This is a genomic window from Pseudomonas sp. PDM04, assembly GCF_014851765.1.
GTDB lineage: Bacteria > Pseudomonadota > Gammaproteobacteria > Pseudomonadales > Pseudomonadaceae > Aquipseudomonas.
On the sequence record NZ_JACVAI010000001.1, the window covers coordinates 1,257,340 to 1,315,010 of the forward strand.

50 protein-coding genes and 2 pseudogenes (2 of these 52 only partly in view) are annotated in these 57,671 nt (G+C 61.8%); 18 read left to right on the forward strand and 34 right to left on the reverse strand.

Annotated features, from left to right (window positions below; all coding sequences use genetic code 11):
- Window positions 1-218, reverse strand: partial view of a class I SAM-dependent methyltransferase gene (locus IB249_RS05875; protein WP_192302543.1) — the 5' end (the start) only. It extends 565 nt beyond the left edge of the window; the window shows 218 of its 783 coding nt (coding positions 1-218); it begins with the start codon at window positions 216-218; the stop codon falls past the left edge of the window.
- A gap of 93 nt (window positions 219-311) precedes the next feature.
- On the opposite strand from IB249_RS05875, the gene IB249_RS05880 reads away from it, so the two are divergent.
- The gene (locus IB249_RS05880; RefSeq protein ID WP_192302544.1) at window positions 312-932 is read left to right on the forward strand and encodes an energy transducer TonB; all 621 of its coding nucleotides are present in this window, start codon (window positions 312-314) and stop codon (window positions 930-932) included.
- Window positions 933-935: 3 nt separating this feature from the next.
- On the opposite strand, the gene IB249_RS05885 is transcribed toward IB249_RS05880, so the two are convergent.
- The 7 genes from IB249_RS05885 to ppc all read right to left on the reverse strand — a co-directional run bounded on the left by IB249_RS05885 (window position 936) and on the right by ppc (window position 8,222).
- Window positions 936-1,631 (reverse strand): extensin family protein, encoded by a 696-nt coding sequence (locus tag IB249_RS05885; protein ID WP_192302545.1) that lies wholly within the window; start codon window positions 1,629-1,631, stop codon window positions 936-938.
- Window positions 1,632-1,633: 2 nt separating this feature from the next.
- The gene (locus IB249_RS05890) at window positions 1,634-2,455 is read right to left on the reverse strand and encodes an isocitrate lyase/PEP mutase family protein (RefSeq protein WP_192302546.1); all 822 of its coding nucleotides are present in this window, start codon (window positions 2,453-2,455) and stop codon (window positions 1,634-1,636) included.
- Between the two features lie 33 nt (window positions 2,456-2,488).
- Window positions 2,489-3,349, reverse strand: a complete 861-nt coding sequence (locus IB249_RS05895) for a DUF72 domain-containing protein (protein WP_192302547.1) — start codon at window positions 3,347-3,349, stop codon at window positions 2,489-2,491.
- Complete coding sequence (locus tag IB249_RS05900; protein WP_192302548.1) at window positions 3,349-3,654, reverse strand: hypothetical protein; 306 nt, start codon at window positions 3,652-3,654, stop codon at window positions 3,349-3,351. The genes IB249_RS05895 and IB249_RS05900 overlap by 1 nt, the downstream gene beginning before the upstream one ends.
- A 232-nt stretch (window positions 3,655-3,886) precedes the next feature.
- Entirely contained in the window at window positions 3,887-4,561 is a 675-nt protein-coding gene (gene tsaB, locus IB249_RS05905) for a tRNA (adenosine(37)-N6)-threonylcarbamoyltransferase complex dimerization subunit type 1 TsaB (RefSeq protein ID WP_192302549.1), read from the reverse strand.
- A gap of 94 nt (window positions 4,562-4,655) precedes the next feature.
- Window positions 4,656-5,303 (reverse strand): adenylate kinase, encoded by a 648-nt coding sequence (gene adk / locus IB249_RS05910; RefSeq protein ID WP_192302550.1) that lies wholly within the window; start codon window positions 5,301-5,303, stop codon window positions 4,656-4,658.
- Window positions 5,304-5,591: 288 nt separating this feature from the next.
- Window positions 5,592-8,222, reverse strand: a complete 2,631-nt coding sequence (gene ppc, locus IB249_RS05915) for a phosphoenolpyruvate carboxylase (RefSeq protein WP_192302551.1) — start codon at window positions 8,220-8,222, stop codon at window positions 5,592-5,594.
- 214 nt (window positions 8,223-8,436) lie between these two features.
- Between ppc and IB249_RS05920 the strand changes: the two genes are divergently transcribed.
- From IB249_RS05920 to IB249_RS05930, 3 genes are all read left to right on the forward strand, one after another.
- Window positions 8,437-8,781, forward strand: coding sequence for a pilin assembly protein (locus IB249_RS05920; protein ID WP_192302552.1), 345 nt, complete (start codon window positions 8,437-8,439; stop codon window positions 8,779-8,781).
- Window positions 8,782-9,109: 328 nt separating this feature from the next.
- Window positions 9,110-9,523 carry a DUF4398 domain-containing protein gene (locus tag IB249_RS05925; RefSeq protein ID WP_192302553.1) on the forward strand — a complete coding sequence of 138 codons (414 nt, stop codon included), beginning with the start codon at window positions 9,110-9,112 and terminating at the stop codon, window positions 9,521-9,523.
- 45 nt (window positions 9,524-9,568) lie between these two features.
- Entirely contained in the window at window positions 9,569-10,360 is a 792-nt protein-coding gene (locus tag IB249_RS05930; RefSeq protein WP_192302554.1) for an OmpA family protein, read from the forward strand.
- A 140-nt stretch (window positions 10,361-10,500) separates the two neighbouring features.
- Here the strand turns inward: IB249_RS05930 and IB249_RS05935 are convergent, their stop codons facing one another.
- The 16 genes and pseudogenes from IB249_RS05935 to IB249_RS06005 form a co-directional block, all read right to left on the reverse strand.
- On the reverse strand, window positions 10,501-10,830 hold the full coding sequence (locus IB249_RS05935) for a hypothetical protein (protein WP_192302555.1): 330 nt from the start codon (window positions 10,828-10,830) through the stop codon (window positions 10,501-10,503).
- Entirely contained in the window at window positions 10,827-11,735 is a 909-nt protein-coding gene (locus IB249_RS05940; protein WP_192302556.1) for an alpha/beta hydrolase, read from the reverse strand. The genes IB249_RS05935 and IB249_RS05940 overlap by 4 nt, the downstream gene beginning before the upstream one ends.
- A 152-nt stretch (window positions 11,736-11,887) precedes the next feature.
- Complete coding sequence (locus IB249_RS05945; RefSeq protein ID WP_192302557.1) at window positions 11,888-13,165, reverse strand: flavohemoglobin expression-modulating QEGLA motif protein; 1,278 nt, start codon at window positions 13,163-13,165, stop codon at window positions 11,888-11,890.
- Window positions 13,166-13,201: 36 nt separating this feature from the next.
- Complete coding sequence (locus tag IB249_RS05950; protein WP_192302558.1) at window positions 13,202-13,756, reverse strand: hypothetical protein; 555 nt, start codon at window positions 13,754-13,756, stop codon at window positions 13,202-13,204.
- 132 nt (window positions 13,757-13,888) lie between these two features.
- A complete protein-coding gene (locus IB249_RS05955) occupies window positions 13,889-14,605 on the reverse strand; it encodes a TetR/AcrR family transcriptional regulator (RefSeq protein ID WP_192302559.1) in 717 nt (238 codons plus the stop codon).
- Window positions 14,606-14,706: 101 nt separating this feature from the next.
- Complete coding sequence (lysS, locus tag IB249_RS05960) at window positions 14,707-16,209, reverse strand: lysine--tRNA ligase (protein ID WP_192302560.1); 1,503 nt, start codon at window positions 16,207-16,209, stop codon at window positions 14,707-14,709.
- A 117-nt stretch (window positions 16,210-16,326) separates the two neighbouring features.
- Window positions 16,327-17,422 (reverse strand): peptide chain release factor 2 gene (gene prfB / locus IB249_RS05965; RefSeq protein WP_192302561.1). Its coding sequence is split into 2 segments (ribosomal slippage): window positions 16,327-17,349 and window positions 17,351-17,422, totalling 1,095 coding nucleotides; the frame shifts between segments, so codons are not numbered across the junction.
- Between the two features lie 220 nt (window positions 17,423-17,642).
- Window positions 17,643-18,647 (reverse strand): response regulator, encoded by a 1,005-nt coding sequence (locus tag IB249_RS05970; protein ID WP_192302562.1) that lies wholly within the window; start codon window positions 18,645-18,647, stop codon window positions 17,643-17,645.
- A gap of 45 nt (window positions 18,648-18,692) precedes the next feature.
- Window positions 18,693-19,703, reverse strand: a complete 1,011-nt coding sequence (locus IB249_RS05975; protein WP_192302563.1) for a chemotaxis response regulator protein-glutamate methylesterase — start codon at window positions 19,701-19,703, stop codon at window positions 18,693-18,695.
- Window positions 19,700-22,003, reverse strand: coding sequence for a hybrid sensor histidine kinase/response regulator (locus IB249_RS05980; protein WP_192302564.1), 2,304 nt, complete (start codon window positions 22,001-22,003; stop codon window positions 19,700-19,702). Before IB249_RS05980 ends, IB249_RS05975 begins: the two co-directional genes overlap by 4 nt.
- Window positions 22,000-22,683: a chemotaxis protein CheW gene (locus IB249_RS05985; RefSeq protein ID WP_192302565.1), complete on the reverse strand. Its 684-nt coding sequence runs from the start codon at window positions 22,681-22,683 to the stop codon at window positions 22,000-22,002. Before IB249_RS05985 ends, IB249_RS05980 begins: the two co-directional genes overlap by 4 nt.
- Window positions 22,680-23,948, reverse strand: coding sequence for a CheR family methyltransferase (locus tag IB249_RS05990; protein ID WP_192302566.1), 1,269 nt, complete (start codon window positions 23,946-23,948; stop codon window positions 22,680-22,682). Before IB249_RS05990 ends, IB249_RS05985 begins: the two co-directional genes overlap by 4 nt.
- On the reverse strand, window positions 23,945-24,481 hold the full coding sequence (locus IB249_RS05995; RefSeq protein WP_192302567.1) for a chemotaxis protein CheW: 537 nt from the start codon (window positions 24,479-24,481) through the stop codon (window positions 23,945-23,947). The genes IB249_RS05990 and IB249_RS05995 overlap by 4 nt, the downstream gene beginning before the upstream one ends.
- Window positions 24,481-25,656: pseudogene (locus IB249_RS06000) on the reverse strand (methyl-accepting chemotaxis protein); the annotation flags it as partial. The gene IB249_RS05995 and the pseudogene IB249_RS06000, both read right to left, overlap by 1 nt.
- Window positions 25,636-26,043 (reverse strand): annotated as a pseudogene (locus tag IB249_RS30070) (MCP four helix bundle domain-containing protein); the annotation flags it as partial. The pseudogenes IB249_RS30070 and IB249_RS06000, both read right to left, overlap by 21 nt.
- Before the next feature lie 305 nt (window positions 26,044-26,348).
- On the reverse strand, window positions 26,349-27,071 hold the full coding sequence (locus IB249_RS06005; RefSeq protein WP_192302569.1) for a tellurite resistance TerB family protein: 723 nt from the start codon (window positions 27,069-27,071) through the stop codon (window positions 26,349-26,351).
- 178 nt (window positions 27,072-27,249) lie between these two features.
- Here IB249_RS06005 and IB249_RS06010 point away from each other — a divergent pair, with 178 nt between their 5' ends.
- The 8 genes from IB249_RS06010 to IB249_RS06045 all read left to right on the forward strand — a co-directional run bounded on the left by IB249_RS06010 (window position 27,250) and on the right by IB249_RS06045 (window position 37,199).
- Window positions 27,250-28,164: a LysR family transcriptional regulator gene (locus tag IB249_RS06010; RefSeq protein ID WP_192302570.1), complete on the forward strand. Its 915-nt coding sequence runs from the start codon at window positions 27,250-27,252 to the stop codon at window positions 28,162-28,164.
- Between the two features lie 99 nt (window positions 28,165-28,263).
- Window positions 28,264-29,751: a gamma-aminobutyraldehyde dehydrogenase gene (locus IB249_RS06015; protein ID WP_192302571.1), complete on the forward strand. Its 1,488-nt coding sequence runs from the start codon at window positions 28,264-28,266 to the stop codon at window positions 29,749-29,751.
- Between the two features lie 91 nt (window positions 29,752-29,842).
- Window positions 29,843-30,994, forward strand: coding sequence for a putative ABC transporter substrate-binding protein YdcS (gene ydcS, locus IB249_RS06020; RefSeq protein WP_192302572.1), 1,152 nt, complete (start codon window positions 29,843-29,845; stop codon window positions 30,992-30,994).
- A gap of 192 nt (window positions 30,995-31,186) precedes the next feature.
- On the forward strand, window positions 31,187-32,221 hold the full coding sequence (locus IB249_RS06025) for an ABC transporter ATP-binding protein (RefSeq protein WP_192302573.1): 1,035 nt from the start codon (window positions 31,187-31,189) through the stop codon (window positions 32,219-32,221).
- A 1-nt stretch (window position 32,222) separates the two neighbouring features.
- On the forward strand, window positions 32,223-33,170 hold the full coding sequence (locus tag IB249_RS06030) for an ABC transporter permease (RefSeq protein WP_192302574.1): 948 nt from the start codon (window positions 32,223-32,225) through the stop codon (window positions 33,168-33,170).
- Entirely contained in the window at window positions 33,160-33,969 is an 810-nt protein-coding gene (locus IB249_RS06035) for an ABC transporter permease (RefSeq protein WP_192302575.1), read from the forward strand. Before IB249_RS06030 ends, IB249_RS06035 begins: the two co-directional genes overlap by 11 nt.
- Before the next feature lie 87 nt (window positions 33,970-34,056).
- On the forward strand, window positions 34,057-35,481 hold the full coding sequence (locus IB249_RS06040; protein ID WP_192302576.1) for a gamma-aminobutyraldehyde dehydrogenase: 1,425 nt from the start codon (window positions 34,057-34,059) through the stop codon (window positions 35,479-35,481).
- Window positions 35,482-35,714: 233 nt separating this feature from the next.
- Entirely contained in the window at window positions 35,715-37,199 is a 1,485-nt protein-coding gene (locus tag IB249_RS06045; RefSeq protein WP_192302577.1) for an APC family permease, read from the forward strand.
- Window positions 37,200-37,383: 184 nt separating this feature from the next.
- On the opposite strand, the gene IB249_RS06050 is transcribed toward IB249_RS06045, so the two are convergent.
- Window positions 37,384-37,569, reverse strand: a complete 186-nt coding sequence (locus tag IB249_RS06050) for a hypothetical protein (RefSeq protein WP_192302578.1) — start codon at window positions 37,567-37,569, stop codon at window positions 37,384-37,386.
- A 414-nt stretch (window positions 37,570-37,983) separates the two neighbouring features.
- On the opposite strand from IB249_RS06050, the gene IB249_RS06055 reads away from it, so the two are divergent.
- Both IB249_RS06055 and IB249_RS06060 read left to right on the forward strand, forming a co-directional pair.
- Window positions 37,984-39,609, forward strand: coding sequence for a glucan biosynthesis protein D (locus IB249_RS06055; RefSeq protein ID WP_192302579.1), 1,626 nt, complete (start codon window positions 37,984-37,986; stop codon window positions 39,607-39,609).
- Window positions 39,610-39,852: 243 nt separating this feature from the next.
- The gene (locus tag IB249_RS06060) at window positions 39,853-42,972 is read left to right on the forward strand and encodes a transglycosylase domain-containing protein (RefSeq protein ID WP_192302867.1); all 3,120 of its coding nucleotides are present in this window, start codon (window positions 39,853-39,855) and stop codon (window positions 42,970-42,972) included.
- 44 nt (window positions 42,973-43,016) lie between these two features.
- Here the strand turns inward: IB249_RS06060 and IB249_RS06065 are convergent, their stop codons facing one another.
- From IB249_RS06065 to IB249_RS06095, 7 genes are all read right to left on the reverse strand, one after another.
- Window positions 43,017-44,267 (reverse strand): hypothetical protein, encoded by a 1,251-nt coding sequence (locus IB249_RS06065; protein WP_192302580.1) that lies wholly within the window; start codon window positions 44,265-44,267, stop codon window positions 43,017-43,019.
- A gap of 53 nt (window positions 44,268-44,320) precedes the next feature.
- A complete protein-coding gene (locus IB249_RS06070) occupies window positions 44,321-45,601 on the reverse strand; it encodes a hypothetical protein (RefSeq protein WP_225606817.1) in 1,281 nt (426 codons plus the stop codon).
- Between the two features lie 12 nt (window positions 45,602-45,613).
- Window positions 45,614-46,864 (reverse strand): hypothetical protein, encoded by a 1,251-nt coding sequence (locus IB249_RS06075; RefSeq protein ID WP_318653483.1) that lies wholly within the window; start codon window positions 46,862-46,864, stop codon window positions 45,614-45,616.
- Between the two features lie 52 nt (window positions 46,865-46,916).
- Complete coding sequence (locus IB249_RS06080; protein WP_225606818.1) at window positions 46,917-47,393, reverse strand: CS1 type fimbrial major subunit; 477 nt, start codon at window positions 47,391-47,393, stop codon at window positions 46,917-46,919.
- 33 nt (window positions 47,394-47,426) lie between these two features.
- Entirely contained in the window at window positions 47,427-48,167 is a 741-nt protein-coding gene (locus IB249_RS06085) for a molecular chaperone (RefSeq protein ID WP_192302582.1), read from the reverse strand.
- Between the two features lie 50 nt (window positions 48,168-48,217).
- Window positions 48,218-50,740, reverse strand: a complete 2,523-nt coding sequence (locus IB249_RS06090) for a CS1-pili formation C-terminal domain-containing protein (protein ID WP_192302583.1) — start codon at window positions 50,738-50,740, stop codon at window positions 48,218-48,220.
- 121 nt (window positions 50,741-50,861) lie between these two features.
- Window positions 50,862-51,368: a CS1 type fimbrial major subunit gene (locus tag IB249_RS06095; RefSeq protein ID WP_192302584.1), complete on the reverse strand. Its 507-nt coding sequence runs from the start codon at window positions 51,366-51,368 to the stop codon at window positions 50,862-50,864.
- A 487-nt stretch (window positions 51,369-51,855) separates the two neighbouring features.
- Between IB249_RS06095 and IB249_RS06100 the strand changes: the two genes are divergently transcribed.
- Entirely contained in the window at window positions 51,856-52,431 is a 576-nt protein-coding gene (locus IB249_RS06100) for a PadR family transcriptional regulator (RefSeq protein ID WP_192302585.1), read from the forward strand.
- On the forward strand, window positions 52,428-53,213 hold the full coding sequence (locus IB249_RS06105) for a siderophore-interacting protein (protein WP_192302586.1): 786 nt from the start codon (window positions 52,428-52,430) through the stop codon (window positions 53,211-53,213). Before IB249_RS06100 ends, IB249_RS06105 begins: the two co-directional genes overlap by 4 nt.
- A gap of 105 nt (window positions 53,214-53,318) precedes the next feature.
- On the opposite strand, the gene IB249_RS06110 is transcribed toward IB249_RS06105, so the two are convergent.
- Together IB249_RS06110 and IB249_RS06115 are read right to left on the reverse strand one after the other, a co-directional pair.
- Window positions 53,319-53,948, reverse strand: a complete 630-nt coding sequence (locus IB249_RS06110) for a Pr6Pr family membrane protein (RefSeq protein WP_192302587.1) — start codon at window positions 53,946-53,948, stop codon at window positions 53,319-53,321.
- Window positions 53,949-53,950: 2 nt separating this feature from the next.
- Window positions 53,951-54,181 (reverse strand): VF530 family DNA-binding protein, encoded by a 231-nt coding sequence (locus tag IB249_RS06115; RefSeq protein WP_059406114.1) that lies wholly within the window; start codon window positions 54,179-54,181, stop codon window positions 53,951-53,953.
- Between the two features lie 287 nt (window positions 54,182-54,468).
- Here IB249_RS06115 and IB249_RS06120 point away from each other — a divergent pair, with 287 nt between their 5' ends.
- Both IB249_RS06120 and IB249_RS06125 read left to right on the forward strand, forming a co-directional pair.
- The gene (locus tag IB249_RS06120; protein WP_192302588.1) at window positions 54,469-55,851 is read left to right on the forward strand and encodes a carbohydrate porin; all 1,383 of its coding nucleotides are present in this window, start codon (window positions 54,469-54,471) and stop codon (window positions 55,849-55,851) included.
- 181 nt (window positions 55,852-56,032) lie between these two features.
- Window positions 56,033-57,671 carry the 5' portion of a glucose/quinate/shikimate family membrane-bound PQQ-dependent dehydrogenase gene (locus IB249_RS06125; protein WP_192302589.1) on the forward strand. The gene runs 773 nt beyond the window's last position, so only the first 1,639 of its 2,412 coding nucleotides appear in the window; the start codon lies at window positions 56,033-56,035; its stop codon lies off the right edge, out of view.

Below are 57,671 nucleotides of genomic sequence, written 5' to 3' on the forward strand. Positions count from 1 at the left end.
GCCGCGCCACCCTCGACGAAGTCCACCCGCACCGGTCCCGGTGCCTCCGGGCCCAGCTGTTGCAACTGCAACCCCTGCGCGCCGACCTGCAAGGCAAACTCTGCATCAATGACCTGCAATGGCAGGCCCAGGCGCTCGGCCCATTGCTCGGCCTGGGGCTGAAACGCCGTGTCCAGGGCCTCGACATGGATGCGGCAAGCCGCCGGTTGCTCAAACATAGGAAAACACGCTCAAAAAATTAATGATCGGCAAAAACGGCCGATAACAAAACTAACGAGCATTTTGCCAGAGCTGAGCCTGGACCGAGAGAAATGTCAGAGATTCAACGCACATCGATAGGCTACATCTCGCCCTACGGCGATTTTGGCCTGAAAAACTCCCAGGCACTGAGCGGCGTCAGTCACCTGTGGCAAGATTTCTTTGCCCAGGCACTGGCCGATCAGTCGGGCGATGTCGTGCCGGCTTCTCTCGACTTTCCACCGGTCGATCTCGAAAGTCCGGTTGAGCCCACAGTTGGCAGCGAACTGCTGGCGCACATCATTTCCCAGCGCGAATGCGACGTGAAGGACACCGAGGTCAAGCCACCCGAGCCGCTGTTCCTGCCGATTGCCGAGTTCGAAATGGACCTGGCCGACAAACCTTTCCCGCCGTTCCCGGCTGACGAAATCGTCGCCCAACAGAAACAGCAGGACTTCGAAAGCGGCTGGGTTCGCCCTATCGTGCTGGCCAACGGTCAAGCGCTGCCGGTACCAGGCGCGGCGCCGCAACCGCGTCCACTGCACTTGCCGATTGCCGAGTTCGAACTGGACCTGCTGGACAAGCCTTTCCCGCCCTACCCGCCTGAAGAGCTGGCCGAACAGCAGAAAAACTTCGACTTCGATATCGGCTGGGCTCGCCCGATCGTCCTGCAGAACCTGCGCATCGCGGCCTGAACCTCAGCGACACAGCGACCAGCCACCCACATCCAGGTGGAAGTGATTGCGATGGGCGGCGTTGTAGTCGGGGCTCAACACCACACTGAACATGTCGCAGGCCGCGTCGCGAACCTGGCGTAGAAAACGTGCATCCTGATTATCCTTCGGCCAGTCCTTGAGCACGCTGATCGAGCGACCGTCGGCCAGACGAAAACCGGCGATGTCCAAAGCGTTCGCCGAGGCATGCTGGCTGAGCCGGCCACTCTCGCGACCGTAGACGTTGCGACAGGCAAAACTGCCCAGATGGTCGACCCGGCTGACCGCCTGCCCGTAGACAGCCTGGGCCGCCGGTTGCAATGCGTGACGTTCGAACAGGGCAAAGGATACCGCCAGCCGGCAACTGGCCAGAAAGCTGCTGCTCAGCGCCACCTCGCCCCCCTGAACACGCCAGGCGTCGATCAGCGGGCACTTGGCGTCGGGGCTGTCGGCCTGGGGCGCCACACGCAGGCCGGAACTGCTCAGCGCCTGGGCGCACAGCTGCGGCTCATCCCGCAGTCGCGTCAGCTTGTAGCGCGTCAACAGGTTCGGCTCGGCCCTGACGTCCAGCGGCGCCCATGGATTCCACTGCGGCGGCAGCGCAATCCAGCCACGCCACACGCCCACGCCCGCCGCACCGACCATCAGCACCAGCACCAGCAACCCGCGCAAGAACCCCATCGTCAGCCTTTGAACAATTGATTGGCCTGCGCATAGGGCATGGACCGCGACGTGAAAGTGAACGTGCCCGAGGACTTGATCTCTTCCGCTGCACGATAGAACTCGCCCAGCGCCGCCAACGCCAGCGCCGAGCCGACACTGATGCGTTTGACGCCCATCTCGCTCAGTTGCTCGACCGTCAGTTTCAACCCGCCGGACATCAGCACGTTGACCGGTTTAGGCGCTACGGCGCGCACCACCGCCAAGACGTCTTCGGCATTGCGCAAGCCCGGCGCGTACAACACGTCGGCCCCCGCTTCGGCGAAGGCCTGCAAGCGGCGAATCGTGTCGTCCAGATCCGGATTGCCGTGCAGGAAGTTCTCGGCCCGGGCCGTCAGCGTGAACGCAAATGGCAAGCTGCGGGCGGCGGCCACTGCGGCCTCGATGCGCGCCACCGCATGTTCGAAACAATAGATCGGTGTGCCTGCACGGCCCGTCGCATCCTCGATCGAGCCACCGACGGCCCCAGCGGCGGCCGCCTGCAGAATGCTTTGCGCGCATTCGGCCGGGTCGTCGGCAAAACCGTTTTCCAGATCGACAGCCACGGGCAGAACGGTCGCGGCAACAATGGCCCGAACGTTTTCCAGGGTGTCCTCCAGGGTCAGTCCGCCATCGGGGCGCGCCCGGGAAAAAGCGTACCCGGCACTGGTGGTGGCCAGCGCTTCGAAACCCAGGCTGGCGAGCATTTTCGCCGAGCCGGCGTCCCACGGGTTGGGAATGACAAAAGCCCCGGGTCGTTCGTGCAGCGCTTTGAACGCCTGGGCTCGAAGGGTTTGCGCATCCATTGGCAGGCTCCTGAAAAGGGGAAAGAATCCGCCTCAGAGCAGGCCGAGTTGCTCGACGGCGGGCTCTCTGTATAGCTCAGGCAGCGGCGGCAGGCCAGGCAAACGCAGCATCAGCTGTGCATGAAAACGCTGTGCCAGCTTCGCCGCCAGCAGGTTGTCGGCGGTGTGCAGAAAGATGTAGGGCGTGCGGCCCTCTTCGATCCACAGGGCGATTTTTTCCACCCAGGGCACCAGGAACGGATCGTTGGCTTCCAGTTGCGGATGGCCGATGAAGCGCACCTGCGGCCACTGGGTGAAGGCAGCGGGACGGGGCGGGACCCGGGGTTTCTTCGATTGGGCGTGCAGGACCGAAGGATCGGTCGAGGTGCAACTGAACAACGCCCGCGGGTCCAGACAGATGCGTTCCACGCCACGGTCCAGCAGCAACCGGTTGAAGCGGCGCTCGGCATCGCCCTTGGCGAAGAAATCGTCGTGCCGCACTTCGATGGCCAGCGGCCGGTCCACCGCGTCAATAAAACCCGCCAGTTCAGGCAGGCGCTGCGGTGTAAAGCTTTTCGACAACTGCAACCACAACGGCGACACCCGCTCACCCAAGGGGCTGAGCAATTGCAGGAAGGTCTCGGTGGCGGTCAACTGATCGCGCAGGTCACCGCCATGGCTGATGTCACCCGGGAACTTGGCGGTGAAACGGAAATGCTCGGGCATGATCTCGGCCCAGCGCTGCACGGTGCCGGCGGACGGGCTCGCATAGAAGGTGGTATTGCCTTCCACGGCATTGAAGACACGGGAATAGAGATCGAGAAAATCGGAAGATTTCGCGTCCTGCGGATAGAGGTAATCGCGCCAGGCGTTTTCACTCCAGGACGGGCAGCCAAGGAAGTAAGGCAGCTGCATCAGATGTACAGGTCGAGGCCCAACACATCCGCATCCCAATCGACGAAACCCGCCGTGCTGAGGTAGCTGGCCAGGGCCATCGCGACGCTTTTGCTCATGGCGCGATGGTAGATCATGTCTTGCTGACGGGCAGGCAGATTGCTCAGGCGTTGCGCGGAGGCTTTGGCGGCACGGGCAGCCATTTGCTCCTCGGACGGGATTTCCAGCTCACCCTCGATATCGACAGACTCATCCTCGACCACACGCCCTTTGCGAGGCTTGCGCTTGAGGGGGTAGGACTGAGAGGAAAGGCCGTCTATGCGCATAATGTCATGCTCGGGATCAATGATGGCAGTCTAGTGGCACCTCGCACACTTCGCAAACCGCCGAGTGATAACTAGAACACAGAAAAGCGAAAAGGTTTAAAAGTCCAGGCTATAAAACGACGATTGGTTACATCCAAAGAAAGTCATCGCGAGCAGGCTCGCTCCCACTTGTGGATACGGAATCCATGTGGGAGCGAGCCTGCTTGCGAGGGATACGCCTCGTTTTCCGGGGTCAGCGCGCCTTGGGCGTCGCCACCTTGTCGCGCAGATAAACCGGCTGCGCCTCGTCCGCCACGATCGCCTCGCCGCGTTCCCAGGCAAATCGGGCCAGGGTCAGCAGGTCTTCGGCGTGGGGCAGCAGGCCCGCATCCTGGCCGCTGAGGTTCACGGCGATGCGCTCGCCGTAACCCCAACCGGTACCGGCACCGAACCAGTCACCGCTGGCATCGGCCGGCAACGCCGCCATCTCCGGCGGCAACACGGCTTCGTGCCCGACCAGTCGCATCTCCCCCGCCGTTTCGCGGTAGCAACCCCAATACACTTCATCCATCCGTGCATCGATGGCGGCGGCGACCTGGCTCACGCCGTGCTCGCGGCATGCTCGCTGCGCCAGCACCGCCAGGTTCGACACCGGCAACACCGGGCGATCCAGCGCAAACGCCAGGCCCTGCACCACGCCGATGGCGATGCGCACACCGGTAAAGGCGCCCGGCCCACGCCCGAACGCAATGGCATCCACCGCTTGCAGCGTGGTTCCGGCGTCGGCAAGCAATTGCTGGATCATCGGCAACAGCTTCTGCGCATGCAGGCGCGGGATCACCTCGTAATGGCTCGTCACTTTGCCGTCATGCAGCAAGGCAACGGAGCAAGCTTCGGTCGCGGTGTCCAGGGCCAGCAAGGTGCTCATCGATGTATCCGTAAAGAGAGTCAGAAAAAAGTGCGCCAGTATAAACAACTACGGCCCGCAAGCGGGCCGTGGATGATGCAGCGGATCAGACTTTTCAGCTAAGGGCTGCCAGCACCTTGGCCGTGATCGCTTCAACCGAACCGACGCCTTCGATATGGCTGTACTTCGGCTTGCCATTGGCAGCGGACAGTTTCTGGTAGAAATCCACCAGCGGTTTGGTCTGCGAATGGTAGACCGACAGGCGGTGACGCACGGTTTCTTCGGTGTCGTCCTTGCGCTGCACCAGCTCTTCACCGGTGATGTCGTCCTTGCCAGCCACTTTCGGCGGGTTGTAGACGACGTGGTAAACGCGGCCGCTGGCCTCGTGTACGCGGCGACCGGCAATACGCTGGACGATTTCTTCGTCTTCAACGGCGATTTCCACCACCGCATCCAGCTCCACACCCGCCGTCACCAGGGCTTCGGCCTGGGGAATGGTGCGCGGGAAACCGTCGAACAGGAAACCTTTGGCGCAGTCGGCCTGAGCGATGCGGTCCTTGACCAGTGCAATGATCAGGTCATCGGACACCAGGCCGCCGGCATCCATGATGCTCTTGGCCTTGATCCCCAGCTCGGTGCCGGCCTTGACCGCCGCACGCAGCATGTCGCCGGTGGAGATTTGCGGAATGCCGAATTTCTCGGTGATGAACTTAGCCTGAGTACCTTTACCGGCCCCGGGAGCTCCCAGCAGAATGACGCGCATCGATGTGCTCCTCAATTTTTTATATGGATAACGTCAGATTCGCCTCGTGGGGCCAATCTCAAAAATAGGGTCGTGACCGCCCAAACGGCCAAAGGCTGATCAAGATACACAGCAGGCTGCGCCCACACAAGCCGCCGAAAGTCGGAGAAACCGCCGCCTCCTGCGTCCTTTTGGCGCGGTTCCCCAAGTCGCAACCCGATCAGTAACTGTCGCCTGGCCGAACTTTTTGACGCGCCCGACAACGGCACCCGGTGCCTGCACCGGATGCCTGTCCCCACGGCAAAAACTCTAGCCGGTATTACGCAAACCGGCGGCAATCCCCGCCACAGACACCAGCAATGCCTGCTCCACCGGGCTGTCCTGCGCCACTTCCTGGCCTCGCGAACGGGCCAGCAACTCGGCCTGCAATAGATGAAGCGGGTCGAGGTAGGTGTTGCGCAGACGGATGAATTCCAAGGTATCCGGGCTATGTGCCAGTAGCTGCGACTGATCGGTCAATCCGAGAACCACCGAGCATGCCTGCGACAATAGGTCGCGTAAGTGCGCACCCAAAGGCAGCAGGTCCGGCTCGACGAGGCGCTCGTCATAAGAGCGGGCGATATCCGCGTCGGCCTTGGCCAGCACCATCTCCAGCATGTCGATGCGCGTGCGGAAGAACGGCCACTGCTCACGCATCTGCCCCAGCAGTTCGCCTTCACCGCGCTCCAGCGCCTTGCTCAGCGCCGCTTCCCAGCCGAGCCAGGCCGGCAGCATCAAGCGGGTCTGGGTCCAACCGAAAATCCACGGAATCGCCCGCAGGCTTTCGATCCCGCCGGCGCGACGCTTGGCCGGGCGACTGCCCAGCGGCAGACGTCCCAACTCCTGCTCGGGGGTGGACTGGCGGAAATACTCGACGAACTGCGGGTTTTCCCGCACCACGGCGCGGTAGGCGCTGACACCGTCTGCTGCCAATTCGTCCATCAGATGTCGCCAGGCAGGCTGCGGCGGCGGTGGTGGCAGCAAGGTCGCTTCGAGCACCGCCGCGAGGTACAGGTTGAGGTTCTGTTCGGCGATGTCCGGCAGGCCGAATTTGAAACGAATCATTTCGCCCTGCTCGGTGGTACGGAAACGTCCGGCGACCGACCCCGGAGGCTGTGACAGAATCGCCGCGTGCGCCGGGCCGCCGCCACGGCCCACGGTGCCGCCGCGACCGTGGAATAACAGCAGCTCCACTTGTTGCTCGCGGCAGATGTCGACCAGACGCTCCTGCGCCCGGTATTGCGCCCACGCCGCCGCAGTAGTGCCGGCGTCCTTGGCCGAGTCGGAATAGCCGATCATCACTTCCTGCGGCCCCTGCAGGCGCGCCCGGTAACCCGGCAGCAGCAACAGCTTTTCAATCACCGGGCCGGCGTTGTCGAGGTCGGCGAGGGTCTCGAACAGTGGCACCACGCGCATCGGCCGCAGCACGCCGGCTTCCTTGAGCAGCAGCTGCACGGCGAGCACGTCGGAGGCGGCGCCGGCCATGGAGATCACGTAGGAACCCAGCGAAGCCCCCGGCGCAGCGGCGACTTCGCGGCACGTGGCGAGCACTTCGGCGGTGTCGGCCGAGGGTTTGAAATGCGCCGGCAGCAACGGTCGGCGGTTGTTCAGCTCGCGCATCAGGAAGGCGATGCGCTCCTCTTCGCTCCAGTCTTCATAGCGACCGAGGCCAAGGTAATCGGTGATTTCAGTCATCGCCGCCGAGTGTCGGGACGAATCCTGGCGCACATCCAGGCGCACCAGGAACAAACCGAACGTCACCGCCCGTCGCAGGCAATCGAGCAGCGGGCCATCGGCAATCACGCCCATGCCGCACTCATGCAGCGACTGGTAGCAGAGTTCCAGCGGTTCGAGCAGGTCACGGTTGTTCTGCAACACATCGGCGGGTGCCGGGGTGGCGGCCGTCAGGGCGGCATGCGCCCAGTTGCGTGTGGCGCGCAGGCGCTCGCGCAGTTGCTTGAGCACCGCCCGATAAGGTTCGGCGCTGTCCCCGGCCTTGGCCCGCAGCGCGTCGCTGGCCTGCTGCATCGACAGTTCGGCGGCGAGCTGGTCGATATCGCGCACGTACAGGTCAGCGGCCATCCAGCGTGCCAGCAGCAGCACTTCACGGGTCACGGCAGCGGTCACGTTGGGGTTGCCGTCACGGTCACCGCCCATCCACGAGGCAAAGCGAATCGGCGCGGCCTCCAGTGGCAGGCGCAGGCCGGTGGCATCCTGCAGGGCTTTGTCGGCTTTGCGCAGGTAGTTCGGAATGGCGTGCCACAGCGAATGCTCGATCACCGCGAAACCCCATTTGGCTTCGTCCACCGGCGTCGGGCGGGTGCGGCGGATCTCTTCGGTGTGCCACGCTTCGGCGATCAGCCGCTGCAATTTCGCTTGAATCTGTTCACGCTCGGCGACGGTCAGGTCGCGATGATCCTGGGCAGCAAGTTGCGCGGCGATGGCGTCGTACTTCTGGATCAGCGTGCGACGCGCGACTTCGGTGGGGTGCGCCGTGAGCACCAACTCGATTTCCACCCGGCCCAATTGCCGCGCCAGGGACTCTTTGCCGTGCCCTTCGGCGAGCAGGCGGGCGAGCAGCTCGGGCAGCACCCGCGCTTCGAACGGTGCCGGTTGCGAGGCCTCGCGACGATGAATCAGCTGATATTGCTCGGCGATATTGGCCAGGTTGAGAAACTGGTTGAACGCCCGCGCCACCGGCAGCAACTCGTCTTCGCTCAACTGGTTGAGGCTGGCGCTCAACTCCTCGTCCATGGAACCGCGACGGTCGGCCTTGGCGCCCTTGCGGATCTGCTCGATCTTGTCGAGAAAACCAACCCCGTACTGCTCACGAATGGTGTTGCCCAACAGTTCACCCAACAGGTGAACGTCTTCGCGCAAGCGTGCATCGATATCGGTCATCAGCCGTTCTCCAGCGAAAAATCCAGGGGTCTTGGAATGAGCTGCCTTGTGAACAAAGAGTGCCGCCGTCAGGCACTTCTTACAAGCAGACGACGAAGGGACTTTAAACCCTGAGCGCAGAAGCTAGTCTGAAGAGTAAGCCGTACAGCGGCTTACGCCGGTCACGACCGGACACTTACCTGCCTGCCACGAGCAGGCGCGCAATGAGGTTTTTATGAAAATCCGCGAGCTTGCCCAGCATTGGGAAGAAACCGCCAAGGGCCACCTGACCGATACCGGTTACTCGATTCATCTGGACGTGGAATCCGCCGCACGCCTGGCAGCGATCATCGACATGTACCCCAAACGCCACCCCGAGGAACTGCTCGGCGAACTGATCGGTGCCGCCCTCGAGGAGCTGGAAAAAAGCTTCCCGTACGTCAAGGGCTCGACCGTCGTCGCCACCGACGAAGAGGGCGATCCCTTGTACGAAGACGTCGGCCCGACCCCGCGCTTTCTCGCCTTGTCCCGTCGGCACCTGCACGATCTGTCATCGGGTGAGGACAAGCAGAAGCACTGATTCAACCCACGAAAAACGGTGGGAGCGAGCCTGATCGCGATAGCGGTCGTTCAGCCAAAGCGGCGTGACGCTTCGCGAGCAGGCTCGCTCCCCTAGTGTCTTTTATGGCCCACGAATACCCCGCCACACCGCCAAAGTTCCCGATTTAGAGCCTTGTCCATTCGGTCAAAGTTTTTTCGGGCGAAAGGCCATCTTCTCTGAACTTTTAAAAAAAGCCTTCGGTCGTAACCAGTAACCACGCCTGGGACGGCCGTTTTGAAATGTCTCGAAACTCGTGAGTGGCGGCTCCTTGCCCAGGATGGATTTCAGTTGTTCAGGAGTAATTCCAATGGAGTTGAAGACCATGAAAACCAGCACCGCGAAGTCCTCGTTCAATCACCTGCGCAGCCTCAAGCTGGCCGCGCTGGCCATCGGCAGCAGCGTCATCCTGGCCGGTTGCGCCGGTAACCCGCCCACCGAGCAATACGCCGTGACCGAGTCGGCAGTGAACAACGCCGTCAGCGCCGGCGGCACCGAGTTCGCTGCAGTTGAAATGAAGGCGGCCCAGGACAAGCTCAAACAAGCCGAAATCGCCATGCACGACAAAAAGTATGACCAGGCACGCATGCTCGCCGAGCAAGCCGAATGGGATGCTCGTGTAGCCGAACGCAAGGCCCAGGCCGTCAAGGCCGAACAGGCGGTGAAGGACTCTCAGAAAGGGGTTCAGGAACTGCGTCAGGAAAGCCAGCGCACCGTGCAATAAGCGCCGCTGCGACGTATTTCTTACTCGACTTAAAAGGACGAAACCATGAAGCGCAATCAATTGATGATCCCTGCCCTGCTGGCTGCGAGCGTTGCACTGGCGGCCTGCTCCACGCCGCCTAACGCCAACCTTGAACAGGCCCGTACCAACTACAGCGGCCTGCAGGCCAACCCGCAGGCGAGCAAAGTCGCCGCGCTGGAAACCAAGGACGCCAGCGACTACCTCGACAAGGCCGACAAGGCCTATCTGGACCGGGAGGATGAAAGCAAGGTCGACCAGTTGGCCTACCTGACCAACCAGCGTGTCGAAGTGGCGAAACAGACCATCGCCCTGCGCACCGCCGAAGCCAATCTGAAAAACGCCGCCGCCCAACGCGCCCAGGCCCGCCTGGATGCTCGCGATGCGCAGATCAAGCAACTGCAGGACAGCCTGAACGCCAAGCAGACCGATCGCGGCACGCTGGTGACTTTCGGCGATGTGCTGTTCGCCACCGACCGGGCTGACCTGAAATCCAGCGGCCTGGTGAACATCAACAAGCTGGCCCAGTACCTTCAGGAAAATCCCGATCGCAAAGTGATCGTCGAAGGCTACACCGACAGCACCGGCACCGCAGCGCACAACCAGTCGCTGTCCGAGCGCCGCGCCGGTTCCGTTCGCACCGCACTGGTGAAGATGGGCGTCGATCCTGCGCGCATCGTCGCCCAGGGCTACGGCAAGGAATACCCGGTGGCGGAGAACTCCACCGTGTCGGGCCGGGCGATGAATCGTCGGGTGGAAGTGACCATTTCCAACGACAACCAGCCGGTGGTGCCGCGTTCGGCAGTGAGTTCGAACTAAGCCTTGACCGGTAACACAACACCCTGTGGGAGCGGGCTTGCTCGCGAATTCGTAGTGTCAGTCAGCATTCATGTTTCTGACACATCGCCTTCGCGAGCAAGCCCGCTCCCACATTTTTTATCGGTGTTGGAAGAAGACTTTCAAGGCTCCAGCTTCTGCGGCGTTTCCTGGCCCATGCAGCGCACGGCCTGTTTCTTGTTGTTGACCAGCACCCCGGTCAAGCCTTTCTGTTCGGTGTCGAACATCACCAGCACGCCATCGATGCACTGGGCCACTTGCGCGGCCGGTTGCAGGGAGATCTTGTAATCTTCGCCCGGAACGGTCTTGAGCATGGTGAAGTCGCTGAGCAGCAACGCATCCTCAGGCTTGGCGAAATGCAGGTAGCCGTACCACCACAGCGCCCCGACAGTGCCGAGGATGGTGCAGATACCGGTGATGATCAGCGGGATGGCGTTACGTTCTTCACTCATTGCGGGCTCTCTGGTGGTTCATCTTTTGAAGGGGCCGGGTAATTGGGGATTTCACCCAGGCGGCGCAGGCCGTTGAAGTGCTGCGGATCATCCAGGTAACGCAGCATGACCGTGCGCCACACCGGATCGGCGAAGGTCTGCACATGCCCGCCCCGGGTCAGTTGAAGCACCCGTGGCGGCGGCGCAGCTTGATACAGTCGGATGCCGTTGGAAAGAGGCACGATCGGATCGTCGATGCTGTGGTAGATCAGTTTGGGCACGCCGTCGAGTCGTGCCATGGAGTGGATCGCGCTGTCGCCGTCCGGCACCAGCCACGACAGGGGCACCTGGAAGGCCCAGGTCAACCACGAATGACTCAGCGCAAACTGGCCGACACTGCGGTAACTGGCGGGCACGCCGTCGAGGACGAACGCCTTGAGCTGTTTCTGCCGTTCGGGGTGCTGGACCAGATAGTGCACCGCCATCGATCCACCCAGGCTCTGGCCGAGCAGAATCAGAGGTTTGCCTTGAACCTCGGGCGCCTGGTCGAGCCACTTGAATGCGGCATCGATGTCCTGGTAGATCGCCGGCAGGCTCGGCTCGCCCTCGGACAGTCCGTAACCGCGATAATCGATCAGCAGGACCTGATAACCGGCTTCCGGCAACCACCAGCTGCCGCCCAGGTGCATCGGTAGATTGCCGCCGTTGCCGTGCAGGTGCAGCACCGTGCCCTTGACCTCCACGCCTTTTTTCGCCGGCAGCCACCAGCCGTGCAGCTTCACGCCGTCGGCGGTGGCAAGCGTGACATCGCGGTATTCGAGATGGGCCTTTTCCGGGGTGAACAACTGGCCGGGCTCGGGGTAGAACAGCAGCGAGCTGCAACCGTTCAGGGTCAGGAGGAGGCAGATGATGCCGAGGATTCTCATCCGTTTGGAACCTCGCAGAAAATGTAAGTTGAAACAGGATCAACTGTGGGAGCGAGCCTGCTCGCGATAGCCGTGTGTCAGGCAACACTCTTGTCGAGCGTTGAACCGCTATCGCGAGCAGGCTCGCTCCCACAGAGGGCATAGCACCCGGCTCAAAGAATGTTGGAGTAATCCGCCTCGATCCGGTCCAGGCTCAGGTGGTTGAGGAAGTTGGAGAAGCACATCCACGCCGACAACGCGTTCATGTCGCGGAACTGTTCCGGCAAATACTTGGGCGGCACCACCAGGCCTTCATCGACCAACTGGCGCAAGGTTCGCATGTCCTCCAGCGTGGTCTTGCCGCAGAACAGCAGCGGCACCTGCTCGAGCTTGCCTTTACGCACGGCCAACTGAATGTAGTTGTAAACCATGATGAAGCCCTTGAGGTAGGACAAGTCTTTGGTAAATGGCAGGCCGTTGGGCACCGAGCCACGGAACACCCGACTGGCGTTGCCGTAGCTTTCCGCCATTTCGAAGCCCTGCTCACGGAAGAACTCGAAGATCTGCAGGAAGTCCGCGCCCTCCTCCACCATGTGAATCGCCCGGGTGCGATTGGTCAGCTTGCGCAGGCGGCTGGGGTAGGAGGCGAAGGTGATGATTTCCATGAGGATCGCCAGGCCTTCCTGGGTCACCGTCGATGAGGGCGGGCCCTTGGACAGGAAGGTGCAGATCGGCTGGTTCAACCCATTGAGGGTCGTCCCCACGTGCACCAACCCTTCGTGGACTTCCAGGGCGCGCACGTCACGTTCGTTGAACATCGCGTCGGTGCGGATCTTTATGTAGTCCGCACCCGCCGCCGCATCCGCGACAATCCCGTCGGATTCGAATACCCGGATGGTTTCCTCGGCCTCGCCAAACACCTTGCTCAGGCGGGTTTGCAACAGATGCACGGCGTCCTTGGCGGTGAGGATTTTCGGTTCGTCCTTCAGGTCACCCCGGCCATCGATGTTGTTGAGGTAATCGGAAAGCATCAGGCCCAGGTCGGACAAGGTCGGGTCGCCGGCGTGAAACGCATCGGACGCCGCACCGTACAGCTCCTGGGAAATCAGGCCGAAATCCTCGGTGCCCCGGGCCTCGAGCATGCGCACGACCATGCGGTACTCCTTGCACATGCGCCGCATGATCTGGCCGACCGGGTTGAACTGGCCGAGCTGACGGGTGATGTCGCGCTCGATGTTCTGGAATTCCAGTTTCACCTTGCTGGAATCGAAGGACAGCGGCCGATTGAGGTAGTAATCGCGGTCCACCGCCGGCATTTCCTTGCCCTTGGCCTTGAGGAAACCCTTGCGAATGTTCTCGTCCCACTTCACCGCATCGAGGACGCGGATCGGCGTCTGTGCCAGGACTATGCGATCGGACAAAACACGAATCGTCTGCTGGTAATCGTCCACCCGAAACTCCTGTAGAAAAACCGTTGCGTGCTGGGTTTAATGGGTCTTGGCCTGACGCTGGTAGCGCACCGCCTCAACGAACACATCGCTGTTGGCCGGATCGTCGAGGTAGGCGAAGACCTGGTCCATGCCGGTGTCGATCAGCACCCCGTCGCCATCGTCGGTCTGGAACCCTTCGCCGCTGAGGACCTTCTGCCCCATGGCCTGCTTGATCTGTTCGAGGTCGAGGTTGTACACCACCAGCTCATGCTTGTCGGTAATCTCGAACCCGGCAATGGTGAAATGCCCGCCGAACTGCGCCGGCACCTTCGCCGACAGGTACCAGCGGCTGCCGTGGCGCGAAACGGTGAAGGGATAGGCTTCGCGCTCCCTCGGCCGGGCCTTGAAGTAGCTGACGGCCTGGTAGCGATTGTCGCCCGTGCGCGTCAGTTCCAGGCTCATCGGCTCGCCCCAGGCATTGGTGCTGGTCCACTGGCCGAGCAAACCCTTGGGCGCGGGGTCGTTCGTGGGCAGCGGCTGCTTGAAAGTCACCAGGCAGCCACTGAGCAGCAGGAACGACAAGGCAATCACGACCACACGCCAGGCTTTCATCCAATACTCCCTATAAACCCTTCTGGCCCAAGCGAACATCGAGCGCCTGCTCGCGATGACGGAGTGTCAGGCAACAATAGTCGAACATGAGAACGCTATCGCAAGCAGGCTCGCTCCCACATGGATCCGGGATTAAACCGAAGCCAGCACCAAATGCATATAACGTGTAAGTATGCCGAGCATCTCGGTTTCGGCCTCAGGCCCGGCGTCGTTGAGCAGGCCCTGATATTCCATCCGTCCGATAATCGCCGTCAACACTTTGGCATCCTGCAGGGGCTCACGGGAGCCCAGCACCTGGAACAACTGACACGAACCCTGCAGGAGAATCTGCTGGTGCGAGCGCACCAGCTCGGCGAGGCGCGGGTTCAGCAGCGCCTCCTGGCGGAACGCCTGCTCGGCCATCAGGTGCTCGCGACGGTTGATCAACTGACGGTGAACATAATCGGCCATCAACCGCGCTATATCGTCCGCCAGTTGCGAACGTGATTCAGGGCTGCCGTCGCCACTGACCACCATCTCGCGCAACAGACCTTCGTTGTTCACCCACAACTTGGCCATGAACGCCGCGCTGCGCTCCACGTACTGGGCGAACGTGTCGGTGAGCAGGTCGTCGATGTCCTTGAAATAGTAGGTGGTGGCCGACAGCGGCACACCGGCCTCGGCAGCGACCGCGCGATGGCGCACCGCCCGTACGCCCTCGCGCACGACAATGCGCATGGCCGCATCGAGAATCTCCTGCCGACGCTGCTCGCTGCCCTGGCGACTGGCCTTGCGCCCCTGGTACTGAACACTTTCAGCGACCGCAGTGGCGATATCCGCTGCACCTTCTTGAGCCCTTGCGCCATTCACAACCGGAATTCCTCTCTACTTCAAAAGTAACCAATTGATACGTTTGTACCAGACAGGCAATAAAAAGCCGCCCATTTCAGGCGGCTTTTTAGTTGAAACATTTACGCTTGCGGCCGCATGTGCGGGAACAGGATCACGTCGCGGATCGACGGGGAGTTGGTCAGCAGCATCACCAGACGGTCGATGCCGATGCCTTCGCCGGCCGTTGGCGGCATGCCGTACTCCAGCGCGCGAACGAAGTCGGCGTCGTAGTGCATGGCTTCGTCGTCGCCGGCGTCCTTGTCGGCCACCTGCGCCATGAAACGCTCGGCCTGGTCTTCCGCGTCATTCAACTCGGAGTAGGCGTTGGCGATTTCACGACCACCGATGAACAGCTCGAAACGGTCGGTGACGTTCGGGTTGTCGTCGTTGCGACGGGCCAGCGGCGACACTTCGAACGGGTACTGGGTAATGAAGTGCGGCTGCTCCAGCTTGTGCTCGACCAGCTCTTCGAAAATCATCACCTGCAGCTTGCCCAGGCCTTCGAAGCCCAGCACCTTGGCACCGGCCTTCTTGGCGATGGCACGGGCCTTGTCGATGTCGTTGAGGTCGTCAGCGGTCAGCTCGGGGTTGTACTTGAGGATCGAGTCGAACACCGACAGACGCGCAAACGGCTCGCCGAAGTGGAACACCTTGTCGCCGTACGGCACGTCGGTCGTCCCGAGCACCAGCTGCGCCAGCTCGCGGAACAGTTCTTCGGTCAGGTCCATGTTGTCTTCGTAGTCGGCGTACGCCTGGTAGAACTCCAACATGGTGAATTCAGGGTTGTGACGCGTCGAAACGCCTTCGTTGCGGAAGTTGCGGTTGATCTCGAAGACCTTTTCAAAACCACCGACCACCAGGCGCTTGAGGTACAGCTCCGGGGCGATACGCAGGAACATTTCCATGTCCAGCGCGTTGTGGTGGGTTTCGAACGGCTTGGCCGCGGCACCGCCGGGAATGGTCTGCAGCATCGGCGTCTCGACTTCGAGGAAGTCGCGCTTCATCAGGAAGCTGCGGATGTGCGCGATCACTTGCGAGCGCACGCGGAAGGTCTGGCGCACGTCTTCGTTGACGATCAGGTCAACGTAACGCTGGCGATAGCGCTGTTCGGTATCGGACAGGCCGTGGTGCTTGTCTGGCAGCGGGCGCAGGGATTTGGTCAGCAGGCGCACGTTGGTCATTTCAACGTACAGGTCACCCTTGCCGGAACGGGCCAGGGTGCCTTCGGCGGCGATGATGTCGCCCAGGTCCCAGGTTTTCACCGCGGCCAGGGTTTCTTCGGACAGGGTCTTGCGGTTGACGTAGACCTGGATGCGACCGGACATGTCCTGGATCACCATGAACGAGCCACGGTTGAGCATGATGCGACCGGCAACCTTGACCGGGATTGCAGCCTCTGCGAGCTCTTCCTTGGTCTTGTCCGCGTACTGTTTCTGCAAATCTTCGCAGTAGTTGTCACGGCGGAAGTCGTTCGGGAAGGCGTTGCCCTTGGCGCGCTCGGCAGCCAGCTTTTCCTTGCGCAGGGCGATCAGGGAGTTTTCTTCCTGTTGCAGGGCTTGCGGGTCGAGTTCTAGGTCGCTCATGTCTTTAAAAATTCCATCACAGGTTCGTTGTCCCCAGGCCTGCGGCCTGGGGATCGCGGGCAAGGCCGCTCCCACAGAGGATCGCGATGTTTCAGGCGATCCGGCGTTGCATGTTTTTTACAGCCCGGACTTCAGGCTGGCTTCCAGGTATTCGTCGATGTCGCCGTCGAGCACCTTGTCGCAGTCGCTGCGTTCGATGTTAGTGCGCAGATCCTTGATCCGCGAGGCATCGAGTACGTAGGAGCGAATCTGATGACCCCAGCCGATGTCGGACTTGCTGTCTTCCAGGGCCTGGGAAGCGGCGTTGCGCTTCTGGATTTCCTGCTCGTACAACCGGGCCCGCAGCATTTTCATGGCGGTGTCCTTGTTGGCGTGCTGGGAACGTTCGTTCTGGCAACTGACCACGGTGTTGGTCGGTACGTGGGTGATCCGTACGGCCGAGTCGGTGGTGTTGACGTGCTGACCACCGGCACCGGACGAGCGATAGGTATCGATGCGCAGGTCCGCCGGGTTGATCTCGATTTCCACCTTGTCGTCGATTTCCGGGGAGACGAACACCGCGGAGAACGACGTATGGCGACGGTTGCCGGAGTCGAACGGGCTCTTGCGCACCAGACGGTGCACGCCGATCTCGGTGCGCAGCCAGCCGAAGGCGTATTCGCCCTTGATGTGCACGGTGGCACCCTTGATACCGGCGACTTCACCGGCCGACAGCTCCATGATGGTCGCATCGAAGCCGCGCTTGTCCGCCCAGCGCAGGTACATGCGCAGCAGGATGTTGGCCCAGTCCTGGGCTTCGGTACCACCGGAGCCGGCCTGGATGTCCAGGTAGGCGTTGTTCGCATCCATCTCGCCGCTGAACATGCGACGGAATTCCAGCTTGGCGAGGTTTTCCTCCAGGCGGGCCAGCTCGGCGACCACGTCGCTCACGGCGCCTTCGTCGTTCTCTTCGACGGCCATGTCAAGCAGGTCGCGGCAATCGGCCAGGCCACCGGACAATTCGTCCAGGGTCTCGACGATCTGCGCCAGCGCAGAGCGCTCGCGGCCCAGCTCCTGGGCGTATTCAGGTTTGTTCCAGACACTCGGATCTTCAAGCTCGCGATTGACCTCGGTCAGACGCTCATGCTTTTGATCGTAGTCAAAGATACCCCCGAATGGTTTCGGAGCGCTCGGACAAGTCCTTGATAGTGTTCAGGATCGGATTGATTTCCATGGCGGGCAGCACTCGTAGGCGAACTTTTGAAAGCCGGCGAGTATAACGTAATCAGACTGTCACGGCAGCCCGCCTGGCTGAAAAGCCATGCCGATACTGATCGCCGCCGGCAGGAGCGAGCTTGCTCCCGAGAGTCGACAGCGCACCACGGGGCGTCCAGTTGCCGACGTCATCGCCGACAACCTTCGCTCCTGCGGGAAGGCGGCCGGAGCCGCCACGGTCAGGCGATCCCCACCTGGTTACGCCCGTTGTTCTTCGCCAGGTACAGCCCCTTGTCCGCCGCCAGGATCAGCTGCCGGCAATCGCTGCCGGGTTGCGGGGTGATGGTCGACAGGCCGATGCTGATGGTCAGGCTCGAGCCTTCGGCCGGTGCAATGTGCGGGATCTTCAGCGCGGCGACGGTCTGGCGCAGTTTTTCCGCCACCAGGCGGGCACCGCCCTGCGAGGTGTTGGGCAGCACCAGCGCAAACTCTTCGCCGCCGTAACGGGCCGGCAGGTCCGAAGGTCGGGCGCTGGCGTCACGGATGGCCGTGGCGACCTTGCGCAGGGCTTCGTCGCCCTCCAGATGGCCGAAGCTGTCGTTGTAGGACTTGAAGTAATCCACATCGATCATCAGCAGCGACAACTGGCTCTGGTCACGCAGTGAGCGGCGCCACTCCAGCTCCAGGTATTCATCGAAGTGACGGCGGTTCGACAGGCCGGTCAGGCCGTCAGAGTTCATCAGGCGTTGCAGCACCAGGTTGGTGTCGAGCAATTGCTGTTGACTGACCCGCAGCGCCCGGTAGGCGGCGTCCCGTTGCAACAGGGTCAGGTAGGAACGCGAGTGATAGCGGATACGCGCCACCAGCTCGATGTTGTCCGGCAACTTGACCAGGTAATCGTTGGCCCCGGCCGCGAACGCCGCGCTCTTGATCAGCGGGTCTTCCTTGGTCGACAGGACAATGATCGGGATGTCCTTGGTGGCCGGGTGGTTGCGGTATTCGCGCACCAGGCTCAGACCATCGAGACCGGGCATGACCAGGTCCTGGAGAATCACGGTCGGCTTGATGCGGACCGCCTGGGCAATGGCCTGGTGCGGGTCGGCGCAAAAGTGGAAATCGATGTTCTCTTCGTTCGCCAACCCGCGGCGCACGGCTTCGCCGATCATGGCCTGATCGTCCACCAGCAGGACCATCGCGCCCTTTTCCTCGTCGGTCTTGAAGTCGTCGAGCTGTAGGTCATTCATGTGCGGTCACCTGATCACCTGGACCGGAATTGCAGCGAAACCTAGTCATTTGGCAAAAATCTCCAGCAATCGTGGCGCTATCTTGTCCAAAGCGCGAATCTCTGTGGCGGCATCGATAGCCGCCGCCGCTTTGGGCATGCCATACACCGCGCTGCTTTGTTGGTCCTGAGCGATGGTCAGGTAACCCTGTTGACGCATGAGTTTAAGCCCCTGGGCGCCATCGCGCCCCATACCGGTCAATAAAACCCCGACGGCGTCGCCATTCCAGTAACTGGCCACGCTCTCGAAAAAAACATCGATCGACGGTCGATAGATCTCGTTGACCGGCTCGGCGGTGTACGCCAGCGTGCCGTTTTTCAACAAGCGGATGTGATGGTTGGTGCCTGCCAGCAGCACCGTGCCGGGCTGGGGCGGCTCGCCTTCGCAGGCCAGGCGCACGTTCAGGCCGCTGGCGCTGGCCAGCCATTCGGCCATGCCGGCGGCGAACACCTGATCCACGTGCTGGACGAGCACGATGGCGACCGGAAAATTCCGCGGCAAGCCCTTGAGCAGCACTTCCAGGGCCGCCGGCCCGCCCGCCGAGGAGCCGATGGCAATCAGGCGCTGGCGCGGGGCACTGCTGCGCAACGGGCTCGGTGCCTGGCGCTCGCGGTGGCCGCGATCGCCAATCAGCCAGCCGATGTTCATGATCTTGCGCAGCAACGGTGCGGCCGCGTCCTGAGGATTGCCGGCGCCGAGCGCGGGGGTGTCCACCACATCCAGGGCGCCATGGCCCATGGCTTCGAACACCCGGTGCACATTCTGCTGGCGATCGACGGTGACAATCACGATGGCGCACGGCGTCTCGGCCATGATGCGCCGGGTCGCCTCGACACCGTCCATCACCGGCATGATCAGGTCCATCAGGATCAGGTCCGGGGTATTTTCCGCGCAACGCTGAACCGCTTCGGCACCGTTGGCCGCCACCCAGACCACTTCATGCCCTGGCTCGAACGCCAGGGCACGGCGCAGCGCCTCAACTGCCATGGGCATATCGTTGACGATTGCGATCCTCATGCCCTTGCTCCTCCGATGAGCTCAACCACTGCGTCGAGCAGGGCATCGTCATGAAAACTGGCTTTGGCTAGATAATAGTCGGCTCCAGCATCCAGTCCACGACGTCGATCTTCCTCTCGATCCTTGTAGGACACCACCATGACCGGCAGCGATTGCAATCGATTGTCCCGGCGCAGCAAAGACACCAGCTCGATGCCGTCCATGCGCGGCATGTCGATGTCGGTGATCAACAGGTCGAAGGCTTCCGAGCGCAGGGCGTTCCAGCCATCCATCCCATCTACCGCCACGGCCACGTCGTAGCCGCGATTGATCAGCAACTTGCGCTGCAGCTCGCGCACCGTCAGCGAGTCGTCGACCACCAGGATTCGCTTGCGCGCCGCCTCGACCGCCTGGCTGCCTTGACGGGCAATACGCTCCAGGCGCCCGGTATTGAGCAGCTTGTCCACCGAACGCAGCATGTCTTCGACATCGACGATCAGCACCACCGACCCGTCGTCGAGCAGGGCGCCGGCGGAAATGTCCTGCACCTTGCCCAGCCGCTCGTCCAGGGGCAGGACCACCAGGGTGCGCTCGCCGATGAAACGCTCGACCGCCACGCCATAGACCGCATCGCGCTCGCGGATCACCACGACCTTGAGCGTCTGTTGGCTGTGCTGGCTCGCCGGACGCTGGAGCAACTGGCTGGCCGCCACCAGACCGACATGCCGGCCTTCATGCCAGAAGTGCTGGCGCCCCTCGACCTGCACGATGTCCGAAGGTTCCAGGTCGCACATGCGCTCGATGTGGGCCAGCGGAAACGCGTAGGCCTCGTCGCCGACTTCCACCACCAGGCTGCGCACCACCGACAGCGTCAGCGGCACTTCAAGGTGGAAGCGGCTGCCCTCGCCCGCCGTCTGCTCCAGCACCACCGCGCCCCGCAACTGGCGGACCATGTGCTGGACTGCGTCCAGGCCGACGCCGCGCCCGGACACTTCGGTCACCTTGTCCCGCAGGCTGAAGCCCGGCAGGAACAGGAACGTCAGCAACTCTTCTTCGCTCAGTTGCGCCGCAGTGTCGACCGGCGACAATTGACGCTCGATGACGCTGCGACGAACCTTTTCCAGGTCGACGCCGTGACCGTCATCGCTCAGTTCCAGCACCAGCAACCCGGCCTGATGGGACGCGCGCAGACGGATCAGGCCTTCTTCCGGCTTGCCTGCCAACCGCCGTTGTTCCGGGGTTTCGATGCCGTGATCGACGGCGTTGCGCAGCAGGTGCGTCAGCGGCGCCTCGAGCTTTTCCAGCACATCGCGGTCGACCTGGGTTTTCTCGCCTTCGATCTCCAGCCGCACTTGCTTGCCAAGACTGCGACCGAGGTCGCGGACCATGCGCGCCTGACCGCTCAACACATCGGCGAACGGTCGCATGCGGCAGGCCAGCGCCGTGTCGTACAACACTTGTGCCCGTTGACTGGCTTGCCAGGCGAACTCGTCCAGCTCGGCATTTTTCTCCACCAGCAACTGCTGGGATTCAGCCAACAGGCGGCGGGCATCCTCAAGCGCTTCTCGAGCCTCCAGGCTCAGGTCCTGGTCCTTGAGGTGAACATTGAGGTTATCCAGCGCCCGCAGGCCGTTGTTCTGTATGCGCTTGACGCGCTGCATGGTCGCCAGATGCGGCTTGAGACGCAGGGTTTCCACCAGGGATTTACTCGACAGATCGAGCAGGCTGTTCAGGCGTTCGGCCGTGACCCGCAGGACCCGCTCACCGTTTTCAGTGGTGCGCTTGCTCTTACGCGGTGCAGAAACGGGCTCGGTCGGCGTGGCGCTGACCGGCTCGACCTCCGGCACGACCGGCTCGACCGGCTCGGCGACGGGCGTCTGCGGTTCGGCCATGGGCGGTACAGCTGGCGTGCCGAGGGGCGCGAAGGCGGCCAGCGGATCGAGCAACCGCGCCATCAGCGCCACATACCCGTCGATATCGGCAGGCGTCGGGGCATGGTTCGGCGTGGCGATGCGCATCAGCAAATCGGTGCCTTGCAGCAGTGCGTCAATGTGTTCGGGGCGCAGGTACAGGCGACCTTCCTGTGCGCTGACCAGGCAATCTTCCATCACGTGGGCAACGCTGACCCCCGCATCGACGCCGACGATGCGGGCCGCCCCCTTGAGCGAGTGGGCGGCGCGCATGCACGACTCAAGCTGATCGGCCTGGGTCGGATCGCGCTCGAGCGCCAGCAGGCCCGCGCTCAGCACCTGGGTCTGGGCTTCGGCTTCCAGGCCGAACAGTTCCAGCAACGAGGCGTCGCGCATCTGCTCGGGGGTCATGTCAGGCTCCGGGTCACGGCGGACAGCAGCTGTTCTTCATCCAGCCATCGCAGGCTGCGACCTTTGTACTGCAACACGCCACGGGTGTACCTGGCATTGGCGTGAGCCTCTGAACGGGACGCCGCTTCGAGGGTGCGTTCGTCGATGGCATGGATGCCGTCGACTTCGTCCACCGGCACCACCACCGGCCCGCCGTGGGCGGCGATGATCAGCATGCGCGGCATCACGCGCGCGCCGCTTGCCACGCTGCTCGTGCCATCCAGCCCCAGCAACTCGACCAGCGACAGGCACGCCACCAATGCACCGCGCACGTTCGCCACGCCGAGCAAGGCCCGTGAGCGCTGGTGCGGCAGTGAATGAATGGCCTGCAACGGTGCCACTTCCACCAGGCTGCGCGTGGCCAGCCCCAGCCACTCTTCGCCGAGCCGGAACATCAGCAGCGAGCGGGTCCTGACTTCGCTTTCGACCAGGGTACTGACGTGTCCGCGATCTTCCTGCTGTAACGCGTAGCGGTCCAGCAGGCGCGTGGCCGCCGCCGAATACACCGCACAGTTGCGGCAGTGAATGTGTTCGATCAGCAGCGGGCAGGACTTGTCGCCATGGATACCGATACGGTTCCAGCAGTCGTCGATGGCCTGGGCGTCGTCATGGGTCAGGCTAAAGCCGTCGGTGGCATTCATCGTTTGCGCTCACTGTCTACGCGCTCGCTGCGGGCGGCACGGGCCTGCAATCGTCGGGCACCGGCGGTGTCGCCCTGGGATTGCAACAAGGCGGCCAGGTGCATCAAGGCGTCGGGATGTTGCGGGTCGAGGTACAAGGCCTTGCGATAAAACCCCTGGGCTTCGAGGGCGCTGCCAGCGACATCGCTGAGCAACCCCAGCCAGTAGAACACCTGCGCCACCGGTTCATGGCTGCGCAAATATTGCTCGCACACCGCCCGGGCCTCGGCACCTTTGCCTTCGTTGGCCAGGTTGGCGATGCTGGCCAACAGTGCCGCCGCCTCCGTATTGACGGCTTTGCCCGTCACCGGCAGCGGCGTCGGGATAGCGAAGGGCCGGTTGCGCACGGGCGGTGGCGCCACATTGCGCAGCGGTTGACGCACCGGCAGCGGGGTCGGCGCGAAAGCCGGCGCCGGTTCAGGCGCGGGGGCCGCCTGGCGACTGAATGCAAACGACTGCGGGATGCCGATCGAGCGCATGCCGAATCGTCCGAGCAGGCTGCCCTCTGCCGGACCGATGAACAGCACGCCGTCGACGTGGGTCAGGCGCTTGAGCACTTCGAACACTTGCTGCTGGGTAGGTTGATCGAAATAGATCAGCAAGTTGCGACAGAAAACGAAGTCATAGGGCGCTTCGTTGGCCAGCAACGCCGGATCCAGCAGATTACCGACCTGCAAATGCACTTGCTCCAGCACTCGCGCCTCGAGGCGATAGCTGTCGCCGTCAGCGACAAAATGCCGTTCGCGAAACGTCAGGTCCTGACCGCGAAACGAGTTCCTGCCGTACCGCGCGCCCCTGGCTTTTTCCACTGACAGCGGGCTGACGTCCATGCCTTGGACCTTGAATTGATGGGGTTTGAGTCCGGCGTCCAACAAGGCCATGGCAATGGAGTACGGCTCTTCGCCGGTCGAGCACGGCAGGCTGAGAATGCGCAGTGCACGCAGGTTGTTGAGTTCGTCCAGCCGCCTGATCGCCAGCCTGGCCAGGGTGGCAAAGGATTCCGGGTAACGGAAGAACCAGGTCTCGGGCACGATCACCGCTTCGATCAGCGCTTGCTGCTCCTCCCGCGACCCCTGCAGGGTCTGCCAATACTCATCGGCGGTCTGCGAACGCGACGCGGTGCTGCGCTGGCGCACCGCACGCTCGATGATCGCCGGGCCCACCGATGTCACGTCGAGGCCGATGCGTTCCTTGAGAAAATCGAAAAACCGTTGGTCGTTGTTCATGCCGGCTCCTCAAGCAGCGCCGGGTCCAGTGGCGGCGACGGGAACAGCAGTGCGCGAACCCGCGCATCCAGCAGATCGGCGACACGCACCCACTGCAACAAACCTTGCGCATCTTCACGCACGGGCCCGAGGTACGGCGCCTGGCGGTTATCGAGGCCATAGGGCTGAAAATCCGTGGGGTCGCAACGCAAGGTGTCGGTGGCCTGCTCCAGGATCAGCCCGAGCCGTTGCGCTTCGCTGCGCTCGTCCGGTCGGTAATTGACCAGCACCAGCCGGGTGCTGGTGCGGGCCTGGGCCGCGACACCGAAGGCCAATGCACTGAGGTCGATGACCGGCACCACCGCGCCACGGTAGGCGAACACCCCGGCCACCCAGGCCGGCACCTGTGGAATCGGCTTCAAGGGCAGGCGTGGCAGCACTTCGGCGACGTCGGTCGCACGCAGGGCGTAGCGTTCGCTGCCGATACGAAACACCAGGAACAACGCCTGCGCCGCCGGCTTCACAGCGCTGCGTCTGGCCGTGAGTTCGCTCATCAGACTTTGAATCGCGAAACGCCGCTGCGCAGCCCGACGGCCACCTGGCTCAGTTCGTCGATGGCAAAGCTGGCCTGGCGCAAGGATTCGACGGTCTGGCTGCTGGCATCCCCCAACTGCACCAATGCATGGTTGATCTGCTCGGCGCCGGTGGCCTGGGCCTGCATGCCCTCATTGACCATCAGCACCCGTGGCGCCAGCGCCTGCACCTGATGAATGATCTGCGACAGTTGCTCGCCGACCTGCTGCACCTCGAACATGCCACGGCGCACTTCCTCGGAGAACTTGTCCATGCCCATGACCCCGGCCGAGACCGCCGACTGGATCTCGCGCACCATCTGCTCGATATCGTAGGTGGCCACGGCGGTCTGGTCCGCCAGGCGACGGACCTCGGTGGCGACCACGGCAAACCCCCGGCCGTATTCCCCGGCCTTTTCCGCCTCGATGGCCGCGTTCAACGACAGCAGGTTGGTCTGGTCGGCCACCTTGACGATGGTCACGACCACCTGATTGATGTTGCCGGCCTTCTCGTTGAGGATCGCCAGCTTGGCGTTGACCAGATCCGCAGCCCCCATCACCGAATGCATGGTTTCTTCCATGCGCGCCAGGCCCTGCTGCCCGGAGCCGGCGGCCACCGAGGCCTGGTCGGCAGCGGTAGAAACCTCGGTCATGGTGCGCACCAGGTCGCGGGAGGTGGCGGCGATTTCCCGGGACGTCGCCCCGATTTCCGTGGTCGTGGCCGCCGTTTCCGTGGCAGTGGCCTGCTGTTGCTTGGAGGTGGCGGCAATCTCGGTCACCGAGGTGGTGACCTGCACCGAAGAGCGCTGGGCCTGGGACACCAGTGACGTGAGTTCGACCATCATGTCGTTGAAGCCGGTTTCCACCGCACCGAACTCGTCCTTGCGCTCCAGGTTCAAGCGGCCGCTGAGATCGCCAGTGCGCATGACTTCAAGAATCTGCACGATGCGGTTCATCGGCGCCATGATCGCGCGCATCAGCAACAGGCCACACAGGGCTGCAGCCAGCACGGCCACCAGCAGTGAGATGCCCATGACGATTTTCGCCGAGACCACGGCGTTGTCGATGATCTCGATATCCTTGTCGGCCACCGCCTTGTTCTGGCGCAGGATGTCATTGAGTTTCATGCGACCGGCGGTCCACGCCGGCGTCAGTTGCTCGTTGAACAACGCGATGGCTTGCGCCTCCTGACTGCGCTTGTGCAAATCGAGCACGGCGCCGAGGATCTCGACGTATTCGGCATGGAGTTTTTCGAAAGCCGCGTATTCGACCTTGTCTTCTTCCGTCGTGACAGTGGCGCGATAGTCGGCCATGGCTGCCTGAACACGCGCTTCATAGCCCTTGAAGTCGGCGACATCTTCGCCACTGATGCCCTGCCCCTCTTTCAGGCCCAGCATTTCCTGAATCCGCAGATAACTGTCGACCCAGGCGCCACGGATCGTCGAACTGTAATAGACCCCGGGAAGCGCGTCTTCACGGACGCTGGCTTCGCTGTCTTCGATCTTCAGCAGCCGCGAATACGAGACGACCACCATCAGCAGCATGATGGCGATGATTACCGCAAAGCTCGCCAAGATGCGTTGGCGCAACGTCCAGTTCTTCACAGTCAGTCCTCGGGCCGTTTCAAATGCGGGGAGTATAGCCGAGGGCGGTGTGTCATTTATAAGACAGTTGCGCAGCACTTCTCATCCTGGCGCAAAGGGACATGGATCTGGCTTGGATGATGCGCAGTGGGTGATGACGCCTTCGCGGGCAAGCCCGCTCGCACAAGGGGATGTGGAGTGGGCATAGGTAGTGGCCATTCCCGAAAACCGAGGTGGGAGCGAGCCCGCTCCCACAGTGGATTGCGTTACACGGAGGCCTGGCGCACCTGTTTCTCCAGCTCGGCCTTCAGGCCCGGCGCCAGTTTCAACTGGCGGGCGAGTTCCTCCAGGTAGGATTTCTCCATGAAGCTCTCCTCGTCCACCATCATCACGCTGGCGATGTACATCTCGGCGGCCATTTCCGGGGTGCTGGCGGTGCGCGCCACGTCGGCAGGGTCCAGTGGCTTGTTCAGTTCGGCGTGCAGCCAGTGTTGCAGCTCCCGGTCGTTGTCGAGCCGGGTGAACTCGCCCTCGATCAGCGTGCGTTCACGCTCATCGACATGCCCGTCGGCCTTTGCGGCCGCCACCAGCGCGGTGAGAATCGCCTGGCTGTGCTGCTCGGCCTGCGCCGCCGGCAGGCGGTCCACGGTTTGCGGCTCACGGCCCGGCGCTGCGCCCTGCTGCGCCTGCCAGTTGCCGTAGGCCTTGTAGGCAATCACACCCAATGCCGCCAGGCCACCATAAAGGGCCACTTTGCCACCGACCTTGCGCACCTTCTTGTTGCCCATCAACAGGCCCATGGCACCCGCCGCCAGCGCGCCACCGCCGGCGCCCGACAACAGACCGCCCAGGCCGCTTGAACCGCCGCTGCCGCCGAGCAGCCCGCCCAATGCACCACCGGGGCCCTTGTTCTGTGTGCCACCGGCCTTGTTCTGCAGCAGGTCCTGGCCGGACTTGAGCAACTGATCGAGCAATCCACGGGTATTCATGTCTGTCGTCTCCATCAAGGACTTTTCAAGGCCACCAGCCTAGATCGAAAAGGCACAGCGGCGGCCGACGAGAGTGCTTCCGGATGTTGCCCCGATCTGACGACGCCACCCAAGCCATTCGATTAAAAAGATATACACTCCGGTGAATCGATAAAAACCGCCCACCGGGTGCCTGCTCATGATGACCCTGCGTCAAATCCGTCATTTCATCGCCGTGGCCGAGACCGGCTCGATCTCCGCCGCCGCACAGACCGCTTTCATTTCCCAGTCGACATTGACCCTGGCCATCCAGCAACTGGAGCAGGAGATCGGCGTCAGCCTGTTCAATCGTCACGCCAAGGGCATGACCCTCACGCACCAGGGGCATCAGTTCCTGCGCCAGGCGCACCTGATCCTGGCGACGGTGGATAACGCCAAGCGCAGCCTCCAGCAAAGCACCGACCAGGTGGCCGGGCAGTTGATCATCGGCGTGACCAGTCTGGTCGCCGGTTACTACCTCGCCGACCTGCTCACCCGCTTCCAGCGCGCCTACCCGAATGTGGAAATCCGCGTGATGGAGGATGAGCGCCCCTACATCGAGCATTTGCTGGTCAGCGGCGAAATCGACGTCGGCGTGTTGATCCTGTCCAACCTCGAGGACCGTCATGCCCTGCAGACCGAAGTGCTGACCCACTCACCCCATCGACTGTGGCTGCCGGCGCAGCATCCGCTGCTGGAGCACGACAGCATCAACCTCGCCGACGTGGCCCGCGAACCGCTGATTCAACTGAACGTCGACGAAATGGACCGCAACGCCCAGCGCATGTGGTCGGCGGCGTCGCTGCAACCGCGCATCACCCTGAAGACCGCTTCGACCGAAGCGGTGCGTAGCCTGGTGGCCGCCGGCCTGGGGGTTTCGATCCAGCCGGACATGACCTACCGCCCCTGGTCGCTGGAGGGCGACATCATCGAAGCCCGCCCCATCGCCGACCTGAGCCAGACCCTCGACGTCGGCCTGGCCTGGCGCCGGGGCACGGCCCGCCCGGCGCTGGTGGACCCCTTCCTGACCGTCGCCCGGGAACAACCGCACGGCGGACGCAAGCCATCTATTTAATCGAACGCCACCTTCAGTATTTAGTATTTGTCGACCTCGGGTCCGGGCACTAGTCTTGGTTCATCTATAAGACGGCCGGTCCCAGTCACAGGGAGCACCATGGCCACACAAGAAAAGAGAACCCGAAAAATGGCTGGCGCGCAGACTCCGTTGTTCACCGCGTTGTTGATCGATGGCGAACTGGTCGCGGGTCAGGGTTTTGTCGAGCCGATCCTCAATCCGGCCACCGGTGAAGTGTTGACGCACATCGCCGAGGCCAGCACCGAACAAGTCGAAGCCGCGATCCTGGCCGCTCACCACGCCTTCGCCAGTTGGTCCCGAACCACGCCCCAGCAACGCTCCAACCTGCTGCTGGAAATCGCCAACGCCATCGAGAAACAAGCCGACCTGCTGGCTCGCCTGGAGTCCCTGAACTGCGGCAAGCCATTGCACCTGGCTCGACAGGACGACCTGAACGCGACGGTCGATGTGTTCCGCTTCTTCGCTGGCGCCGTGCGTTGTCAGACCGGGCAGCTCAGCGGCGAGTACGTGCCGGGCTACACCAGCATGGTGCGCCGCGATCCCATCGGCGTGGTCGCCTCCATCGCGCCATGGAACTACCCGATCATGATGGCCGCGTGGAAAATCGCCCCGGCCCTGGCCGCCGGCAACACGCTGGTGTTCAAACCCTCCGAGCACACGCCGTTGTCGATTCTGGCCCTGGCGCCCGCCCTGGCCGAGATCCTGCCGCGCGGGGTGATCAACATCATTTGTGGCGGTGGCGAAGGCGTGGGCAGCCACCTGGTCAGTCACCCGAAAATCCGCATGGTGTCGCTGACCGGCGACATCGTCACCGGGCAGAAGATCTTGCAGGCCGCGGCGAAAACCCTGAAGCGCACGCACCTCGAACTCGGCGGCAAGGCGCCGGTGATCGTCTGTAACGATGCCGATATTCAGGCAGTGGTCGAAGGCATACGCACCTACGGGTACTACAACGCTGGCCAGGACTGCACGGCGGCGTGCCGCCTCTATGCACAGGCCGGGATCCACGACCGGCTGGTGGCCGAACTCGGCGCGGCGGTCGGCAGTCTGCGCTTTGCCGGCAAACGTGACGCCGACAACGAAATCGGCCCGCTGATCAGTACCCGCCAGCGCGACCGGGTGGCCAGTTTCGTCGAACGCGCCCTCGGCCAACCCCACATCGAACGGGTCACCGGGGCCGCGGTGCATTCCGGTGCCGGCTTCTATTACCAGCCGACCCTGTTGGCCGGCTGCAAGCAGAGCGATGAAATCGTCCAGCGGGAGGTGTTCGGCCCGGTGGTGACCGTGACCCGTTTCGAAGGGCTCGAGCAAGCGGTGGACTGGGCCAACGATTCGGAATACGGCCTGGCGTCCTCGGTCTGGACCCAGAACCTGGACAAGGCGATGCAGGTCGCGGCGCGCTTGCAGTACGGCTGCACCTGGATCAACAGCCATTTCATGCTGGTCAGCGAAATGCCCCACGGCGGCCTGAAACGCTCGGGCTACGGCAAGGACCTGTCCAGCGATTCGCTTCAGGACTACAGCGTGGTTCGGCACATCATGGCCCGCCACGGACAGCATTTATAAAAAGCGCACTACGCTGACAATTAGCCGTAAAGGCATTGGCTTCACCACGTTCAACACTGCCCCGACCATAATTAAAGAAGAGGGAAACCCAATGTTCGTGCACAAGACCGCACTGCTCAGTGCAATCACTACCGCGCTGCTGGCCAGCGCCAGCGTCCAGGCTGCCGAGCCGCTGAAGTCAGTCGGCGCTGGCGAAGGCCAGCTGGATATCGTGGCGTGGCCCGGTTACATCGAACGTGGCGAAAGCGACAAGGCCTATGACTGGGTGAGCGGTTTCGAGAAAGAAACCGGCTGCAAGGTCAACGTGAAGACCGCCGCCACCTCCGATGAAATGGTCAGCCTGATGGCCAAGGGCGGCTACGACCTGGTCACGGCGTCCGGCGACGCGTCCCTGCGCCTGATCGTCGGCAAGCGTGTGCAACCGATCAACACCGCGTTGATCCCGAACTGGAAGAACCTCGACCCACGCCTCAACGATGCGCCATGGTACGTGGTCAACAAGCAGACCTACGGCACCCCGTACCAGTGGGGCCCGAACGTGCTGATGTACAACACCAACGTGTTCAAGACCGCGCCGGATAGCTGGGGCGTGCTGTTCAATGCGCAAAACCTGCCGGACGGCAAGCCGAACAAGGGTCGCGTACAAGCCTATGACGGCCCGATCTACATCGCCGATGCAGCGCTGTACCTGAAAACCGCCAAGCCGGAACTGGGCATCCAGAGCCCTTACGAGCTGACCGAAGCGCAGTACAAGGCCGTGCTCGACCTGTTGCGTGCCCAGCAGCCGCTGATCCACCGCTACTGGCACGACACCACCGTGCAAATGAGCGACTTCAAGAACGAAGGTGTGGTCGCTTCCGGCGCCTGGCCGTATCAGGTCAACGGCCTGGTGAACGAGAAGCAGCCGATCGCGTCGACCATTCCGAAAGAAGGCGCCACCGGTTGGGCCGACACCACCATGCTGCATACCGAGGCCAAGCACCCGAACTGTGCCTACAAGTGGATGGACTGGTCGCTGCAACCGAAGGTCCAGGGTGACGTGGCGGCCTGGTTCGGTTCGTTGCCGGCGGTCCCGGCGGCGTGCAAGGAGAGCGAACTGCTCGGCGCCGAGGGCTGCAAAACCAACGGTTTCGATCAATTCGACAAGATTGCCTTCTGGAAAACCCCGCAGGCTGAAGGCGGCAAGTTCGTGCCGTACAGCCGCTGGACCCAGGACTACATCGCGATCATGGGCGGCCGTTAATCCGTCCTCCCGTGTGGGAGCGAGCCTGCTCGCGATGTGGGCATCACAGTCAACATCATTGCTGACTGACACACCGCCATCGCGAGCAGGCTCGCTCCCACAAATGTGTTCGGCGGGCAGATAACCGTTTTGTTTTTCAGAAGTCCAGGCAGGGCCGCTGCGACGGCCTCCGCCTTTTTGGAGCACCGCACCATGACGCTTGCAGTCCAATTCACCAACGTTTCCCGTCTGTTCGGCGATGTGAAAGCCGTAGACCGGGTTTCCATCGACATCCAGGACGGCGAGTTCTTTTCCATGCTGGGCCCTTCGGGCTCGGGCAAAACCACCTGTTTGCGCCTGATCGCCGGTTTCGAACAACCGAGCGCCGGCTCCATCCGGATTCACGGCCAAGAAGCCGCCGGGCTCCCGCCGTACGAGCGTGACGTCAACACCGTGTTTCAGGACTACGCCCTGTTCCCGCACATGAACGTGCTCGACAACGTGGCCTACGGCCTGAAAGTCAAAGGCGTCGGCAAAAGCGAACGCCTCGCCCGCGCTGAAGAAGCCCTCGACATGGTCGCCCTCGGCGGCTACGGCGGGCGCAAACCGGTGCAGCTTTCCGGCGGTCAACGCCAACGCGTGGCCCTGGCCCGCGCGCTGGTCAATCGCCCTCGGGTGCTGCTGCTCGACGAGCCGCTCGGCGCACTCGACCTGAAGCTGCGCGAGCAAATGCAAAGCGAGCTGAAGAAACTGCAACGCCAGCTCGGCATCACCTTCATTTTCGTCACCCACGACCAGACCGAAGCGCTGTCGATGTCCGACCGGGTCGCCGTGTTCAACAAAGGTCGCATCGAACAAGTGGACACCCCGCGCAACCTCTACATGAAACCGGCGACCACCTTTGTCGCGGAATTCGTCGGCACCTCCAACGTGATCCGCGGCGATCTGGCGAAGCAGCTCAGCGGCAACCCGCAACCGTTTTCGATTCGCCCGGAACACGTGCGCTTTGCCGAAGGCCCGCTGGCCAGCCATGAAATCGAAGTCAGCGGCCTGCTCCACGACATCCAATACCAGGGCAGCGCCACCCGCTATGAACTGAAGCTGGAAAACGGCCAGACCCTGAACATCAGCCAGGCCAACAATCAGTGGCTGGACGTCAGCGCCCAGCACCAGACCGGGCAACGCCTCAGCGCCCGCTGGGCACGGGAAGCGATGATCCCGCTGCACGACACCGCAGGCGGGGTGTGACATGAACAGCGTGGCAATCACCCCGACCCCGGTCAGCGGCTCGCCGTTGCGCAGGTTCTCCAACCTGCTGTACCGGCGCCCGAACTTTTACCTGTCGCTGTTGCTGGTGCCCCCGCTGCTGTGGTTTGGCGCGATCTACCTGGGTTCGTTGCTGGTGCTGTTGTGGCAAGGCTTCTATACCTTCGACGACTTCACCATGGCGGTCACCCCCGACCTGACCCTGGCCAACCTTGCCGCACTGTTCCAGCCGTCGAACTTCGACATCATCCTGCGCACCCTGAGCATGGCCATCGTGGTGTCGATCGCCAGCGCCATCGTCGCGTTCCCGATCGCCTACTACATGGCGCGCTACACCACCGGCAAGACCAAGGCGTTTTTCTACATCGCGGTGATGATGCCGATGTGGGCCAGCTACATCGTCAAGGCCTACGCCTGGACGCTGCTGCTGGCCAAGGGCGGCGTGGCGCAGTGGTTCGTCCAGCACCTGGGGCTGGAGCCGCTGCTGCAGTTCGTGCTGGGCATTCCGGGCGTGGGCGGCAGCACCCTGTCGACCTCCCACCTGGGACGTTTCATGGTGTTCGTCTACATCTGGCTGCCGTTCATGATCCTGCCGATCCAGGCGTCGCTGGAACGCTTGCCACCGTCGCTGCTGCAAGCCTCCGCCGACCTCGGGGCCAAGCCGCGCCAGACCTTCATGCAGGTGATTCTGCCGCTGTCGATCCCGGGCATCGCCGCCGGTTCGATCTTTACCTTTTCCCTGACCCTGGGCGACTTCATCGTGCCGCAACTGGTGGGACCGCCCGGCTATTTCGTCGGCAGCATGGTGTACGCCCAGCAAGGCGCGATCGGCAACATGCCCATGGCCGCCGCATTCACCCTGGTGCCGATCGTGCTGATCGCCATCTACCTGACCATCGTCAAACGACTGGGGGCCTTCGATGCACTCTGAACGAGCTTCCCTGGGTCTGCGCATCGCCGCCTGGGGCGGGTTGGTGTTCCTGCACTTCCCGATCCTGATCATCTTCCTCTACGCCTTCAACACCGAAGACGCGGCGTTCAGCTTTCCACCCAAGGGCTTCACCCTGAAGTGGATCAGCATCGCGTTCTCCCGTCCGGACGTGCTGGAGGCGATCAAGCTGTCGCTGCAGATCGCCGCCATCGCCACCCTGATTGCCATGGTCCTCGGCACCCTCGCGTCCGCCGCGTTGTACCGCCGGGACTTCTTCGGCAAGCAAGGCATCTCGCTGATGCTGATCCTGCCGATTGCGCTGCCGGGGATCATCACCGGGATCGCGCTGCTGGCGACCTTCAAATCGTTGGGGATCGAGCCGGGGATGTTCACCATCATCGTCGGCCACGCGACCTTCTGCGTGGTGATCGTCTACAACAACGTCATCGCCCGGCTGCGCCGCACTTCGCACAGCCTGATCGAGGCTTCGATGGACCTGGGCGCCGACGGCTGGCAGACCTTCCGCTACATCATGCTGCCCAATCTCGGCTCGGCCCTGCTGGCGGGCGGCATGCTGGCGTTCGCGCTGTCGTTCGACGAAATCATCGTCACCACCTTCACCGCCGGCCATGAACGCACCCTGCCGCTGTGGCTGCTCAACCAGCTCAGCCGCCCCCGGGACGTACCGGTGACCAACGTCGTGGCGATGCTGGTGATGATCGTGACCATGCTGCCGATTCTCGGCGCCTATTACCTGACCCGTGGCGGCGAGAGTGTCGCGGGCAGTGGCGGCAAATGAATCGATAACGGACACCACAACACCCCTGTGGGAGCGAGCAGGCTCGCTCCCACAAAAAACAAGAACAGTTTCGAAGAGGACAATGCCATGCAAACCCAACTCCTGATCAACGGCCAGCTCGTCAACGGCGAAGGCCCCGCCCAACCGGTGTTCAACCCGGCGCTGGGCCGCGTGCTGGTGGAAATCAACGAAGCCAGCGAAGCCCAGGTGGACGCCGCCGTGCGCGCCGCCGATGCGGCGTTCGACAGCTGGTCACAGACCCCGCCGAAAGACCGTTCGCTGCTGCTGCTCAAACTCGCCGATGCCATCGAAGCCCACGGCGAGGAACTGGCCAAGCTGGAATCGGACAACTGCGGCAAGCCCTATAGCGCAGCACTGAACGACGAGATCCCGGCCATTGCCGATGTGTTTCGCTTCTTCGCCGGCGCCAGCCGTTGCATGAGCGGTTCGGCCGGCGGCGAATACCTGCCCGGCCACACCTCGATGATCCGTCGCGACCCGGTGGGTGTGATCGCTTCTATCGCGCCGTGGAACTACCCGCTGATGATGGTCGCCTGGAAAATCGCCCCGGCCCTGGCCGCCGGTAATACCGTGGTGCTCAAGCCGTCGGAACAAACCCCGCTGACCGCGCTGCGCCTGGCGCAATTGGCGTCGGAAATTTTCCCGGCCGGTGTACTCAACCTGGTGTTCGGTCGCGGCCCCACCGTTGGCCACCCACTGGTGAACCACCCGAAAGTGCGCATGGTGTCGCTGACCGGCTCCATCGCCACCGGTTCGAACATCATTTCCAGCACCGCCGACAGTGTTAAACGGATGCACATGGAACTGGGCGGCAAGGCGCCGGTGATCATCTTCGACGACGCCGACATCGACGCCGCCGTGGAAGGCATTCGCACCTTCGGCTTCTACAACGCCGGCCAGGACTGCACCGCCGCGTGCCGCATCTATGCACAGGCCGGCATCTACGAAAAGTTCGTCGAGAAGCTCGGCGCGGCCGTCAGCAGCATCAAGTACGGCGTGCAGGATGACCCCTCCACCGAACTGGGCCCGCTGATCACCGCGCAACACCGCGACCGCGTGGCCGGGTTTGTCGAACGCGCCGTGGCACAGTCGCACATTCGCCTGGTCACCGGCGGCAAAGCCGTGGAAGGCAACGGTTTCTTCTTCGAACCCACCGTGCTGGCGGATGCGCAGCAGGACGACGAAATCGTGCGTCGCGAGGTGTTCGGGCCGGTGGTGTCGGTGACGAAATTCAACGATGAAGCGCAGGTGCTGGGCTGGGCCAACGATTCGGACTACGGCCTGGCCTCGTCGGTGTGGACCGCCGATGTCGGCCGCGCCCATCGCCTGTCTGCCCGCTTGCAGTACGGCTGCACCTGGGTCAACACCCACTTCATGCTGGTCAGCGAAATGCCCCATGGCGGTCAGAAACTGTCCGGGTACGGCAAGGACATGTCGATGTACGGGTTGGAGGATTACACCGTCGTTCGCCATGTGATGTTCAAACACTGAAGCATTGAAAGCTTCGCGAGCAAGCCCGCTCCCACAGGGCGATACATTTCAAAGGGGGGAGCGGACTTGCTCGCGAAGGCATCACCTCGGTTTCAAGGTAGAAGCCGGCATTAGGCATCACCGGGTTTCAAAGCCACACCCACAACAATAACCACCGATCCCGGCGGCGCCCTCTCGGCCCCGCCAAGGGTTCGGCCATCCGAAATCTGCCGATTTTCCGGAGCTGACACACCATGAGCGTACTACCCGAACTCCCCACAGCAGCGGTCGACAGCGATGCCGAGCAACTGCGCCAGCTGGGTTACACCTCCAACTTCAATCGCAGCATGAGCCTGTGGGAAAACTTCGCCCTGGGCTTCACCTATCTCTCCCCGGTCGTCGGGGTCTATACCCTCTTCGGCCTGTGCCTGGCAGCCGGCGGGCCACCGATGTTCTGGGCCTACCTGCTGGTCGGTTGCGGCCAGTTGCTGGTGTGCCTGATCTTCGGTGAAGTGGTTTCGCAGTTCCCGATTTCCGGCGGTGTGTACCCTTGGGCCCGCCGTCTGGTCGGCAAGCGCTGGGCGTGGATGGTCGGCTGGATCTACTCCATCGCCCTGTGCGTGACCATCGCCGCCGTCGCTGTCGGCGCCGGCCCCTACCTCGCCGCGATGATGGGGTTCGAACCGAGCAACAACACCAACATCGTCATCGCCCTGGTGCTGACGCTGTTCGCCACCCTGGTCAACCTCAGCGGCACCAAGACGCTGGCGCGCATCGCCATGTTCGGCTTTCTCTGCGAACTGATCGGTGCGGTGATCGTGGGTGTGTACCTGCTGATCTTCGAGCGTCATCAGCCCATCAGCGTGCTGTTCAACACCTTCGACATCAGCATCAATGGCTCGTACTTGCCGGCCTTCCTCACGGCGTCCCTGGCGGGGATGTTCCTGTACTACGGCTTCGAGGCCTGCGGCGACGTTGCCGAAGAAACCCCGAACCCGAGCAAGAAAATCCCGGTGGCCATGCGCATGACCATCTACATCGGCGGCATCGCCGCGATGTTCGCCTGCCTGGCACTGATCCTCGCCGTGCCGGACATGCAAGCGGTGATCAACGGCACCGACAAGGACCCTGTCGGCACCATTCTCAACAACGCGTTCGGACCGGTCGGCTCGAAAATGGTCATGGGCGTGGTGATGATTTCCTTCATCTCGTGTGTCATCAGCCTGCAGGCAGCGGCGAGTCGCCTGCTGTATTCCTACGCCCGCGACGAAATGGTCATCGGCAGCCGCGTACTGAAAAAAATCTCGCCCAACACCCAGGTGCCGGTTGCCGCACTGTTCGTCTCCGGCGTGCTGCCGGCGCTGATCATCATTCTCGGCTTCTTTCTCCAGGATGCGGTTGCCACCATCGTCAGCTTCGCCGCCATCGGCATCTACCTGGCCTTCCAGATGATTGTGCTCGCCGCCCTCTACGCGCGCCTCAAAGGCTGGAAACCCAGTGGTAAATTCACCCTCGGTGCCTGGGGATGGCTGGTCAACCTCGGCGCACTGGCCTACGGCATTGGCGCCATCATCAACATGGCCTGGCCGCGCACGCCGGATGCCGAGTGGTACGTCAACTACGCGATGGTGCTGAGCACGGCGATCGTGATCGGTCTGGGGTTGCTGTACATGTGGATTGGCAAGCCGTATGACCATGGTACGGCGCCGGCCGGGGATGCCTGGAAGGTGGGTCGCTAGCGTTATTTGCCCCGGTGCCGCCAGGGTACCGGGGCGTTCGTTGCCATTCATCGCCTCCTTTCGATGGGTGCATGGCCTGTTCGAGTCCTGCGTGTTCTGCAGCCGCGGGCGGAACGATCGCACGACGGGTCATGGGCGATATTCAGCCGCGGCACCGTCGCCACGGCTGAACGCCGTTGCTCAATCAAAACCGCGAAACACTGCGCATCGCATCCACCAGATAGCGCATGGCAATCCGGTCGTTCTCCGACAACTCGCGATAGCGCTCCACCAGCTTCAATTCCTCGGAATTCAGACGACGCCTTCGCCGCCCGATACCCAGGCAGGGGAAGATTCCCAACATTTCGGTGATGCCTTGTACTTTCGACATGGACGATGTCCTTCTCTAACGTCAAAGAAACTTGCAACTACTGCATCGCCCTTCCCTTTTTCAGCCGCCTCCTCGTGCCAACTGAATCCCACCGGCCTGAGGGCAGAAACCGGTCATGCCCATAGAATAGAAACTATCCCGGCGCTGAAAAGTGGTTTTTAGAGTAATTAGTCGAAAAAAGCAGAAATGCCCTCTAATTCAGAAGTCTCTGTGGGAAACGTTAACCGGAAATGTCTTGTTTCATTGCTGCGCCATCGCCCTGACATCAACCATTTTTGCTCTGAAGGCGAACCGTTTAAGCTATTTGGCATCTGTTCTAAGTCCGCTGCGTTTGGCCGAAGGCATGTCCGAACCCCATTTTTGATCCAGTACCTGCCAGGAACGGCATGGGATTGCTCACGACAGGTTGTATTTATGCACCGCAGGAATTTGCTCAAAGCGTCCATGGCCATCGCTGCCTACACCGGTTTGTCTGCCTCCGGCCTGCTGGCCGCCCAGGCCTGGGCAAGTAACGGGACGGCAGATGGGGAGGCCCAGGCCTTCGACTTCGAAACGCTGAAAAGCCAGGCCAAGCAGCTCGCCGGCAAGGCCTATCAGGACACCAAGCAGGTGCTGCCGCCGACCCTGGCGACCATGACGCCGCAAAACTTCAACGCCATCCGCTACGACGCCAATCATTCCCTGTGGAAAGATCTGAAAGGTCAGCTGGATGTGCAGTTTTTCCACGTAGGCATGGGTTTCAAGCAACCGGTGCGCATGTACAGCGTCGACCCGAAGACGCGTCAGGCACGCGAGGTGCACTTCCGTCCCTCGCTGTTCAACTATGAAAACACCTCGGTCGACACCCAGCAGCTCAAGGGAGACCTGGGTTTTTCCGGCTTCAAGCTGTTCAAGGCCCCGGAACTGGACCGCCACGACGTGGTGTCCTTCCTCGGTGCCAGTTATTTCCGTGCGGTCGATGCCACCGGCCAGTACGGGCTGTCGGCTCGCGGCCTGGCGGTCGATACCTACGCCAAAAAACGCGAGGAATTCCCCGACTTCACCAAGTTCTGGTTCGAGACCCCGGACAGGAACAGCACCCGTTTTGTGGTCTACGCGTTGCTCGACTCGCCGAGCGCAACCGGCGCCTACCGGTTTGACATCGACTGCCAGGCCGAGCGTGTGGTGATGGAAGTCGATGCGCACGTCAACGCCCGCACCGCCATCGACCAACTGGGCATCGCCCCGATGACCAGCATGTTCAGTTGCGGCACCCACGAACGACGCATGTGCGACACCATTCACCCGCAGATCCATGACTCCGATCGCCTGGCGATGTGGCGCGGCAACGGCGAATGGATCTGCCGCCCGCTGAACAACCCCGCGACCTTGCAGTTCAATGCCTTCGCGGACACCGATCCGAAGGGTTTCGGCCTGGTGCAGACCGATCATGAGTTCGCCAGCTATCAGGACACCGTCGACTGGTACAGCCGGCGTCCGAGCCTGTGGGTCGAACCGACCACCGCGTGGGGCGAAGGCTCTATCGATTTGCTGGAGATCCCCACGACCGGCGAGACCATGGATAACATCGTCGCATTCTGGACCCCGAAAAAACCCGTCGCGGCCGGCGATTCGCTGAATTACGGCTACAAGCTGTACTGGAGCGCACTGCCGCCCGTCGGCACGCCGCTGGCACGGGTCCACGCGACCCGCTCGGGCATGGGAGGCTTCACCGAGGGCTGGGCGCCGGGCGAGCACTACCCGGAAGTCTGGGCCCGCCGCTTTGCCGTGGACTTCACCGGCGGCGGACTGGAGCGCCTGCCTGACGGCACCGGCATCGAGCCGGTGGTGACCTGCTCCAATGGCGAGGTCAAGGACTTCAGCGTGCTGGTGCTCGATGACATCAAGGGCTACCGGATCCTGTTCGATTGGTACCCGACCAACGACAGTGTCGACCCGGTGGAGTTGCGCCTGTTTATCCGTACCAACGATCGGACGCTGAGCGAAACCTGGCTGTATCAATACTTCCCGCCGGCGCCGGACAAGCGTAAATACACCTGACAGGGGCAGACTCACTCCCACACGGGCAACGCTGGCCGTGTGGGAGCGAGCCTGCTCGCGATGATCGTCAACGATAACGCGACAAGCCTGATGCCAAGCGGTGCCCTCCCTTTCATCGAGCAGGCTCGCTCCCAACGGGGCAGGGCCGCTTTCTGCGCTACACCCACAATTTCTTCGTCTTCGCCAACCACCGACTAAGCTTCAGACAAGTCCGATCAATCTGCGTGAATGGATCAGTCGACTATGGGCGCGCTGTGGCAAACCGATTCGAGTAAAAATGTGGTTCCGACTGAACGTGTGGATGAAGCGCCTTTACCTGAAAAAACCCGTCGCAGCCGTGTCAGACATGGCTGGAAGGCGTTTTTCCTGCTGCTGCTGATTATCCTGGTCGCGTTGGGGTTGGCAGCCGTCAGGGAAATGCGCACGTCGAAGTTTCAATCCCGGGAAGCCAGCAAATTCGCCGCGACCCTGACCTATGAACTGCAACCGGGCCCCAGCGACGCCATTCGCTACCCCGGCGCCGGGCCTTTCGACATGCGGTTGGGCTACAGCTCGCTAGGGGAATTCCTGCCCCGACTGATCAAGCGCGACTACGTCATCGCGGCCCAGACCCGCTTTTCCCAGGCGTTGATGGACTACAGCGACAAGGGCCTTTTCGTGCCTTATCAGGAAAAAATCCAGGCCGGGTTGTTGATCACCGACTGCCGGGCGGCTCCGTTGTATCAGTACAAGTACCCACAGCAGCTCTATGCGAGCTTCGACGCCATCCCGCCGGTGGTGGTCAACAGCCTGCTGTTCATCGAAAACCGTTTCCTGCTCGACCCAGACCTGCCCAGGGCCAACCCTGCCGTGGACTGGCCGCGATTCGGCATGGCCGCGTGGTCGCAAGTGGCCAAATGGCTGCACATGCCTGGCCAGTCGGCGGGCGGCAGTACCCTGGCGACCCAGCTCGAGAAGTATCGGCATTCGCCCGATGGGCTGACGGTATCGGGCGGGGAGAAAATCCGGCAGATGATTTCCGCCAGCATTCGCGCCTATCAGGCCGGCCCGGAAACGCTCGAGGCGCGTAAAAACGTGGTGCGTGACTACCTCAACAGCGTGCCCCTGTCGGCCGTCCCTGGCCACGGCGAGGTGCATGGCATGGCCGAAGGGTTGCGGGTCTGGTACGGCACCGACTTCAACCAGGCGAACGAACGGCTGTCCAGCCCCGATACGGACCCCAAGACCCTGGCGGAAAAGGGCCTGGCCTTGCGCGAAATGCTGTCGTTGATGATCGCCCAGCGCCGCCCCTCCCACTACCTGACCAAGGGACGTGACGAACTGGCCAACCTCACCGACAGCCATATCCGCCTGCTGGCGCTGAACAACGTCATCGATGCACCGTTTGCCGCCGCCGCGCTGGCCGCCAAGGTGACCTACCGCGACTGGCTGACCCAGCCGACCATTCAGCCGATCGAAACCAACAAGGGCATCAGCGTGGCGCGCAGTCGCCTGGGCGGGCTGCTCAATCGTCCTCTGTACGACCTCGATCGCCTCGATCTCTCGGCCACCAGCACCCTGCAGGGCGACCTTCAGGCGCAGACCACCGAATACCTCAAGCACCTCTCCGACCCGGCCTTCGCTGCGCAGATCGGCTTGATCGGCGAACGCCTGCTCACCCCCACCAGCACCACGCAGGTACGCTACAGCTTCACCCTGTTCGAGCTGACCCCGGACGGCTCGCGCGTACGGATACAGACCGACAGCACCGACCAGCCCTTCGACATCAACGAAGGCAGCAAGCTGGAACTGGGTTCCACCGCCAAGATGCGCGTGCTCACCACCTACCTGCAAATCATCGCCGAGCTGCACGACAAATACGCCGGCATGAGCATCGCGGACCTGAAGAAAGTCGACGTCCCGGACCAGGATCGCCTCAGCCGCTGGGCCGTCGACTACCTGATCCAGAACAAGGACCGCAACCTGCCGGCGATGCTCGGCGCGGCGCTGGACCGCAAATACTCCGCCAGTCCCGGCGAGGCCTTTTTCACCGGTGGCGGGCTGCACGTGTTCAATAACTTTCGCAAGGAAGACAACGGCCGCAATCCGACCCTGCGCGATGCCCTGCGCGAATCGATCAACCTGCCGTTCATACGGCTGATGCGCGACCTGGTGCGCTATACCACCTACTCCGGCCCCAGCAGCAGCGCCGAGTTGCTCGGTGACGACCGCGACCCCCGGCGCCAGGAATACCTGGCCTCGTTCGCCGACCGCGAAGGCACGTCGTTCCTGTTGCGATTCTGGAAGAAGTACAAGAACAAGGACACTCAGGAACGCCTCGAAACCTTCCTCGACGGTATGCGCCCGACACCGATTCGCATGGCGGCGGTGCATCGCTACCTGTTGCCCCAGGCCAGCCAGGAAAGTTTCAACAGCTTCGTGCGTTCGCACCTCAGCGGCGCCAAGCTCACCGAAAAACTGACCGACGAACGCCTGCAACGGCTTTACGAAAACTACAGCCCCGGCCTCTACGACCTGCCGGATCAGGGCTTCATCGCCAAGGTCCACCCTCTGGACCTGTGGCTGATGGGCTATCTGCTGAACCACCCGGATGCCAAGTGGAGCGAGGTGGTCAAGGCCAGTCAGTTCGAGCGCCAGGAAGTCTACAGCTGGCTGTTCAAGAGCCGGCACAAGGGTGCGCGAGACAGCCGCATCCGCACCATGCTGGAGATCGAGGCGTTCCTCGACATCCATCAGCGCTGGCAGAAAGTCGGCTATCCGTTCGATCACCTGGTGCCGTCACTGGCCACCGCCATTGGCAGTTCCGGTGACCGACCGGCCGCGCTGGCCGAGCTGATCGGCACCATCCTCAACGACGGTGTGCGCATGCCGACGCTGCGCATCGACAGCCTGCACTTTGCGGCGAATACCCCCTATGAAACCAAGTTGATCAACGACCCGGACGTGGGCAAACGGGTGATGCCATCGGAAGTCGCCACCGCCATGCGCGAAGCCTTGTCACAAGTGGTGGACGCCGGTACGGCCAAGCGGGTGTCCGGCAGTTTCGTCACCCCTGATGGCAAATCACTGGCGATGGGGGGCAAAACCGGGACCGGGGATAACCGCATCGAATCGTTCGGCTCGGGAGGACGTATCATCAGTTCGAAATCCGTCAACCGTACGGCGACCTTTGTGTTCTATATCGGTGATCACCATTTCGGCACCCTGACCGCTTTCGTACCGGGACGGTCGGCCGAAAACTTCAAGTTCACCTCGGCACTGCCCGTGCAGGTGCTCAAGGGCATGGCACCGATTCTCACCCCTTACCTGCAACCGGGAAGCAGCACCCAGTGCCTTCCCGTTGAAGTGGCGCGACGCGAATGAGCAATGGCCGGCCACATGCAGTGCATTGATCCGGCCGGACAACGTCAGACTTCCGAATCCCAGATGACGGTGACGTTTCCCGAGTAGGTTCGCTCGGCGCCCGTCAGCATGTGTTCCACATGCTCCCTGGCCACTTCGAAATGCAGGGTCCCGGGTTTGCGATCGACGTAGAAAGCAGGCTGGAACAGCTCGGTGCCGCTGCCGTCGATCAACAAAGGACGGCGATTCACCGGCCCGTTGGCATCCTCCAGGCCGTTGGGCAGCGTGACACTGACGTTCAGCGGCACGCCATGACCGGACGTCGGCTCCAGCAGCGCGCAGGTTTTGCCGGCCATCGAGTACTCGCACTCCAGACGCATCTTGAAGCGACTCGACGACGAAATGTTGAAGGTCTGGTCGCGAAACAATCGCACGGGTTTTTGCCCATGATTCAGCCAGGCCTGCCACCCCCCCTGAGGCACCAGCTCCACGCGGTTGCCACCCGGTGGAATTTTCACATCGAGCGAATGCTGCACGTCCAGCGTGAAGTTGAAGGTGAACTGATTGTCCCTGGGGATCATGACATCACCGAAATCGAAATCGCCCCCGGGCCCCATGCTGTAGGAGAGGCTGCCGGTGTATTGCCCGGTCGACATCGTCAGGGGCCTTGGGGTTTTGATCGCGTAGGCGTATTCGATATTGCTGTATGCGAATGTTGGAATGTCTGTGCCCGGTGTCCGACTACAGACACCGGCATTTTCAGGAACGATCCAGAAGAACAAGGCGAAAGAATTGGCGGCAGCGATGTAATTGATGCCCTTGCAGGGGCTGGGCGCCTCGCGCCATTGGCTGGCCCAGTTAACGTTCGGCAATTGCCATGCACCCACGCCCGGGGGATTGCTCAGGTCCCAGCGGTGGCCAATGCCGGCAATGCGCACCTGCACCGTTTCCACTTCGCCCGTTTCGCGGTGGGTCACCTGCAGGTCCCGCCATTCAGAAGGGACTTTCCACATGGCTCCTTGCCGCGGATCGACATGATTGGCACGGATGGTTGCATTGGACGCCGCATGGAAATCGTTACTGCGAATGCTGAAGATCCCCTCCGCCAGGCAGTGCGGAATTGCCGGCGCGTGCCACTCGCACACACCGCTTTGCGGCGTTGTATTGACGAACTCATTCTGCATGGGACTGGCCGGGTCCGGGACGAATCTCGCGGTGATGTCCTGGGTCAATGCATTCGCACTGGCGGACACCGCCAACAATGAAGCGCTGAAGAAATGACAGAGCCGATGCGTGCTGCTTTTCGAACTATCCATGTCTGTTCCGTATGGCTGTGCCGGCAAGAGAAGGGGCTTGAACATCACGATCGTCACACCTCCGAATCCCAAACCACCGTGACCAGCCCGGAATACTGTTTTCCAGCGCCGCTGAGCATTTGTTCGACATGCTCCCGGGCAATGTCGAAATGCAGCTTGGCGGGTTTGCGATCGACGTAAAAACCGGGCTGGAACAACTCGGTGCCGCTGCCATCCAGCAACAGGGGACGGCGATTGACCGGTTGCCCGCCCCCATCGCTCAAACCGTTGGGCAAACTGACACTCACGTTCAACGGCACCGAATGCCCGGACGTGGCTTCGCGCAACGCGCAGGTGTTGCCCCCGTCCGGGTACTGGCATTCAAGGTTCATCTTGAAGCGCGACGACGCCGAGACATTGAAGGTCTGGTCACGAAACAGCCGCGTCGGTTTGCGCCCCTGGTTCAGCCAGGCTTGCCAGCCACCCTGGGGTAACAGTTCCACCCGATGGCCACCGGGGGGAATGTCGACTTTGAGGGTGTGCATGACGTCCAGCGTGAAGTTGAACGTGAACACGTTGTCCTCAGGCAGTACGACATCACCAAAATCGAAGTCTGAGCCGGGCCCCATGGAGTAATTGATGCTGCCGATGTATTGCCCGGATGACAGCGCCAGTGGATTGGGCGTTTTAATCGAGTAACCGTAGTCAATCGTCCAATACCACAACCTCGGAATGTCTCCGATTGGTTGTCGACTACAGGTTCCCGCGCCCTCAGGAACGACCCAGAAAAAACGTGCCCAATTCGCGGCCCCTTGCAGGTAATTAATGCCCACGCAAGGGCTTGGCGCCTGCCGCCACTGATGACTCCAGCTCGACCCCGCCCAGACACTGACACCTGGAGGATTGTCCAGAAACCAGGCTCCACCGATGGCAGAAATACGTAACTGCACGGTCGACACCTCTCCGGTAGACACGTGAGTGACGGTGACGTCTCGCCACTCGGACGGCACCTTCCACATGGCGCCCTGCCGGGGATCCTGATGATTGGCCTGAATGGGTCTGATCGAGTTCGCAGCAAATCCAGTCCGAATGGAGAAAATACCCAACGCGTCACATTGTGCGGCAGCCCCTTCCACGCACACGCCACTGACGGGCGTTGTATTGACGAACTCGTTGTTCAATGGATTCCCCGGATCCGGATTGAATTTCGCGGTGATGTCCTGAACCAGCGCATTCGCACTGGCGGACACCGCCAACAACGAAGCGCTGAAGAATTGGCAGAGCCGGTGGGCGCCGCGTTGAGGGTTATGCATGTAATGTCCATTTGGCCGTGAAAGCGAGAAAAGTTGATTCAAGATGACGATGGCTCACACCTCTGAATCCCAAACCACCGTGACCTGGCCCGAATACTGTGCTCCAGCACCGCTGAGCATCTGTTCGACATGCTCCCGGGCAATGTCGAAATGCAGCTTGGCGGGCTTGCGATCGACGTAAAAACCGGGCTGGAACAACTCGGTGCCGCTGCCATCCAGCAACAGGGGACGGCGATTGACCGGTTGCCCGCCCGCATCGCTCAAACCGTTGGGCAAACTGACACTCACGTTCAACGGCACCGAATGCCCGGACGTGGCTTCGCGCAACGCGCAGGTGTTGCCCCCGTCCGGGTACTGGCATTCAAGGTTCATCTTGAAGCGCGACGACGCCGAGACATTGAAGGTCTGGTCACGAAACAGCCGCGTCGGCTTGCGCCCCTGGTTCAGCCAGGCTTGCCAGCCACCTTGCGGCAGCAATTCCACCCGATGGCCGCCCGGCGGGATCTCCACCTTCAACGTATGCTCGACGTTCAACGTCATGTTGAAGGTGAGGAGGCTGTCATTCGGGATCATGACGTCGCCAAAATCGAAGTCCTGGTTGGGCCCGAGCGAGTAACTCAGCGAGCCGGTATATTGGCCGCTGGACATGGTCAGGGGATTGGGCGTTTTCAATTCATAGGCGTATTCGAAGTTCACGTACTTGAGCGAGCTGATATCGCTCACTGCCTGGCGGCTGCAGGTCCCGGCGTTTTCAGGCACCCGCCAGAACCAGAGCGTGTAGTAGTTGGGCGCATTGGCGATGTACCCCGTCGGCAGGCAAGGGCTGGGCGCCGTTTGCCACATGCTCCACACGTTTCCCCAGGCGTGGGTGGCCGGTGTTGCCGTCGAACGGATGTCCCAGCGATTGCCGATGCCGGCGATGCGCATTTCCACCGTCTGCCGCTCCCCGGTTTGCGTATGCGTCACTTCAACGCTACGCCACGCTGACGGCACCTTGAACATGGCGCCTTCCCGTTCACTGGCATGCCCGGCGGGAATGGCCTTGCTGGCCGTGAAGTTGATGTCATTGGTGCGGATACTGAAGATCCCCAACTCTTTGCACCTGTCAGGAATATGCCACGGGCAGATGCCGCTTTCCGGCGTGGTGTTGATGAACTTGTTGCTCAACGGATTGGACGGATCCGGCCGGAAGACTGCGGTGATTTCCTGCACGGCGGCATGGGCCAGCGATACTGACCCACCGCCGACCAATGCCCCTGTCAGCAACCACGTGGTGCCGCGTTGAATCCAATTGATCACGCTCACTTTTGCCTCTATCTGATCGAACTTGGGTTACCGCGAATAAAGCAGGCCGGCGTCAGGGGACGATGGCTTCGAACAGCATGTGCACGCTGCCGTAGTAATCACCGGGCCGATAACCGGCACCCGGTTTTACCGCCGCAATTTCCAGGGCGACACGCTTGCCCGTTCTTCCGTCCACTTCGGAGATCACTTCCTGGGCATCAAGGGTGAGCCGTGTGTTGTTGAACGTGACCAACAGCGGGATATCGTCGCTGTCCCTGCCGTTGTTCAGATACGGCTCGAACGACAGCCGTGCCGATATCGCACCGTTTTCGTTCTTTACATCGAACTGTTTGCGCAGGCGGCTGAGTTCGCTGGTGTGGGGATTCCAGTCGAGCCGTTGTTCCAGGTGAATCCACCCAGGGTCCGCCGGTATCACGTGAAAGGCGGCAGAAGGAATGGTGACCGAGACATCGAAAGTCTCGCTGATACGGAGGGCAAACGCACTGGTACTGACCAGGGTCAGCAACAGGGTTGCCGTGACTGCTTTCATCGCTTTGATCATGTCGTTCACTCGCGCTTGGTTTCAGCCCTTTGTCTCGAGCTTTTTCGTCGCTGAACCTTCAATCAGGGTGAATCGGTATTCACGCCCGGCCTGCTTGTCGAACTGGAACGTTCGACCGGCCAGAACGTGATGTTTGGTAGTGGGCTGGCAATCGTTTTCGCTGTTCACCGAACAATCCTTGAACTCGTCGATGACCACGACACTGTTGCCGTTGTTGCGGATTTCGTACTTCTGCGGACCGTCCTTGATCTCACTGTCATAGCGTGTCTGGCTGGGCCGTACGAAAAATATCGTGCCGTAGCCCGCCAGTATGTTGACCCCGGCGGACAGACCTTTCTTGTAGTCTTCGCGCTCTTCGGCGGACACCGCGAATTCATCTTCCTTTTCGGGTACCACGGGCACGAAACGGACGCGGAAGTAGCGCTCTTTGTCCCGCTCGCCGACATACAACAGACGCGTGCCCTGCATGCCATTGGCCGGTACGATCAGTCGCGCCGGGCTGGCCATCAGGCCATTCCGGGCGCTGGCGTCGGCCTGGTTGGCAAGCGGCACTTCCTGCGAGGTGCCGTCGGCGTTGTAGAGAATTTCAAGAATGTCGATCTTGACGAATGCCGTGCTGTCACCGCCGTTGAAAACCCGTTTCAGAAAGGTGGTTTTATCACCGTCCAGATAGTCGAAGACCACGCCGACATTGATTTGCGGGCCCGCCAGCACGATCTGCGGCAACAGGGAAAAGCCAAGGACTGCCAATAAGCGTTTCATCATGTTCAACCTGAAAAATGAGATTCATCGAAGGGTGTTTCGCGAGTCGTTCAACCCGCACTTTCAGTGTTGTAAGTGGCCTCCGCCAACGTGTCCGGCGAGCAGCGCAAATCACCGATCATCAACACGTTGTCTTCATGGCGTGCATTGGCCGTATCGAGCCGGAACTGGCACAACAACTGATTGCCCTGACGCACTTCCAGAGTCGGTGAGCCCGCCTGCATTTCCATCGAGAAGAAGCCATCGACCTCGCTGACACCGCGGCTGGCGTGGTTGATCACGTGATGTCCCTTGAGCGGCCTGCCTTGGGGGTCGATCAAACGCCCGAGGACGGTCAGGGTCTTGCTGACGGTGATCTTGCGATAGCCCACGCCGCCCTTGTTCAGGTGATAGCGGCTGCGCGCCGGCTGGATGCTCGCGGCCGGAGGGTGGTTGCCTTCGAAGTCGAAGCTCACGACGCTGTTCTTGTAGGCGGTGATCGGGATGAAATTGCGCCCCGGTCGCAGGCTCGCGCTGCCGCCGCTGGAATCGTCGGCGCGCAGGGCGATGTCATCGACGTCTGACTCGACGTCGACGATCATCCCCGCGCCCGTCCCGTGGTGCTGGCTGGTCATGACGACTTTCTCGCCGCCCACGGCCACGGTGCTGTCCAGGTTCAAGCCACCGGTGAACTTGTCATTGAAGGAAGAACGCTGAACGAAGACATCGCCATTGACGGCATCATTGGCGAAGTTCGCGGTACCGGAAAAACCAACGCCATAGGTGTCGGCGAGCGCCGTGGCCGACACGCTTTGCAGCACGTGGTCCTGCAACTCCTTGCGGTACGTGAGGGTTCCGTTGTTGTCACGACCACCGTCGCGGGAGGTGCGTGTGCCGAGACTCGCGGACCACTGCTCCCCCGGCCCACCCAGCGCCAGACTCACGCTCAGGTCGACGCCCCGGTTGCGTTTGTCGCCGCTGCTGAAACTGCCGGGCCGGTCGAAAACCGAAAAGCGCCAGCTGGCGTCGCTGCCAAACAGGGAACCGCGTTGGGTCCACCCCATGTCCACGCCGGTGCCTTCGACGTTGCCGGTGCTGTGCGACACCCGCGCATTGACCGAGCTTTTGCTGCTGACCCGATGGTTGAGCGACAGCGACGAATTGCTCGTCTGGCCGATGAAAACGTTGCGCTGACGTACCCGGGTGCCATCGGGCAGGGTTTCATAGGTTTTGGTGGTGTCGAGCCAACTGCGGGTATGGGTGACAAAGACACTGCCTTCCCCGTAGTTGTACATCGTTTGCAGGTCCAGGCCGGTACCGTGATCCTCGGTTTGATAGACGTTGGCGAACAGGTTGATGTCGTTGGTTAGCGTCCAGTCGACCGACGAGCCATATTGCATCTTGTCTCGCACCTGCCGCCCCGACACCCCCAGAATGACTCGCGGGTGCAGCAGGAAGTTGACGGCAGCGCCGGACGTCAGATCGCCGGTGTCCTGCTCGTCCCAATTGCTGAGCAGTTTGCTTTCACGGCCGGCGAACAGGTTGTAGCGCCAGCGACTGTCCGAATTGCGCCAGTTGACGGGTTTGTACACCAGCTCCCGGGTGGTGGACGTGATATGCCCGTCTTCGACCAGGCGTACCTCCACTTCATAGATACCGCCCGGCAAGGAACGGGTATCGAGGGTTTGCAGGCCGGCATCCACCGATTGGGTGTTGATCAACAGTCCGTTGCGGACGATTTCCACCGAGGCCTGGCGGTTGGCGGTGACATAGATGGGATAGAGGCTGGGTTTCGGGCTGTTGATGACCAGGCTGTCGGAGCTGCCAAACATCAGGCCGGCCGCCGTGTCGGGGCTGGCACCGAAGGTGCGGATCTGACGGGTCAGGCCCTGGGAATTGGGGGTGAAATAGCCCACCCGCAGAAAACTGCCTTCCAGTTCTCGCTGGCTGTAGAGCTCATGCACCGCGTGGTAGAGCTTGTCGTCCGGGCCGCCCAGCCGGGCCAACTGCAGATTCACGCTTTGGGTCCAAAGGCCCAGGCTGCTGCTGGCCTCCAGGCCGAAACGCCCGCCAAGGTCTTGCGCCTGGCCGCCATTGAGGTTCAATTGATTGCGCACGATCAAGCCACTGCTGCCCCCTTCCGGCAGTTCGTAATAGCGCTTGGCCTGGGTATCGCGCTCGGCGTTGGCCGTGGCAATCGAAAGCAATGAATTGTTCAGGTTGTAATGCACGGCCAGCATCTGCTCCGGGCAACTGCCTGCACAGGCGCCCAGGGCAACGCCTTGCTTGAGATAAGTGGCCCAGGTTTCCCGCTCACTGGCAGAAGCACGGCTGTCGGCGACATCGGAAAATTCCAGCAGGGTGATGCGATCATCGCGGGACAACACGATCATGGCCTCACCCAGAAGTTGTTGATCAAGTTCCACGCGAACGGCCAGCGGTACGTCGAAGAAATGCTCTTCAAAGTCCGCCGGCAAACCTTTGGCCTGGGCCAGAAGACTGCGGGGTGTGGTGCCAGTGTTAGTTGGCGCAGCCAATGCACTTGCGCAGAAAAAAAATGCGAGCGCAGTCGCGATGGGAGTCATCGGGAACATGAACGGGTTACTCGAAGTTTTAACGATCGATACGGTCAACATACGGATCGACAGGTCCGATGACCTGCCGACCGGTAAAAGTGCCTGATCAAACTTGCTCTGATCAGACATCAATCAAATATCAACGAGGTGGTGGTGGCAGTACGGCGTCGAAACGCAAGGCAACGGTGCCCGTGTAATCGCCCGTTACATAGCCACTGGCCGGTTTGGTCGGTGCAGCCGAAAGTTCCACTCGCTTGCCTGGCGTCGACTCGGCATCAGTGAGCACTTCGACCGGCGCGGTGCTCGTCAGCGTCACGCCGTTGAACTTCACGACCAGGGGAATATTCTGGGCGGGCACACCGTTGGACAGATACGCGTCATTTTCCAGCATCGCTGCGATCGAGCCATTGGAGTTCTTGGTGTCGAACTGCGCCCGCAAGGTGCTCAGTTGATCACTGAACGGATCGTAACTAAGGCGTTGGTCCTTGACGATCAGATCGGGGTCGACCGGCAATACGTAGAACACATTGGTTGGAACAGACGCGACAATGTTGATGGAATGACGTGCTTCACCGACGGCAAACGCCATGGAAGAAGTCAGCGCCAAAATAGCCATGGGCGTAGCGATTGCAAATTTTTTCAACATCACTCAATACCTGTTTGATTAAAAAGAGATGAATTAAAAGTCCGATCAAGTAACGGCTGTTGGCCTGGAGCAACAAAGATCAACTTTCAACGCGGCGCATATTCAGCTATCCAAACTGAAATGTATGTAGGAAATTTCATCGAAGACTGTAGTAAGACACAGCATTTAACCCGATGAAAACATGAAGACAGACATATCCGCTTATCGCTGTAGAACTTGTACTACACGCAACTCTTATTAACAGGTCGTGCAGTGAGTGGTGCTCGCCCACACTTGATTCAGAAAATTTCGTTTAACCGGTCGCCGTGAACAGCGACTGCGTGCCTTAACTTGCCAGACATGTTCAAGCGAGGTGATCGATGCCTGCGGCGGCACTTCGCCTGCGCCGGACCGCTCGTCGTGAGTCGCTGTGCTTCAGGGGAAAGGCCTTGCCTCGAATTAAGATATATCTTAAGTTGTATCTAAACACGACAGAGAGAAAGGAAAAATGAGAGACCATCATTCCCCCCATCGCGAGCACGGCGACGGTCGCGACGGCTTCGAAAAACGCCCCGGCCGCGAACGCGGCGGTCGCGGCCCACGGGTGTTCGCCCCCGGTGACCTGAAGCTGCTGCTGCTGGCCCTGATCGCCGAGCAGCCTTGCCACGGCTATGACCTGATCCGCCAGATCGAAGGCATGTTCGATGGGGCCTACAGCCCCAGCCCCGGGGTGATCTACCCGACGCTGACCTTTCTGGAAGAAAGCGAAATGATCCAGGGCGACGCCGAAGGTGGAAAAAAACGTTACAGCGTGACCGACGCCGGACGTCTGTCTCTAAGCGAGCAGGCCGTTGCGCTGGATGGCGTGCGCATGCGGATCGATGTGAGCAAACGCTCGTTGCGTGGCCATGATCGACCGGCCGAGATCCACGAGGCTGTGCATAACCTGCGTCATGCCTTGCAACTGCATCACGGGCGCTGGAGCCCCGAAGAAATCCTGCGGGTCGCCGCCTTGCTCAACGACACCGCCAAAGCCATCGTCGACGGCCCCGCCGTTTCGACCGCACGGGAGAAAACCGAATGACTGAAGTGATCGAGCCGTCCATTCACCGCGTCATGCATGAAATCAAACGTCGGCGCCTGCAAGTCCTGCGCGTGGTCGACCTGACGCCGCGCATGCGCCGCATTACCCTCGGCGGGCCCGAGCTGGCAGGCTTTGTCAGTCTGGGCAGCGATGACCACGTCAAACTGATGTTCCCGCAGAACGCCGAGCAGCAGGCCGCGCTGGAGACTCTGGTACTGGGGGCCGGCAAGGACAATGGCCCGCTGCCCGCCATGCGCGACTACACGCCACGTCGTTATGACCTGGACACTCTGGAACTGGACATCGACTTCGTGTTGCACGGTGATGGCCCCGCCTCGACCTGGGCGGAACAGGCCCAACCGGGTCAGTTTTTGCACATCGGCGGGCCACGGGGTTCCATGATCGTGCCGGACATGTTCGACAGCTATCTGCTGATCGGCGATGAAACCGCCCTGCCCGCCATCGCCCGCCGTCTCGAAGGCCTGGCCGCCAATCGCCGCGCGCTGGTGGTGGTCGAAGTGGAGAACGGCGCCGAACAGCAGAAGCTGGAAAGCCCGGCGCAGGTGAACGTGATCTGGGTGTTGCGCGAGGGTGGCAAAAACAACCTGCTGACCACCGTTAAACAACTGCAGGTGCCCGGCGGGAGCCTGTATGCGTGGGTCGCCACCGAAAGCAAAGTGTCGCGGCAGATCCGCCGGGTGCTGCTGGACGAGCACCGGTTGGACGAGCAGTTCGTGAAAGCGGTGGGTTACTGGAAACAGGACGACAGCGACGACGAGTGAGGCCTTCAGGACCTCATCGCGAGCAGGCTCGCTCCCACATGGGGTCACCCTTTTTCTGTGGGAGCGAGCCTGCTCGCGATTGTTGTTTGAGCCTCACCCCAACGCTTATGTTCTCCCCCGCCACCGATCCAACCCCATCACCACCAGCGCAATCGTCACGAACCCCACCAGCAATCCCCCGGCATTCAGCAACACCTGTGGATAACCCAACTTATCCACATCGATGAAGGGATACGGATAAGCCGCCAGCACATGCCCACGCAACAGTGCGTAGGCGAAATACAGCAGCGGATACAGCAACCACAGCGCCATATGGCGCGGGCGCAAAGTGCCCTTGGGCACGTACATCCACCACCAGGCCAGGAACAGCAGTGGCATGACGTCATGCATCAGCTCATCGGCCAGCCATTGCCAGCCTTCGGGATCCCACAGGTGGCGCAACAACACGTTGTACGCCAGGCTGACCACGGCAATGCTCACGGCGATCCCGCTGCTCACCCAGGGTTGCAGGAACCAGCGTCGTGCGGCCGATTCGCGGGACGTCAGCTGGCAGGTCAGCACCGTCGCCACCAGCGTATTGGTGATGACGGTGAAGTAACTGAAAAAGCTCATCAGCCCGCCGAGCAAACTGGCCCCCAGCGTCCAGCGCGAGTGGAAAATCAGGTACATCTGAATGCTCAACCCGGCCCAGCCGAGCATGGCGGCCAGCCTCACGAAACCCGACCGGTTGACCATGTTCAGAGCGGTCGCTTGGTACGCATCAACTTCACGTACAGGCGCTCGACTTTCTCCCGTGCCCACGGCGTTTTTCGCAGGAACGTCAGGCTCGACTTGATGCTCGGATCACTCTTGAAGCAGCGGATGTCGATGCGCTCAGCCAACCCCGACCACTCGTAATGTTCAACCAGCACGTTGAGGATCTGCTCCAGCGTCACGCCATGCAGCGGGTTGTTGTTCTGTTCGGTCATGCCGGGCCTTCAAGCGATGAGTGAAAGAGAAGGCGCGCACCTTAGCCGAGGGGCTGGTCGCGTGGAAGGGGCGCAGCTGCGCCATTGGTTAAATGTAGGTGAGCCGCGACATATCGCCGCGCGACACTGTTACCGATTTCGAAAGAATTCATGTCGGGAAAAGGCCTTTCTCTATTTGTAACAGAACATTATCCTTACGCCTGAACACGCTGAAACGCTTCACCTGCCTGCGTTACTCCTGCTGTTGTGCAGCTCATTCCCCAAAAAAAGAAACCGAATTTTTCCTCATGCCTTATTTTCGATCCTTGCGAGACAGCGCTGTCTCAACACCCGTCAACCCGCCAAACGCCCGGTGCTTCATCGGCGCAATCTCCGTCCTTGGCCTGGCCACCTGCGCCCAGGCCGCACCGGCGTTCGACAGCGAATCGCCCTGGATGCTGGGCGACTGGAATGGCACACGCAGCGAGTTATCGGAAAAAGGCTACGACTTCAAAGTCGATTACACCGGTGAAATGGGCAGCAATCTGCATGGCGGCTACGATCACGATCGCACCGCACGCTATAGCGATCAGTTCGGCCTGGGCACGCACCTGGACTTGCAGAAGATCCTCGGCTGGGACGACGCTGAATTTCAGCTGACCATCACCGAACGCAGCGGCAACAACATCAGCAATGACCGGATCAACGATCCAAGGGTGGGCGGTTTCACCTCGGCCCAGGAGGTGTGGGGCCGCGGGCAAAGCTGGCGCCTGACGCAAATGTGGTACCAGCAGAAATTCCTCGACCAGAAGCTCGACATCAAGGTCGGTCGCTTCGGTGAGGGCGAAGACTTCAACAGCTTCCCCTGCGACTTCCAGAACCTGGCGTTCTGTGGTTCCCAGGTCGGCAACTGGGTGGGTGGCATCTGGTACAACTGGCCGGTCAGCCAGTGGGCGATGCGGGTCAAGTATCACCTGACGCCAGAGCTGTACGCACAAGTCGGCGCGTACGAGCAGAACCCGTCGAACCTCGATCGCGGCAATGGCTTCAAGCTCAGCGGCAGCGGCACCCAGGGTGCGGTCCTGCCCGTGGAACTGGTGTGGACGCCCAAACTCAACGGCCTGCCGGGCGAATACCGGGCCGGTTACTACTACAGCAACGCCAACGCCACCGATGCCTACAAGGACAGCAACGGCCAGCCGGCCGCCCTGAGCGGCGAGGCCTACCGCAGCGCGTCGAGCAAGCACGGCCTGTGGCTGGGCGTGCAGCAACAACTCACCAGCCGCGCCAGCGATCACTCGCGCGGCCTGAGCGTGTTTGCCAACGGCACGCTGCACGACAAGAAGACCAACGCCATCGACAACTATGTGCAGGCGGGCGTCGTCTACAAAGGCCTGTTCGATGCACGCGCCCGGGACGACATCGGGTTCGCCATGGCCCGGGTCCACGTCAACCCGGCCTATCGCAAGAACGCCGAGGCGCATAACCAGGCCCGCGCGGCGGTCGACTTCGACGATCCGTCCTACCTGCCGCCCCAGGACACCGAATACAGCGCCGAGCTCTACTACGGCGTGCACGTCACGAACTGGCTGACCGTGCGTCCGAACCTGCAATACATCCGCCACCCCGGTGGCGTGGGTAAGGTCGATGACGCGCTGATCGGCGGGATCAAGATCCAGTCTTCTTTCTGACCCATGGGGGCGAGCCTGCTTGCGAACGGTGTTGAGCCTCGCCAGCGCTGTCGCGAACAGCTCGCCCCTACAGGATGGCTGAAACGGTTTCACATTTTTATCTGAACCATGCCCATGCCGCATCGTCATCTACAGTGAACTTGCGATGGACACAATTTGAAACGTCACGGAGAACCACACTATGAGCACTGAAGGTGCTTTGAGTCGAAGCCGAGTGTTGCCGACACTGCTCGGCCTTCTGCTTCTGCTAATGGGCCTGGCCATGCTGGCCGGGGGGATCAAGCTGAGCATGCTCGGCGGCTCGCTGTATTACCTGCTGGCCGGTATCGGCCTGACGCTGACCGGGGGCCTGCTGATGGCGGCTCGTCGCGCGGCGCTGGGCCTGTACGCCGTGGTGCTGTTCGCCAGCACCCTGTGGGCCTTGTGGGAAGTCGGCCTGGACTGGTGGCAACTGGTACCGCGCCTCGCGCTGCTGTTTGCCTTGGGTATCGTCCTGTTGTTGCCGTGGTTTCGTCGTCCATTGCTGCGCGACGGCGCCGCACCGATGGGGACCGGCGCGCTGAGCGTGGCCGTGGTACTGGCCGGCGTTGCCGCGCTGGCCAGCCAGTTCACTCACCCCGGTGAAATCAAGGGCCAGCTGGACCGCGACAGCGTCCCGGGCATGACCAACACCGCGCCGGCCATGCCCGACGGTGACTGGAACTCCTACGGCCGCAGCGCCCACGGCGACCGCTATTCGCCCCTGGCGCAGATCACCCCGCAGAACGTGAACAAGCTGGTTCCCGCCTGGACCTATCGCACCGGCGACCTGCCGGGCCCGAACGATCCGGGTGAAACCACTGCCGAAAACACCCCGCTGAAAGTCAACGGCATGCTTTACGTGTGCACGCCGCACAGCCAGGTGATCGCTCTCGATCCGGACACCGGCAAGGAAATCTGGCGGTTCGATCCGAAGCTCTCGACGCAGAACGCGGCGAACTTCAAGGGTTGGGCGCACATGACCTGCCGTGGCGTGTCGTATCACGATGATGCCGCCTATGCCTCCGAGCAGAGCCCGACCGGCGCCGCCAGCCCTGCGCCGGCCAGCACGGTCTGCCCACGCCGGATCTTCCTGCCCACCGCCGACACCCGCCTGATCGCCCTCGACGCCGACACCGGCAAGATGTGCGAAGACTTCGGCGACAAGGGCCAGGTCGACCTGCGCGCCAATATCGGCGTTTTCACCGCCGGGGGTTACTACTCCACGTCTCCACCGGCGGTCACCAAAGACCTGGTGGTGATTGGCGGCCACGTCACCGACAACGTTTCCACCGACGAGCCGAGCGGCGTGATCCGCGCGTTCGACGTGCACACCGGCAAACTGGTGTGGAACTGGGACAGCGGCAACCCGGACGATACGACGCCGATTGCCGAGGGCAAGACCTACACCCGCAACTCGCCCAACATGTGGTCGATGTTCGCCGTCGATGAAAAACTCGGCATGCTCTACCTGCCGATGGGCAACCAGACCCCGGACCAGTTCGGTGGCGCCCGCACCCCGGAATCGGAGCTGCATGCCGCCGGCCTGACGGCCCTCGACATCGCCACCGGTAAAGTGCGCTGGCACTTCCAGTTCACTCACCATGACCTGTGGGACATGGACGTGGGTGGCCAGCCGACCCTGATGGACCTCAAGACCGCCGACGGCGTGAAGCCGGCCGTCCTGGCCTCCACCAAGCAAGGCAGCATCTACGTACTGGACCGCAGCACCGGCCAGGCCATCGTGCCGATCAACGAAGTGCCGGTGCCACAAGGCGCTGTCGAAGGCGACCATACCTCGC

What these genes read in the sequence shown, in the direction of transcription:
- IB249_RS05880 (WP_192302544.1), top strand. Translation starts at nt 312, where the DNA reads ATGTCAGAGATTCAACGCACATCGATAGGCTACATCTCGCCCTACGGC.
- IB249_RS05885 (WP_192302545.1), bottom strand. Translation starts at nt 1,631, where the DNA reads ATGGGGTTCTTGCGCGGGTTGCTGGTGCTGGTGCTGATGGTCGGTGCG.
- IB249_RS05890 (WP_192302546.1), bottom strand. Translation starts at nt 2,455, where the DNA reads ATGGATGCGCAAACCCTTCGAGCCCAGGCGTTCAAAGCGCTGCACGAA.
- IB249_RS05895 (WP_192302547.1), bottom strand. Translation starts at nt 3,349, where the DNA reads ATGCAGCTGCCTTACTTCCTTGGCTGCCCGTCCTGGAGTGAAAACGCC.
- IB249_RS05900 (WP_192302548.1), bottom strand. Translation starts at nt 3,654, where the DNA reads ATGCGCATAGACGGCCTTTCCTCTCAGTCCTACCCCCTCAAGCGCAAG.
- tsaB (WP_192302549.1), bottom strand. Translation starts at nt 4,561, where the DNA reads ATGAGCACCTTGCTGGCCCTGGACACCGCGACCGAAGCTTGCTCCGTT.
- adk (WP_192302550.1), bottom strand. Translation starts at nt 5,303, where the DNA reads ATGCGCGTCATTCTGCTGGGAGCTCCCGGGGCCGGTAAAGGTACTCAG.
- ppc (WP_192302551.1), bottom strand. Translation starts at nt 8,222, where the DNA reads ATGACCGATATCGATGCACGCTTGCGCGAAGACGTTCACCTGTTGGGT.
- IB249_RS05920 (WP_192302552.1), top strand. Translation starts at nt 8,437, where the DNA reads ATGAAAATCCGCGAGCTTGCCCAGCATTGGGAAGAAACCGCCAAGGGC.
- IB249_RS05925 (WP_192302553.1), top strand. Translation starts at nt 9,110, where the DNA reads ATGGAGTTGAAGACCATGAAAACCAGCACCGCGAAGTCCTCGTTCAAT.
- IB249_RS05930 (WP_192302554.1), top strand. Translation starts at nt 9,569, where the DNA reads ATGAAGCGCAATCAATTGATGATCCCTGCCCTGCTGGCTGCGAGCGTT.
- IB249_RS05935 (WP_192302555.1), bottom strand. Translation starts at nt 10,830, where the DNA reads ATGAGTGAAGAACGTAACGCCATCCCGCTGATCATCACCGGTATCTGC.
- IB249_RS05940 (WP_192302556.1), bottom strand. Translation starts at nt 11,735, where the DNA reads ATGAGAATCCTCGGCATCATCTGCCTCCTCCTGACCCTGAACGGTTGC.
- IB249_RS05950 (WP_192302558.1), bottom strand. Translation starts at nt 13,756, where the DNA reads ATGAAAGCCTGGCGTGTGGTCGTGATTGCCTTGTCGTTCCTGCTGCTC.
- lysS (WP_192302560.1), bottom strand. Translation starts at nt 16,209, where the DNA reads ATGAGCGACCTAGAACTCGACCCGCAAGCCCTGCAACAGGAAGAAAAC.
- IB249_RS05970 (WP_192302562.1), bottom strand. Translation starts at nt 18,647, where the DNA reads ATGAATGACCTACAGCTCGACGACTTCAAGACCGACGAGGAAAAGGGC.
- IB249_RS05975 (WP_192302563.1), bottom strand. Translation starts at nt 19,703, where the DNA reads ATGAGGATCGCAATCGTCAACGATATGCCCATGGCAGTTGAGGCGCTG.
- IB249_RS05980 (WP_192302564.1), bottom strand. Translation starts at nt 22,003, where the DNA reads ATGACCCCCGAGCAGATGCGCGACGCCTCGTTGCTGGAACTGTTCGGC.
- IB249_RS05985 (WP_192302565.1), bottom strand. Translation starts at nt 22,683, where the DNA reads ATGAATGCCACCGACGGCTTTAGCCTGACCCATGACGACGCCCAGGCC.
- IB249_RS05990 (WP_192302566.1), bottom strand. Translation starts at nt 23,948, where the DNA reads ATGAACAACGACCAACGGTTTTTCGATTTTCTCAAGGAACGCATCGGC.
- IB249_RS05995 (WP_192302567.1), bottom strand. Translation starts at nt 24,481, where the DNA reads ATGAGCGAACTCACGGCCAGACGCAGCGCTGTGAAGCCGGCGGCGCAG.
- IB249_RS06005 (WP_192302569.1), bottom strand. Translation starts at nt 27,071, where the DNA reads ATGAATACCCGTGGATTGCTCGATCAGTTGCTCAAGTCCGGCCAGGAC.
- IB249_RS06010 (WP_192302570.1), top strand. Translation starts at nt 27,250, where the DNA reads ATGATGACCCTGCGTCAAATCCGTCATTTCATCGCCGTGGCCGAGACC.
- IB249_RS06015 (WP_192302571.1), top strand. Translation starts at nt 28,264, where the DNA reads ATGGCCACACAAGAAAAGAGAACCCGAAAAATGGCTGGCGCGCAGACT.
- ydcS (WP_192302572.1), top strand. Translation starts at nt 29,843, where the DNA reads ATGTTCGTGCACAAGACCGCACTGCTCAGTGCAATCACTACCGCGCTG.
- IB249_RS06025 (WP_192302573.1), top strand. Translation starts at nt 31,187, where the DNA reads ATGACGCTTGCAGTCCAATTCACCAACGTTTCCCGTCTGTTCGGCGAT.
- IB249_RS06030 (WP_192302574.1), top strand. Translation starts at nt 32,223, where the DNA reads ATGAACAGCGTGGCAATCACCCCGACCCCGGTCAGCGGCTCGCCGTTG.
- IB249_RS06035 (WP_192302575.1), top strand. Translation starts at nt 33,160, where the DNA reads ATGCACTCTGAACGAGCTTCCCTGGGTCTGCGCATCGCCGCCTGGGGC.
- IB249_RS06040 (WP_192302576.1), top strand. Translation starts at nt 34,057, where the DNA reads ATGCAAACCCAACTCCTGATCAACGGCCAGCTCGTCAACGGCGAAGGC.
- IB249_RS06045 (WP_192302577.1), top strand. Translation starts at nt 35,715, where the DNA reads ATGAGCGTACTACCCGAACTCCCCACAGCAGCGGTCGACAGCGATGCC.
- IB249_RS06050 (WP_192302578.1), bottom strand. Translation starts at nt 37,569, where the DNA reads ATGTCGAAAGTACAAGGCATCACCGAAATGTTGGGAATCTTCCCCTGC.
- IB249_RS06055 (WP_192302579.1), top strand. Translation starts at nt 37,984, where the DNA reads ATGCACCGCAGGAATTTGCTCAAAGCGTCCATGGCCATCGCTGCCTAC.
- IB249_RS06060 (WP_192302867.1), top strand. Translation starts at nt 39,853, where the DNA reads ATGGGCGCGCTGTGGCAAACCGATTCGAGTAAAAATGTGGTTCCGACT.
- IB249_RS06065 (WP_192302580.1), bottom strand. Translation starts at nt 44,267, where the DNA reads ATGGATAGTTCGAAAAGCAGCACGCATCGGCTCTGTCATTTCTTCAGC.
- IB249_RS06080 (WP_225606818.1), bottom strand. Translation starts at nt 47,393, where the DNA reads ATGAAAGCAGTCACGGCAACCCTGTTGCTGACCCTGGTCAGTACCAGT.
- IB249_RS06085 (WP_192302582.1), bottom strand. Translation starts at nt 48,167, where the DNA reads ATGAAACGCTTATTGGCAGTCCTTGGCTTTTCCCTGTTGCCGCAGATC.
- IB249_RS06090 (WP_192302583.1), bottom strand. Translation starts at nt 50,740, where the DNA reads ATGTTCCCGATGACTCCCATCGCGACTGCGCTCGCATTTTTTTTCTGC.
- IB249_RS06095 (WP_192302584.1), bottom strand. Translation starts at nt 51,368, where the DNA reads ATGTTGAAAAAATTTGCAATCGCTACGCCCATGGCTATTTTGGCGCTG.
- IB249_RS06100 (WP_192302585.1), top strand. Translation starts at nt 51,856, where the DNA reads ATGAGAGACCATCATTCCCCCCATCGCGAGCACGGCGACGGTCGCGAC.
- IB249_RS06105 (WP_192302586.1), top strand. Translation starts at nt 52,428, where the DNA reads ATGACTGAAGTGATCGAGCCGTCCATTCACCGCGTCATGCATGAAATC.
- IB249_RS06110 (WP_192302587.1), bottom strand. Translation starts at nt 53,948, where the DNA reads ATGGTCAACCGGTCGGGTTTCGTGAGGCTGGCCGCCATGCTCGGCTGG.
- IB249_RS06115 (WP_059406114.1), bottom strand. Translation starts at nt 54,181, where the DNA reads ATGACCGAACAGAACAACAACCCGCTGCATGGCGTGACGCTGGAGCAG.
- IB249_RS06120 (WP_192302588.1), top strand. Translation starts at nt 54,469, where the DNA reads ATGCCTTATTTTCGATCCTTGCGAGACAGCGCTGTCTCAACACCCGTC.